General features: G+C 41.0%; 54 protein-coding genes (2 of these 54 cut by a window edge). 37 read left to right on the top strand and 17 right to left on the bottom strand.

Features of this window, described 5'->3' with window-relative positions:
• Positions 1-22, bottom strand: partial view of a helix-turn-helix domain-containing protein gene (locus AC13CS_RS17440; RefSeq protein WP_482889030.1) — the 5' portion only. Its footprint begins 1,016 nt before the window's first position; only the first 22 of its 1,038 coding nucleotides appear in the window; the start codon lies at positions 20-22; its stop codon lies off the left edge, out of view.
• Between the two features lie 198 nt (positions 23-220).
• On the opposite strand from AC13CS_RS17440, the gene AC13CS_RS17435 reads away from it, so the two are divergent.
• From AC13CS_RS17435 to AC13CS_RS17410, 6 genes are all read left to right on the top strand, one after another.
• On the top strand, positions 221-916 hold the full coding sequence (locus AC13CS_RS17435; RefSeq protein WP_293165506.1) for an SOS response-associated peptidase family protein: 696 nt from the start codon (positions 221-223) through the stop codon (positions 914-916).
• Positions 917-1,087: 171 nt separating this feature from the next.
• A complete protein-coding gene (locus tag AC13CS_RS17430; RefSeq protein ID WP_482889029.1) occupies positions 1,088-1,249 on the top strand; it encodes a DUF1328 domain-containing protein in 162 nt (53 codons plus the stop codon).
• Between the two features lie 44 nt (positions 1,250-1,293).
• Positions 1,294-1,536 (top strand): hypothetical protein, encoded by a 243-nt coding sequence (locus AC13CS_RS17425; protein WP_163624837.1) that lies wholly within the window; start codon positions 1,294-1,296, stop codon positions 1,534-1,536.
• A 241-nt stretch (positions 1,537-1,777) separates the two neighbouring features.
• A complete protein-coding gene (gene cls, locus AC13CS_RS17420; RefSeq protein WP_293165510.1) occupies positions 1,778-3,199 on the top strand; it encodes a cardiolipin synthase in 1,422 nt (473 codons plus the stop codon).
• Positions 3,200-3,292: 93 nt separating this feature from the next.
• On the top strand, positions 3,293-3,757 hold the full coding sequence (locus AC13CS_RS17415) for a hypothetical protein (RefSeq protein ID WP_163624839.1): 465 nt from the start codon (positions 3,293-3,295) through the stop codon (positions 3,755-3,757).
• A gap of 62 nt (positions 3,758-3,819) precedes the next feature.
• Positions 3,820-4,452, top strand: a complete 633-nt coding sequence (locus AC13CS_RS17410; RefSeq protein WP_293165513.1) for a hypothetical protein — start codon at positions 3,820-3,822, stop codon at positions 4,450-4,452.
• Here the strand turns inward: AC13CS_RS17410 and AC13CS_RS17405 are convergent.
• Entirely contained in the window at positions 4,447-5,970 is a 1,524-nt protein-coding gene (locus tag AC13CS_RS17405) for a GH3 family acyl-acid amido synthetase (RefSeq protein WP_482889028.1), read from the bottom strand. The genes AC13CS_RS17410 and AC13CS_RS17405 overlap by 6 nt on opposite strands.
• Before the next feature lie 83 nt (positions 5,971-6,053).
• Positions 6,054-6,350, bottom strand: coding sequence for a hypothetical protein (locus tag AC13CS_RS17400; RefSeq protein ID WP_482889027.1), 297 nt, complete (start codon positions 6,348-6,350; stop codon positions 6,054-6,056).
• A gap of 306 nt (positions 6,351-6,656) precedes the next feature.
• Here AC13CS_RS17400 and AC13CS_RS17395 point away from each other — a divergent pair, with 306 nt between their 5' ends.
• A complete protein-coding gene (locus AC13CS_RS17395) occupies positions 6,657-6,884 on the top strand; it encodes a hypothetical protein (RefSeq protein ID WP_014032240.1) in 228 nt (75 codons plus the stop codon).
• Positions 6,885-7,496: 612 nt separating this feature from the next.
• Here AC13CS_RS17395 and AC13CS_RS17390 read toward each other — a convergent pair.
• The gene (locus tag AC13CS_RS17390; protein ID WP_482889026.1) at positions 7,497-9,044 is read right to left on the bottom strand and encodes a glycoside hydrolase family 32 protein; all 1,548 of its coding nucleotides are present in this window, start codon (positions 9,042-9,044) and stop codon (positions 7,497-7,499) included.
• A 190-nt stretch (positions 9,045-9,234) separates the two neighbouring features.
• Between AC13CS_RS17390 and AC13CS_RS17385 the strand changes: the two genes are divergently transcribed.
• The 4 genes from AC13CS_RS17385 (at position 9,235) to AC13CS_RS17370 (ending at position 12,963) form a co-directional block, all read left to right on the top strand.
• Entirely contained in the window at positions 9,235-9,849 is a 615-nt protein-coding gene (locus tag AC13CS_RS17385) for a TIGR04282 family arsenosugar biosynthesis glycosyltransferase (protein ID WP_482889025.1), read from the top strand.
• Positions 9,846-10,661, top strand: coding sequence for a purine-nucleoside phosphorylase (locus AC13CS_RS17380; RefSeq protein ID WP_482889024.1), 816 nt, complete (start codon positions 9,846-9,848; stop codon positions 10,659-10,661). The genes AC13CS_RS17385 and AC13CS_RS17380 overlap by 4 nt, the downstream gene beginning before the upstream one ends.
• Positions 10,658-11,623, top strand: a complete 966-nt coding sequence (gene arsM / locus AC13CS_RS17375; protein ID WP_482889022.1) for an arsenosugar biosynthesis arsenite methyltransferase ArsM — start codon at positions 10,658-10,660, stop codon at positions 11,621-11,623. Before AC13CS_RS17380 ends, arsM begins: the two co-directional genes overlap by 4 nt.
• Positions 11,624-12,138: 515 nt before the next feature.
• On the top strand, positions 12,139-12,963 hold the full coding sequence (locus AC13CS_RS17370) for a hypothetical protein (RefSeq protein ID WP_482889021.1): 825 nt from the start codon (positions 12,139-12,141) through the stop codon (positions 12,961-12,963).
• A 64-nt stretch (positions 12,964-13,027) separates the two neighbouring features.
• Here the strand turns inward: AC13CS_RS17370 and AC13CS_RS17365 are convergent, their stop codons facing one another.
• The 3 genes from AC13CS_RS17365 to AC13CS_RS17355 all read right to left on the bottom strand — a co-directional run bounded on the left by AC13CS_RS17365 (position 13,028) and on the right by AC13CS_RS17355 (position 16,091).
• A complete protein-coding gene (locus AC13CS_RS17365; RefSeq protein ID WP_482889020.1) occupies positions 13,028-14,044 on the bottom strand; it encodes an N-acetylmuramoyl-L-alanine amidase family protein in 1,017 nt (338 codons plus the stop codon).
• Position 14,045: 1 nt separating this feature from the next.
• Positions 14,046-14,978 (bottom strand): hypothetical protein, encoded by a 933-nt coding sequence (locus AC13CS_RS17360; RefSeq protein ID WP_482889019.1) that lies wholly within the window; start codon positions 14,976-14,978, stop codon positions 14,046-14,048.
• Between the two features lie 99 nt (positions 14,979-15,077).
• Positions 15,078-16,091 (bottom strand): glycoside hydrolase family 113, encoded by a 1,014-nt coding sequence (locus AC13CS_RS17355; RefSeq protein WP_482889018.1) that lies wholly within the window; start codon positions 16,089-16,091, stop codon positions 15,078-15,080.
• A gap of 128 nt (positions 16,092-16,219) precedes the next feature.
• Here AC13CS_RS17355 and AC13CS_RS17350 point away from each other — a divergent pair, with 128 nt between their 5' ends.
• From AC13CS_RS17350 to AC13CS_RS17250, 21 genes are all read left to right on the top strand, one after another.
• Positions 16,220-17,569, top strand: coding sequence for an NAD(P)/FAD-dependent oxidoreductase (locus AC13CS_RS17350; RefSeq protein WP_482889017.1), 1,350 nt, complete (start codon positions 16,220-16,222; stop codon positions 17,567-17,569).
• Between the two features lie 52 nt (positions 17,570-17,621).
• On the top strand, positions 17,622-19,232 hold the full coding sequence (locus AC13CS_RS17345; RefSeq protein ID WP_482889016.1) for a 4Fe-4S binding protein: 1,611 nt from the start codon (positions 17,622-17,624) through the stop codon (positions 19,230-19,232).
• Between the two features lie 78 nt (positions 19,233-19,310).
• Positions 19,311-20,000: a glycosyltransferase family 2 protein gene (locus tag AC13CS_RS17340; protein ID WP_482889015.1), complete on the top strand. Its 690-nt coding sequence runs from the start codon at positions 19,311-19,313 to the stop codon at positions 19,998-20,000.
• Positions 20,000-21,484, top strand: coding sequence for a cellulose synthase family protein (locus tag AC13CS_RS17335; protein ID WP_482889014.1), 1,485 nt, complete (start codon positions 20,000-20,002; stop codon positions 21,482-21,484). Before AC13CS_RS17340 ends, AC13CS_RS17335 begins: the two co-directional genes overlap by 1 nt.
• Positions 21,485-21,493: 9 nt before the next feature.
• The gene (gene mptB / locus AC13CS_RS17330) at positions 21,494-22,846 is read left to right on the top strand and encodes a polyprenol phosphomannose-dependent alpha 1,6 mannosyltransferase MptB (protein WP_482889013.1); all 1,353 of its coding nucleotides are present in this window, start codon (positions 21,494-21,496) and stop codon (positions 22,844-22,846) included.
• 220 nt (positions 22,847-23,066) lie between these two features.
• Positions 23,067-23,681, top strand: coding sequence for a GNAT family N-acetyltransferase (locus tag AC13CS_RS17325; RefSeq protein WP_482889012.1), 615 nt, complete (start codon positions 23,067-23,069; stop codon positions 23,679-23,681).
• Positions 23,682-23,755: 74 nt separating this feature from the next.
• A complete protein-coding gene (gene argG, locus AC13CS_RS17320; RefSeq protein ID WP_482889011.1) occupies positions 23,756-24,943 on the top strand; it encodes an argininosuccinate synthase in 1,188 nt (395 codons plus the stop codon).
• Between the two features lie 103 nt (positions 24,944-25,046).
• Complete coding sequence (argC, locus tag AC13CS_RS17315; protein ID WP_482889010.1) at positions 25,047-26,021, top strand: N-acetyl-gamma-glutamyl-phosphate reductase; 975 nt, start codon at positions 25,047-25,049, stop codon at positions 26,019-26,021.
• 108 nt (positions 26,022-26,129) lie between these two features.
• Complete coding sequence (gene proC, locus AC13CS_RS17310) at positions 26,130-26,924, top strand: pyrroline-5-carboxylate reductase (protein WP_293165552.1); 795 nt, start codon at positions 26,130-26,132, stop codon at positions 26,922-26,924.
• A 98-nt stretch (positions 26,925-27,022) separates the two neighbouring features.
• Positions 27,023-28,150 carry an aspartate aminotransferase family protein gene (locus AC13CS_RS17305; protein ID WP_482889009.1) on the top strand — a complete coding sequence of 376 codons (1,128 nt, stop codon included), beginning with the start codon at positions 27,023-27,025 and terminating at the stop codon, positions 28,148-28,150.
• The gene (locus AC13CS_RS17300; protein WP_482889008.1) at positions 28,147-29,085 is read left to right on the top strand and encodes a Rossmann-fold NAD(P)-binding domain-containing protein; all 939 of its coding nucleotides are present in this window, start codon (positions 28,147-28,149) and stop codon (positions 29,083-29,085) included. Before AC13CS_RS17305 ends, AC13CS_RS17300 begins: the two co-directional genes overlap by 4 nt.
• Positions 29,082-29,828 (top strand): SDR family NAD(P)-dependent oxidoreductase, encoded by a 747-nt coding sequence (locus tag AC13CS_RS17295; protein WP_482889007.1) that lies wholly within the window; start codon positions 29,082-29,084, stop codon positions 29,826-29,828. The genes AC13CS_RS17300 and AC13CS_RS17295 overlap by 4 nt, the downstream gene beginning before the upstream one ends.
• A gap of 1 nt (position 29,829) precedes the next feature.
• The gene (gene argB, locus AC13CS_RS17290) at positions 29,830-30,609 is read left to right on the top strand and encodes an acetylglutamate kinase (RefSeq protein WP_326277557.1); all 780 of its coding nucleotides are present in this window, start codon (positions 29,830-29,832) and stop codon (positions 30,607-30,609) included.
• Positions 30,606-31,676 carry a M20 family metallo-hydrolase gene (locus AC13CS_RS17285; RefSeq protein ID WP_482889006.1) on the top strand — a complete coding sequence of 357 codons (1,071 nt, stop codon included), beginning with the start codon at positions 30,606-30,608 and terminating at the stop codon, positions 31,674-31,676. Before argB ends, AC13CS_RS17285 begins: the two co-directional genes overlap by 4 nt.
• Before the next feature lie 90 nt (positions 31,677-31,766).
• Complete coding sequence (gene argH / locus AC13CS_RS17280) at positions 31,767-33,050, top strand: argininosuccinate lyase (RefSeq protein ID WP_482889004.1); 1,284 nt, start codon at positions 31,767-31,769, stop codon at positions 33,048-33,050.
• 225 nt (positions 33,051-33,275) lie between these two features.
• Entirely contained in the window at positions 33,276-33,752 is a 477-nt protein-coding gene (locus AC13CS_RS17275) for an Hsp20/alpha crystallin family protein (RefSeq protein WP_293165566.1), read from the top strand.
• An 83-nt stretch (positions 33,753-33,835) separates the two neighbouring features.
• The gene (locus AC13CS_RS17270) at positions 33,836-34,312 is read left to right on the top strand and encodes a hypothetical protein (protein WP_293165568.1); all 477 of its coding nucleotides are present in this window, start codon (positions 33,836-33,838) and stop codon (positions 34,310-34,312) included.
• Positions 34,313-34,693: 381 nt separating this feature from the next.
• A complete protein-coding gene (locus tag AC13CS_RS17265; RefSeq protein WP_482889002.1) occupies positions 34,694-35,431 on the top strand; it encodes a hypothetical protein in 738 nt (245 codons plus the stop codon).
• Between the two features lie 182 nt (positions 35,432-35,613).
• Positions 35,614-37,803: a DUF5916 domain-containing protein gene (locus tag AC13CS_RS17260; RefSeq protein ID WP_482889001.1), complete on the top strand. Its 2,190-nt coding sequence runs from the start codon at positions 35,614-35,616 to the stop codon at positions 37,801-37,803.
• Positions 37,804-38,058: 255 nt separating this feature from the next.
• Positions 38,059-38,292: a helix-turn-helix domain-containing protein gene (locus tag AC13CS_RS17255; protein WP_482889000.1), complete on the top strand. Its 234-nt coding sequence runs from the start codon at positions 38,059-38,061 to the stop codon at positions 38,290-38,292.
• A 1-nt stretch (position 38,293) separates the two neighbouring features.
• Positions 38,294-39,412: a hypothetical protein gene (locus tag AC13CS_RS17250; protein WP_482888999.1), complete on the top strand. Its 1,119-nt coding sequence runs from the start codon at positions 38,294-38,296 to the stop codon at positions 39,410-39,412.
• On the opposite strand, the gene AC13CS_RS17245 is transcribed toward AC13CS_RS17250, so the two are convergent.
• The 5 genes from AC13CS_RS17245 to mvaD all read right to left on the bottom strand — a co-directional run bounded on the left by AC13CS_RS17245 (position 39,399) and on the right by mvaD (position 45,210).
• Positions 39,399-41,126 (bottom strand): Eco57I restriction-modification methylase domain-containing protein, encoded by a 1,728-nt coding sequence (locus AC13CS_RS17245; RefSeq protein WP_482888998.1) that lies wholly within the window; start codon positions 41,124-41,126, stop codon positions 39,399-39,401. The two genes, AC13CS_RS17250 and AC13CS_RS17245, sit on opposite strands and share 14 nt — an antisense overlap.
• Before the next feature lie 100 nt (positions 41,127-41,226).
• On the bottom strand, positions 41,227-42,069 hold the full coding sequence (locus AC13CS_RS17240; protein WP_482888997.1) for a pseudouridine synthase: 843 nt from the start codon (positions 42,067-42,069) through the stop codon (positions 41,227-41,229).
• 60 nt (positions 42,070-42,129) lie between these two features.
• The gene (locus AC13CS_RS17235) at positions 42,130-43,035 is read right to left on the bottom strand and encodes a geranylgeranylglycerol-phosphate geranylgeranyltransferase (RefSeq protein WP_482888996.1); all 906 of its coding nucleotides are present in this window, start codon (positions 43,033-43,035) and stop codon (positions 42,130-42,132) included.
• Between the two features lie 10 nt (positions 43,036-43,045).
• Complete coding sequence (locus AC13CS_RS17230; protein ID WP_293165584.1) at positions 43,046-43,984, bottom strand: GHMP family kinase ATP-binding protein; 939 nt, start codon at positions 43,982-43,984, stop codon at positions 43,046-43,048.
• Positions 43,985-44,124: 140 nt separating this feature from the next.
• Positions 44,125-45,210, bottom strand: a complete 1,086-nt coding sequence (gene mvaD / locus AC13CS_RS17225) for a diphosphomevalonate decarboxylase (RefSeq protein WP_482888994.1) — start codon at positions 45,208-45,210, stop codon at positions 44,125-44,127.
• 94 nt (positions 45,211-45,304) lie between these two features.
• Between mvaD and AC13CS_RS17220 the strand changes: the two genes are divergently transcribed.
• Entirely contained in the window at positions 45,305-45,781 is a 477-nt protein-coding gene (locus AC13CS_RS17220; protein WP_482888993.1) for a TspO/MBR family protein, read from the top strand.
• Here the strand turns inward: AC13CS_RS17220 and AC13CS_RS17215 are convergent.
• On the bottom strand, positions 45,778-46,317 hold the full coding sequence (locus AC13CS_RS17215) for a DUF1697 domain-containing protein (RefSeq protein WP_293165590.1): 540 nt from the start codon (positions 46,315-46,317) through the stop codon (positions 45,778-45,780). The two genes, AC13CS_RS17220 and AC13CS_RS17215, sit on opposite strands and share 4 nt — an antisense overlap.
• 60 nt (positions 46,318-46,377) lie before the next feature.
• On the opposite strand from AC13CS_RS17215, the gene glpK reads away from it, so the two are divergent.
• Together glpK and AC13CS_RS17205 are read left to right on the top strand one after the other, a co-directional pair.
• Positions 46,378-47,874: a glycerol kinase GlpK gene (gene glpK / locus AC13CS_RS17210; RefSeq protein WP_482888992.1), complete on the top strand. Its 1,497-nt coding sequence runs from the start codon at positions 46,378-46,380 to the stop codon at positions 47,872-47,874.
• A 34-nt stretch (positions 47,875-47,908) separates the two neighbouring features.
• Positions 47,909-48,637 (top strand): MIP/aquaporin family protein, encoded by a 729-nt coding sequence (locus AC13CS_RS17205; RefSeq protein ID WP_482888991.1) that lies wholly within the window; start codon positions 47,909-47,911, stop codon positions 48,635-48,637.
• A 5-nt stretch (positions 48,638-48,642) separates the two neighbouring features.
• On the opposite strand, the gene AC13CS_RS17200 is transcribed toward AC13CS_RS17205, so the two are convergent.
• The 4 genes from AC13CS_RS17200 to AC13CS_RS17185 are packed head-to-tail and all read right to left on the bottom strand — an operon-like array spanning position 48,643 to position 53,623.
• A complete protein-coding gene (locus AC13CS_RS17200; protein ID WP_482888990.1) occupies positions 48,643-49,908 on the bottom strand; it encodes a BaiN/RdsA family NAD(P)/FAD-dependent oxidoreductase in 1,266 nt (421 codons plus the stop codon).
• Positions 49,908-50,660, bottom strand: a complete 753-nt coding sequence (locus tag AC13CS_RS17195) for a glycerophosphodiester phosphodiesterase (RefSeq protein WP_482888989.1) — start codon at positions 50,658-50,660, stop codon at positions 49,908-49,910. The genes AC13CS_RS17200 and AC13CS_RS17195 overlap by 1 nt, the downstream gene beginning before the upstream one ends.
• Positions 50,661-50,708: 48 nt before the next feature.
• Positions 50,709-52,580 (bottom strand): alpha-amylase family protein, encoded by a 1,872-nt coding sequence (locus AC13CS_RS17190; RefSeq protein WP_482888988.1) that lies wholly within the window; start codon positions 52,578-52,580, stop codon positions 50,709-50,711.
• Positions 52,581-52,603: 23 nt separating this feature from the next.
• Positions 52,604-53,623 carry a LacI family DNA-binding transcriptional regulator gene (locus AC13CS_RS17185; RefSeq protein WP_163624877.1) on the bottom strand — a complete coding sequence of 340 codons (1,020 nt, stop codon included), beginning with the start codon at positions 53,621-53,623 and terminating at the stop codon, positions 52,604-52,606.
• Between the two features lie 357 nt (positions 53,624-53,980).
• Here AC13CS_RS17185 and AC13CS_RS17180 point away from each other — a divergent pair, with 357 nt between their 5' ends.
• On the top strand, positions 53,981-57,067 hold the full coding sequence (locus AC13CS_RS17180) for a SusC/RagA family TonB-linked outer membrane protein (RefSeq protein WP_482888987.1): 3,087 nt from the start codon (positions 53,981-53,983) through the stop codon (positions 57,065-57,067).
• Positions 57,068-57,079: 12 nt separating this feature from the next.
• Positions 57,080-57,671, top strand: the 5' portion of a protein-coding gene (locus AC13CS_RS17175) for a RagB/SusD family nutrient uptake outer membrane protein (protein WP_293165606.1). The gene runs 929 nt beyond the window's last position; the window shows 592 of its 1,521 coding nt (coding positions 1-592); its start codon is at positions 57,080-57,082; its stop codon lies off the right edge, out of view.

The raw sequence follows: 57,671 nt of genomic DNA, 5'->3' as shown, positions 1-57,671 counted from the left end.
CGTCAACCTTGATTTTTACCATTGGAATATTATGCTGCTGTTTGTTTAATTAATGCGTTTTTATCTTATAAAGATAGTCTTTGTTGTTACTTGGACAACCATGGGCACCCACCTACGTCCACTTTTATAAAAAGTTTATCAAAAGCATCACAATAAAATTTGTTTGAGTCAATCTTTTCACCAACTTAATGCTTATTTGTGGATAAGATTCCAGATAATTATGATTTACAAACTTTCAAATGAAGCAGGGAGAGAAGAGATAGAAAAAGAGTTTGGAATCCCGTTCAGATATCCAAATTTATACCTGCCAAACCCCATTATCAATGGTTTTCATGAAACAAACTTATGCGTGGTGACCATGGAAAACCCCAATAAAATATCGTTTGCCATTTGGGGACTTATGCCCCAAGACTTTAAAGAAGATTGGCAAATATTTCAGGACAAGACCAATACATTGAATGTACAGATGGATGAGCTGCAAAGCATTGGCTGGATGCAGGATTCCTATAAAAAGAGGCGTTGTTTAATCATTGCAACCGGTTTTTATACCCATCTTTTGGAAAATGGCAACACATGCAGCTACTATATTTACCAGGCATCCGAAAAACCTTTTTACTTGGCAGGCACATATAACAGGCTAAACGATGGTTTTTTGTGCGCGGCGTTAACGGTGGGCAAAACGGACCCTTTCGTTTCCAGTTACCACAACATTAGCAACCTCGCTCCTGTTATTCTCCCCAAAGAACAGGCTTACGATTGGCTTAGCACAGATTCCGACACAAAAAAACTGGAAGAAATTATCCAAAATCCCAAAAAGATAAAATTGAAGGCCAAACGCCTGTCCAACGAGTTTTTTCTAAAAAATTTGAGCTCAAACACCCAATTGGGACCATTATTTGTTGGTCTGCAACATTGAAAAAACAAATCCACAACCTTCTCACAAAAAGATTTTTACACCAAAAAGCCCAAAATGTTCCTTTTGAGTCAACAATAACACGAAAAGCGGCAAGCCACGGACCAAAAGCAAGCTACATTTGTAATGTACTGATTAACAATTGATCAGACATTAACTTAAAACACTACTATTATGTTACGTTGGACAGTCACCTTTATCATATTGGCCATTATTGCCGGTATATTCGGGTTTGGTGGAATTGTAGCAGGAGCGGCAAGTATAGCTAAAATCCTTTTCTTCATATTTATTGTATTGTTTATTATTTCGTTGATAACAGGAAGAAAAAAATTGTAGAAACACACACTAATTAAAAATCATTAACCTAAAAAAGAGAACCCATGAGAAAATCAATAAGTTTATTTACAATGCTAATTGCAATGGCACTTACCTTGAGTATAACCAGTTGCAGAGAAACAAAAGAAGATAAGGCCGAAGAGGCCATTGAAGATGTGAAAGACGGAGTGGAGGATGCTGCCGATGATGTGGAAGATGCCGCAGAAGATGTTGGGGACGACATTGAGGATGCTGCCGATGACGTGGAAGATGAAGTAGAAGATGCCACAGACGACAGTCCACAATAATTTTCACATTATACCACATAAGAGGATGTCTAAAAAGCAATAAAGTTTTGACTTTGTCAGGTTGAGCGCAGTCGAAACCTAAAGAAGTTTGATAATCAATAGGTTTCGACTGCGCTCAACCTGACAGATAATTTACTTTTTAGACAGCCTTTTTTTATTGCCCTCCCCCCTAATTCTCTCCCCAAAGTGTTGATAAACCAATATTCGTTTATACCTTAGAACAAATAAACACCACCATTTTTTGAAGACCGTCCTTACCATCCTATATGTTCTGACCTCCGTTTGGGCCATTGGGGCCATAATTTATCACGGAAGAAGGCCGTCGCGCTCCATAAGCTGGGCACTTGCCATTATAACTTTGCCCATTTTGGGAGCAGTTCTCTACTATCTGTTTGGGATGAATCGCAGAAAGTTTAAATTCTTCAACACAAAAGAATTTGAAAAAAGAAACAGATACACTCCCCCTAAAATTTCTGCCCAAGAAAAATTCCTGACCCATTTTGATGCAGATATTCGAAAAGAAAGACTCAACCGATTAATAAAAGCCAACTCCAACACCACTGCAAAAACAGGGAACAAAATAATACCTCTTCAAGATGGCGAGGAAACCTTTAATGTACTTTTCAAAGCCATGGAAGAGGCCAAAAACTTTATCCATGTACAGTACTATATTTTGGAAAGAGGCACCCTTTTGGACAAAATGTTGGAACTTTTTGAAAGAAAAATCAAAGAAGGTGTAGAGGTTAGGATTATTTACGATTCCTTGGGCAGCTACCAATTAAGGGGGCGACCCAGGAAAAAGTTTCAGGATGTTGGGGTAAAGATCTATCCCATAATGCCGATCCGACTTAAAAACCTACTGTTTTCGCTCAATTTTAGGAACCATCGAAAAATTGTGATCATAGACAACAAAGTGGCTTTTACCGGGGGTGTCAATGTTTCCGATAAATACATTAAACGAGAAAACGAACTGGGCAAATGGAAAGACACCCACTTAAAACTCGAAGGGCCCATTGTAAACGATCTACATCTGATTTTCCTTAAAGATTACTTTTTTGCAAGCAACAAAGAGGATTTTCATATCGCAGACTACCTATCCGAGCAACAAACGGCAGGCGATGTTCGTGCACAAGTGGTGGCAGGGGGGCCAGATTCCAAGCATCCGACCATTATGCAACAATATATTGGCATGATGAACCAAGCCAAAAATTCCATTTGCATAGCAAATCCTTATTTTGTGCCAGGGGAGGCTTTTTTACAAAGTTTAAAAATTACCGCAATGGAGGGTGTAAGCATCTCCCTTTTGGTACCCAAAAAATCAGATTCCAAAGCAGCTAAGTTTGCCATGTTCTCCCATTTTGAAGAATTGCTTCAGGTTGGCGTAAAAATATATCTTCGAGAAGATTTCTCCCATAGCAAAATAATGATTGTCGACGATGATCTGGTGTCCATCGGATCTGGAAATTTTGATATCCGAAGCTTTGAACTCAACTACGAGACCAACATCCTTATTTATAACAAGGAAATTAACACCGAAATGACAGCAGAGTTTCAAAAAATATGTAACAAATCGGAACCCGTTACCTTGGAGCGCTATCAGAACAGGACCATTTGGTTCAGATTTTTGGAAGGATTGTTCAAATTCTTCAAACCGCTGTTATAAGCCCATCTCAATTCTTATTTGCATCAATCATTGATTCAATAGAGATAAGTCAACCCCAGTACAAAACTATCTTTGTATCAAAATAAAACAATCATGAAGAATCTATTTTTAATACTATTTTTAATTGGAGCAACAACCGTAAGTGCCCAGAGCATATCAAAAAACGCATTGGGTATAAGAGTAGGCGACAACGACGGATTTGGAGGGGAAATCTCCTATCAACGCTATCTTAAGGAAAACAACAGATTGGAGTTTGACCTTGGTTGGAGGGATTCTAACAACGTGGATGCATTTAAATTGGTAGGTCTTTATCAATGGGTAATGCCAATTGACGGAGGTTTTAACTGGTATGTTGGTGCCGGTGGCGGTGTAGGGTCTTTTGATGCAGGCGATAACGATGGCGTTTTTGCCCTTGTCGCCGGTGATATTGGTATTGAGTATGATTTTGAAATCCCATTGCTCATTTCGCTGGATATGAGACCTGAACTAGGTTTTAACGACAATTATTCCGATGACCTCGACTTGGATATAGCACTTGGACTCCGATATCAGTTCTAAACAACATATAATCACATGTATAAGGGCAAATCATGATTTGCCCTTTTTTTAACCCTTTAACCTTGAAAAGAAAACTAAAGCTACTTTTTCTACTACCCATAGCCGTATTTTTAGTAATCGTAATTTTGAAAGAACCCAAAAACACAATCCCCAACAGTATAAAGCAAGAGGTTGAAATTGCATTGCAGCATTTTCCAGAACTTAAGGGCATTCCCATTAAATTCAAGTTTAAAAAAAGCATTAAAAAATCGGTGATGCAGGCCCAACCCACGTGGAGCGGCCTTCTTAAATCCAAAAACAAGCGCAGCTATGTAATTTTAATCAGTGAAAAGTTTAAAATATCCGGGGAAGAGTTTAAAACGGCAGATGTTCCCAAAGATGTTTTAATTGGATGGATAGGCCACGAACTCGGTCATGTTATGGACTACCAACAGCGGAGCAACCTTAACCTTATTGGTTTTGGGATTCGCTATGTGCTTTTGAAGGAATTTGTTAAAAAAGCGGAACGTGCTGCGGATTCGTTTGCGGTATCTCGGGGTATGTCCGAATATATTTTGAAGACCAAACGGTTTATTCTTAACCATTCCCAAATTGATGAAACCTACAAAACAAGGATAAAACAATATTACCTCTCTCCTGATGAAATTATGGAAATGGTAAAGGAGCAAGACTCCATTAAAGACAACTTCTTATGATTGTTGGGATACAAAATCCTCCCATTCCTTAAAGCGATCCTCCCCCATTACCCGTTCCATTTTTACCTGACCGCCCTTTTTCTTGTTTGCCCCGTTCCAATCGGCGAACATTTGTTGGGGCACAAAATTCACTTTTACACCTTCCAAAGCTTTGCTTCGGGCCACTTTATAGTTTTTATTGGCTTCTTTTAGGTAGTTGTCCAAAACAGTTGCTGTTTTTTCTTCATCCAAACTTTTATCGGACCCCAAATACCAGGAGTGGTAAAAACCATCATCAAAACGTTTGGCGCAAAGGGTATATTCGGGAATCTTGATATTCAGTTCTTCTTCCAAATGTTTCACGGCATCATTCAACTTGTTTACCGAAAGTTGAGAACCTACGGTATTCAAAAAAAACTTGGTGCGCCCTGTAATTTTTATTTCAGCACGTTCCACATCAGTAAAGGCAATGGTGTCGCCAATAATGTACCGCCATGCTCCAGATACGGTGGATATGATCAGAACGTAATCCACATCTTCTTCCACCTCATCCAACGCAATAGAGGGTGCATCATCCGTTAGGGAGCCATCTTGATTCACATATTGCGGGTTAAACGGTACAAACTCAAAATAGATACCATTATCTGTTATGAGTTTCATCGCCGAGGTCCCCGGACGATTTTGGCAGGCAAAGAATCCTTCGGAAGCCAAATAGGTATCAATAATTTGTATGGGATGATCCAACAAGGCATTAAAACTTTTCTCGTAAGGATCAAAAGCTACCCCTCCGGAGGTGTAGGCCTGTAAATTGGGCCATATCTCGTGAATGTTGTCCACATTATGATAATCTATAACCTTTTTGAGCATTAGCTCCATCCAAGAAGGAATTCCGCTAAGCGCACCAATATCCCAATTTTTGGCATTTTTGGCTATGGAGAGGACACGCTCGTCCCAATCGTCTATTTTGGCGATTTCATCTCCGGGTTTATAGTATTTTTTAAACCAAAACGGAATGTTACTGGCACTTATTCCGCTAATTTCACCCTCCTTTTTACCGTCGCGCTCCTGTAGGTTGGTGGAACTCCCCAACATCATGATTTCCTTCTCGAAAAAATCCGCAGGCATATCAAAATTGCTCATGGCAAACACTTGGTGCCTGCCTGCCCGGGTAATGGAATCCAACATATCTTTGGTAACGGGTATTCTTTTGGGTTTTTTTCCCGTGGTACCGGATGATAGTGCAAAAAAATCAGGACTGCCCGGCCAGGTAATGTCAGCTTCGCCCTCAATGGTCTTGTTCCACCATTCCTCGGTGATCTTCTTATAATCGTGATAGGGTACAGCTTCGGCAAAAGTCTTTTGGGGGGCATCGGATTTTAATATGGAAGCAAAATCATATTGCTTGCCAAACTGCGTATCCTTGGCCTTGTCCAACAATTCTTTCAAAACTTTTTGCTGCTCCTCGACCGGGCTTGTTGCCTTGCTGAGGGCATCTCGTGCTTCGATAACGCCTTTTATAATATTTCCTATGATTGCCATATTGGGTAACTTACAGGATCAAATTTACCTACATAGCTGCAATCCGGTTTACTCAATCCATTTTTAGATTGACTTAAATGATCTTAAAGATTTATTGTTGTCTCCAAGGATGGCGATAATCTGGAAGCTTTTTGGGTTTCGGGCTGCACAAAGTTATTGGCAATTTTGGAAAAAAGAGGCTCTGGAGTTTCTTCGTGTACACAAACATGCCCACTGGATGAGTTGACCTCAATTACGACCAAGGAAAGATAATCCATAAGGTGTTCTGCCTCATTGATCAGGATTCTTACAACTTGTAGCCGTACAGCATATTCCAAATTAACAATATGCAGATGGTTCAATTTACTTTTGCCCGCTACTTTTTTCCAGATAATTTTCAAGCCTCGTTTTTATACAAAAATAGCCCAAATAATATTTACTTTATGTTTAAGTTACATTAATTTAACATTGAAAATAGCACGAAACACCTTTTCCCAAATTTGACTTACAATTAGAGGATGGACAGATTATCAACCAGATAGAAGTGAGATTAACCCAATTCCGTTATTTTTTTAGATTTCAATAGGACTTATTGGATTCAACTTCTTAATCTTTTCATAAATATGAAAATCAAATGGTTCCATAGGCAAAAAATATCAAACTAACTCTTATATTTAGCCGATTACGAATAATTTTAAAAACAAAAAATGACCCACGAGTTACTAGAAAAGGCGGAAGAGTTTGAAAAAAGGCCCATGAGCCACATGTCTACCAGCGATAGGGTTAAGGCCTCAAGGGAAGCAAAGAGCTTAATTCTTTCCATTAACGAGATCTACAAGAAAACCAAGGATTCCAAATTAATGGAAACCATGAAGAACATTACAGCTAAGAAGCGTAAAATAGAAAAACGACTTAAAGGTTCTCCTTTGGTTTAATTACTATAATTATAATCCTTTTGTGGAAGGATATTTGTACTTCCAAAAACAAATATCCTTCCCAAAACTTTTGCTCTCCCTCTTTCCCTAAAATCGTAAACAACTGAATTTCAGCAAATAAATCCTTATTTGCTAGGTAATTCCTATCCCATACGGAACACTTTTTCCATTTACATAAGTTTTGCGACCAATTATGTCTTAATTACTGCAACCAATAAAAATATGGATTGCAGTTGGTTGTGTTTTAGATAATTTAGGAGTGTAGTTTTAACTCAACTAAATAAACACTCAGAAAAATGAACACTATAGAAGCAAAGCTAGGATACCTTTTTTGGTATGTTGTAATTGCACTATCCGTCTACTCACTTTTAAGCAGTATCTACCTTTACATTAGTTAGCTATATAAACACTAGCACATCAATCAAAATACCCAGTATAGTTAGTAATGTGTCTTCATGGGGGGCCTATTCAGGCGCCCCTTTTTTCTATTCCATTCTTGAAAGGAGTGCCAAATTCCAGTTTTACTCGTTCTTTTAAGTTGCTCACATCCCTTACAATAACTAGAGCTGGACATATACTATTTCCTTGTAAAGGAACCAATATCGTTTATCCTTACCAAATCGATTCCATCTTCTTTATGGATTCAATTGCAATGGGAGCCTGTTTATCCTCATTTACAACAATTAAGGTATTGTAAGGGCTTGTTGGAAATATTTGTTCAGTCATGGCAAGCATCCCCTTGTCCACAAACAACTCCATGGACGACCAATCCATTAATATTTTGAACTCTTTTACATCTCCCGCTATACCGTTTAAAGGTGCTACATGCTTTTTGGCTCCAAAGTCTTCCTGAAAATCAACCTTACCCGATAAGGCCCTATCTACCGAAAAAATCCAGTTCTCGGAGTCCATGCTCAATACAAGTACCTCATCCAATTCATTTTTAAATAATAGCTTGAACTTTTTAGCGGCCGTCCTAAGCCGAATCTCTGATTGATTAAGCCCTTCTACCTGCAAGGTATCCGATGTATTGGCCGCTACCTCAACCTCATTGACCAGTGTTGAACTGGTCAAATCACTTATTTTGTCAATTGGGTAATTGGCCAAAAAGTAATCATCCGCAACTTTGTGCAACGACAATTTTCGGGGTACCGTCATTGCGCTTCGCCATTTTTTGGTCGGGGTGTCCTGGGCATAGTTCCAGTTGCTCATCCAACCAATAAAAAATCGACTGTTTCCTGGAACATTGTTATAGGTTACCCCTGCATAATTATCCGTGCCATGGTCCAACCATTTAGGCTTTTTTTGATCGGAAGTAAAGACCTTACCATCAAAATTCCCAACAAAATATTGGGTTCCACTACCGCCATTGGGCGCTCCGGGGTTTATACTTATGATCAGCACCCACTTTTCTTCTTCGGAACCATCTACTTGCAATGGAAAAAGATCAGGACATTCCCATACCCCGCCATGAGCCCCCTGCGATTTACCAAAATCGCTCAAATAGTCCCAATCCTTTAAGTTTTTAGATGTATAAAATTTGGCATGATCACCGGCAACCAAGGTCAAAATCCAACTTTGTGACGACTCGTGCCAAAATACTTTGGGGTCCCTAAAATCTTTAATGCCATCATTCGGTATTATAGGATTGCCTTCATATTTATTCCAAGTATCCCCATTGTCCAAACTATAAGCAACACCCTGTGTTTGAAAATCCATTCTACCTGCCTCTTCTCCTTCCTTGGAATGGTATGTAAAAATGGCCACCAAAGGTGCTTCCCCGTTTTCTCCAAAGCCCGATGTGTTTTTCTTGTCCACAACTGCACTTCCGGAAAAAATATAGCCGTGTTCATCCGGGTAAAGCGCAATGGGCTTGTGCTTCCAATGTACCAAGTCCTCACTTACCGCGTGTCCCCAATGCATGGGCCCCCAAACAATATCCTCTGGGTAATATTGGTAAAAAAGATGGTAAACCCCTTGGTTAAAGACCAAACCATTGGGGTCGTTCATCCATTTTTCCTTTGGTGAAAAGTGGAATTGCGGACGATATTCCTCCTTGTACCATGATTCTTTTTCCGTTTGATTTGCCACTTCTTCCCTTTTTTCCTTGCAAGAGACAAGTGCAGCCACCACTATACAGCTAATAATTAGTCTTAACATCACCTTGGATTAAAATTCTTTTTCAAGATAAACAAATTATATCTCCCGCCTTATATGCTTCATACACCATTTTGAATGACAAACAACGCTACGTTCAAAAAAATAATTCCCCCTTTCATGAAAGGAATGAAACCAAAAATCTACCTATCTTTAAACAGCGTTTTGCAAACCCCAACTAAATCTAAATAAGTTGAGCAAAAACCTACTTTTAATCCTGACCCGAAACCCCGAAATTGGTAAATGTAAGACCCGCTTGGCGGCCAAGGTAGGCGACAAAGCGGCTTTGGATATTTACAAGTTTTTGTTGGACAAAACCGTATCGTTCACCAAGGATTTAAAAGTTGAAAAATGGGTGTATTATTCCGAAAGTATTTGGGAAGATGACATTTGGGACAACAAGCTGTACCAAAAAAAGCTTCAGAAAGGAAAAGATTTGGGCGAACGCATGATGAACGCCTTTAGGGAAGGATTCCATGCCGGTTTTGAAAACATCATTGTTATTGGAAGCGACATGTTCCACCTAAACCAGTCCGATTTGGAAGAGGCTTTCTCAAAATTTAAAAATCACAACTATGTTGTGGGGCCTGCCGAAGATGGCGGATATTATCTTTTGGGAATGAAATCTTTGAAGGTAGAACTGTTCCAAAACAAAACTTGGGGTACGGATACCGTTCTTTCCGATACCCTATCGGATTTAAAATCAGAAAAAGTTGCCCTTTTGGACGAAAAAAATGACGTTGATCACTACGAAGACATTAAAGATATTGAGGCCTTTGAGCCATTTTTAAAACATATAAGCGAATGACACTAAAACAAGTTGACGAATCGGTTGAATATTTAAAAAAACGAGGGTTTGAGACCCCGGAAATAGGTATTGTACTAGGAACCGGTCTAGGACAGCTCATAGATAGCATTGAAGATCCCATCGAAGCCCATTACAACCACATACCCTATTTTCCTTTGGCAACGGTTGAGTTCCACACAGGTAAACTCATCTACGGAACCATAGAGGGCAAAAAAGCAGTGGTAATGCAGGGGCGTTTCCATTTATACGAAGGCTACGATTTTTTGGATATCACCTATCCCATTAGAGTGATGCACCAGTTGGGCATAAAAAATCTTTTTGTGTCCAATGCCGCGGGAGCCATTAACCTCGACTTTAAAAAAGGGGATATTATGTTGATCGAAGACCACATTAACCTGCAAGGCGGATCTCCGTTGGCGTTCAAAAATGTATCTGAATTCGGCAACCGATTTGTGGATATGAGCGAACCCTACGACGTGGAAATGCGTAAAAAAATTGAGGCCATAGCATCCCGAGAAAATATTTCCTTGCAAAAAGGGGTGTACGCTTCGGTAGTAGGCCCGCAACTGGAAACCAAGGCCGAATACCGCATGCTTAAAATTATGGGAGCCGATGCCGTTGGCATGAGCACCGTTCCCGAAGTAATTGTGGCCAATCATTTACGACTACCTATTGTAGCGGTTTCCGTTTTAACCGATGAATGTGATCCAAATAACTTGGAACCTGTTGATGTTCAGGAGATTTTGGAGATTGCCGGGCAAACGGAGCCTAAAATGATCAAGCTGTTTAAAGAATTAATCAAAGAACTATGAGCTATTTAGAAGCGACCCAAGACCTGTATAAAGAAGCAGCCCTAACTCCAGATGTATGGCTATGCTGCACCACAAACCCAATATGGCAATTTCCAGGGCTTTCCATACCCAAAATCATGCAAGAAATGAACTATGGTTGTGGCAGCACGGTATCTGCCCAGGACTTGGTAAACAATCCCAAAATTCTTTACGTAGGTGTAGGTGGTGGAATGGAACTGCTCCAATTCTCCTATTTTTCCAGACAAAAAGGTGGGGTTACCGGAGTGGATTCCGTGGATGAAATGCTGGAAGCTTCTAGAAAAAACTTCAAAATAGCCGAAGCCGAGAACAGTTGGTTCAACAGTGAGTATGTAAACTTGGTAAAAGGAGATGCCTTAAACCTGCCCGTGGAAGATGAAAGTATTGACGTGGCCGCACAAAACTGCCTCTTTAATATTTTTAAGATAGAAGACCTGAAAAAAGCGGTTTCCGAAATGTACCGCGTATTGAAGCCACATGGAAGATTGGTGATGAGCGACCCCATTTGCGAGCAACCCATGAGCGAAGAACTGAGAAACGATGATAGATTAAGAGCGCAATGTCTCAGCGGAAGCATTCCATTAAAAGATTACGTAAAGGTTTTGACCGATGCCGGGTTTGGCACTATAGAAATCAGGGGCAGAAGGTCGTACAGGGTATTATCGCCCAACCACTACCCCACCGACGAGCTCATCCATATTGAATCCATTGAGATAGCCGCCATTAAAGACCCCATGCCAGAAGATGGTCCGTGCATGTTCACGGGAAAAACGGCCATCTACTACGGTAATAAGGAATATTTTGATGACGGAAAGGGCCATGTGCTGCTCCAAAACCAACCTTTGGCGGTATGCGATAAAACCGCAGGGGCCTTGGCCAATGCTTCAGATGAAATCCATGTTAGTGAAAGTACTTGGCATTATAATGGAGGTGGGTGTTGTTAAACCTCCATCACTATTCTGAGAACGGTGAGTAGCTATTGTTTTTTCTATTTACATTTATATTACCTGTTGTGCATTTTAGTGGAAATTCGTCATTTCGATTGGTTTTTGGTGGTTGAGCCCTTCGACTATGCTCAGGATAAACTAAAGTCAAAACCAAAGAAAATTGTATCGGGAAAAGAATTTTCTTAAGCAGAATAGTATCAAAATGCTTAACGTATATTTATATTAGTTCTTCATTTGCATTAAATTTGAACAACAATCTGTTTTTTTACGGATTGAACTCATTTAAACTTTTAGGATTGAAGCGAAAATTAGTCAATTTGTGCCCAGTTGAAGGCTTTTTCGAGTTGCATAGCAGCGCTACGGAAGGATAACCTGCCGGCAGGCAGGAAAGGCAAAAAATGGGTGCAAAAGGGCAATTTTTTAGCCAATTGAAAAAGTTTAAATGAGTTCATCATCAATAAATCATACCTCGAAACTCTTTTAAAGAATCAATTTTTAAAAAGATTGGAAGTATGGTGCCTCCTGCCCACATAAAAAAATTAAATTTAAATGAACTACCTGTTCATTTTAAAGACCTTCCTCTCAAAAGATTACCAATAGATGCTGTTTTGGCAAGAAAATCTTTGAAATTATCGCCTAGAGGGGTAATCGCACTTGCAGCAGCCATGTCCGAATGGGTAATCTGGCGTATTGATGCACATCATGACTTTGAAAGTGAACGGCTGGTGGAAGCAATGTGGGCATGTTCGGTACATCCATCTTATTTGGCTCCATTTCAAATTGATAATTGGCCAAAACCATCTGACCCAGTATGGGACTCACCTCCAAGCAAAGCTTTTTTGAGTATTCAGCATCATTTTAGAAAGTTGATCGAGGGCATGATTGGGTATCAACAACTACATGATATATCAAATTGGTGCTACAATGTTTTAGAGACAGGAATGTTCAAAAACAAAAAGAATAGGTTGGAGTCGACAATTGGAAAAGAACTTGCAACCACTTTTCACAGTTGGTTACACGAGACCACGGACAAAATATCAAGCCTTTCCCCTGCTAATGAAATCACCTATAAATGCCTAATTGAACAAACACCTTCCCAAGAATTGCAAAGTAAATTTTCTTTGGGAAGCCCAATAAGTCGACGTGATATCCATGAAGAAATTTTGAGTCATTCAGAAAGAACCAAGACAATAGATTCCTTTCTAAAAGGAATAAAAGACAATCCGTATCTGTGCAATAAAGATACGATCCAAAAAAATAAATGCTGGGTTTTCAGCAAACATGGCATTCCAATGCCTAAAGGCGCCCCCTACACATTCAATGAAGAAATGTTTTGAACACAAAGATCATAAAGATGCTTCAAGATGAACAATTACATCGATGGCTGGTGTTGTTGATGCATTATTTGGAAACAGCTTCGTTTGAAGATTCATAATCCAATAGAATTCCTTCGGAAATCCAATTGGCCAAAGCCTGCCTGTTATCTGGGTCCAGGATCCTACGCTGGTCCTTTTTGCTCCTAATGTTCCCTATCTCGATATAAGCCATGGCCGGAAGCGTATTTTTTACAACGTATAAACTGCTACGTTCCATAAAAGTACCATTGTACAATCGATTGGGCTGAAATTTTTTGTACTTCCTCAAAAAGGTCTGGTGGATACTCCCAGCCAGTTTTTTACCGTTCTTGCTTTTTTCATGATGGTAAAAGAACACATCAATATTGGCACCCTCGCCCCTACTATCCACATGGGTAACCAATAAGCGTTGATATTTCCCCGAATTCTTCAGGTACAGCCTATTGACCGCCTCGCTACGCTGCTTTAAACGTTCTAGTTGATCTAGAGGAATACTGTTGGATAGCACTGTTTCGTCCGTATCCAGCTCAAGAAGCCTTTCATCCCTGATACCATCATTTTCATCTTGCACAATAATGTGCACTTCTGCGCCGTGTGACAATAGTTCTCGGGCCAATCTAAGTGTTACATCGTATGCGTACTCATCTTCGGAAATTAATTTGCCACGGTACTTTTCCACAGCGCCCGGGTCTGGCCCACCGTGTCCTGAAATTAAATAATAGATCGTATTGTCCAAGCGTTTGCTTACAGCATCAACTTTTTTAAAATCATCCCCAAAAATGGGGTAAGTAATTCCGTGATCAATCTCCTCCACCTTCTTCGTTGCCAAAGTATCCGGCAACACATAGGAACGTCCCATAAACAACGATTCATCCTCCCCCAAATCTTCTGCGTTCAACGTCACAAACTTGTTGTAATGCTTTGTTGGGCTCACGCCATGTCTCCGCAAAAGTGAATAGATGCCATCTCCTTCTTGTGCAACAACTTTTGGGAATTCCTCTTGGGCCCATATTGCTCCTTGAAGCAAAAGGATAAGTAAAAAAGTAAACTGAAAAGGTTTCATGTTAATTCTCAAATTCTAAATCAACGTAATCATTCATGATGCCATCACTGATTAAGTTGGCAAATTCTTTTTTGTTGGGTTTGAGGGAAATTTTGCTGGCCGATGTATTGGAACCACTTTCAATAGTAAGTAAACTAATGGCCGGCAGCATGTTTCTTGCCAAATACAAACTATTCAAATCTTCGAAAATCAGGCTGGCTTCATTGGAAGATCTACTGGAAATACTTTTTTCCTTAAACACATTTTGAAGGTTTTGTGCAAAACGTTGCCCTTGGGTGCTTTTGTTGTAATGATAAACGGCCACGCTCATGTTGCTGCTTTCCGTAATATTTTTGGAACGAATAATAAGCACGCGTTGATATTTACCTGTGTTCTGCAAGTAACGTTTGTTGATTACTTTGATGTAGTTGCCCATTGGGTTGTTTTCGGATGCAGTATCTTCCAGCACATCGTTGGGAGTATCTTCTCCCATTATGTAGACCTGTGCACCATGCATCATTAACTCTGCCGCCAAGCGTTGGCTAACATCCTTTGCGAAACTTTTGTCCTTATCCGTACTGTTTTCAGTAATCAAATAATAAACGGCATCCTTGAGTTTATCACTTTTAAGGGACATTTGGGCAAGTTCCTTATCAAAAATCGGTTCTTCCGCATCTGCCATGGCTTCGACCACCACTCCGGTTTTCTTAAAAGAATCATCGGCATAGGGAATTTTGTATGCCTCACCCAGTTTTAGCGCACTTCCTTTTTTTATCTTGTCGGAATTGAGTTCCAGAAATTCTCCGTAGTGTTTGGCAGGATCCAATCCTTGTTTGCGAAGCAAGGAAAAAATACCATCCCCTTGTTCTGCCACCACATTGTAGAAGTCGCTTTTTTGTGCAAAAATGAATGTACAGGCCCATACCCAAAAAAGAAGGGTCAATCTTGATTTCATTACTGTATGTTTTTGGGTGGGATGTGCTACAAATATGGTGAAAAAACACTAAGGTTGGTTACGATTTAAGATAAAAATTCCCACAAAATAATCAACAAACTATGAACTTGATCTCTTCACTTGGGCATATTGTCTTCTAATTACCGATTCTGCAGGTTTGTTCTGCGGGGTAAAACGATTGTCCTCATGGCCTCCAACTTGATCGTGCTGCATAAACCATTTCCAGACAAAACCTCCGGCAAACCAATCTTCGTTCCAGAACTCATCAAAAAGTACCTGCGTGGCATCTGCCTGTGCCTTAAGATTCACGTTCATCTCGTTACGATCCACCAACCATGGCTTTTTGCCCGTAAAATCCATGCTGCGATACCCAAATTCCGTGAATAAAATGGGCCTATCCTCTTGTTTTGCGAGTTCGCGCATTTTGGTCTTCCAAGGCTGCCAACCCTCTGTAAGTGTTTCAATTGTGGGATTCTGTTTTTCGCACAAGGGAAAATAGGCGTTCACACCAATATAATCCAACTCCGACCAAAACGGCGTCTTTGCATATTCGTCCCAATTGGCTGCATAGGTAAGCTGACCGTGATACACGCTTTTTACTTTTTTAATAAGGTTGTTCCAAAACCCAGGTCGTTCATTCACAAAGGTTTTCAACTCCGTTCCTATGCAAAAAATATCACTCTGTGTTTCTTCGGCCAATGCAGCATATAGCAAGATAAATTTTTTGTATGATGCTTCGAGTTTCTTCCAATCCTCCTCCGTAGGCATCTTCATATTACCTGTAAATTCACCCCTGTGGATCCAGATTTGGGGCTTTACCATCACGTTTACCCCGTTTTGATGCATTTTTTCAATATACTGCTTGGCTCCTTCCCTCCGCTCCCCGTACCATTGGTGGTCCGAGTCAAAAACCAACTCGGGCGAATCCAAATCACGAATAAAGCCAAAAGGCATAATGGCCGCATAATTAGCTTGGATATTAAGGACAGGATCTATGTGGTGTTGCGCCACTTCTTCCCGGGACGACACAAAACTGACACCGTTGACTTTGGCTAATTTGCCACTACTGCAAGAAGCAAAAATAAAGACCCATAATAGAACTACCTTCTTCATAAGAATTGTGAAACCCTCTAAAATAATAATTTTAAAACATCATTTAGCTGCCAAATTCTTATTAAATTTCATTTCACTGTTAAGTTATTCCCGTAAGACTCGACACATAAAATAATCAAACCAATCCTATGCAACATATTGTTATTATTGGAAACGGAATTGCTGGGGTCACAGCCGCTAGGCATATCCGAAAGTTATCCGATAAAAAAATCACCATCGTTTCTGCTGAATCCGAATACTTTTTTTCAAGAACAGCTTTGATGTATGTGTATATGGGCCATATGAAGTTTGAGCATACCCAACCCTACGAAAACCACTTTTGGAAGAAGAACAGGGTTGATTTGGTGAAGGGATACGTCACCGAGATCAATACCCAAGAAAAAAAGTTGCAGATTGATGGTTCACCAGACCTCAACTACGATAAACTAATCATTGCTACAGGCTCCAAACCCAACAAATTTGGATGGCCCGGTCAAGAGTTGGACGGGGTCCAAGGTCTTTACTCCAAACAAGACTTGGAGCTTTTGGAAGTAAACGCCCCCAACAATAAAGTATGTAAACGCGCTGTAATTGTCGGAGGGGGCCTAATTGGCATTGAATTGGCTGAAATGCTTCGAACACGTGATATTCCAGTTACTTTTTTGGTACGCGAAACCAGTTTTTGGAACGGAGTGCTTCCCCAAGGTGAATCTGAAATGATCAACGAGCATATTCGGGAACATCATATCGACCTGCGTTTGGGTGCCTCTCTCAAAGAAATTGTTGCAGATGAAAACGGAAGGGTAAAATCTGTTGTGATTGAAGAAACGAAGGAAGAAATCGAGTGCAGTCTAGTTGGATTGACCGCAGGAGTTACCCCTAACATTGATTTTTTACACGATTCCGGGATTGAACTCGACCGTGGTGTTAAAGTAAATCGTTATCTGGAAACCAACGTAAAAGATGTGTATGCCATTGGAGACTGTGCCGAACAGCACGAAGCCATTGGCAACCGCCGACCCATTGAAGCCGTATGGTACACAGGCCGGATGATGGGAGAAACCCTTGCCCAGACCATCTGCGGGAACCGAATGGAGTACAATCCTGGGCACTGGTTCAACTCGGCCAAGTTTCTGGATATCGAATACCAAACCTACGGTTGGGTGTTTCCTGAAAAAAATAAAAAAGAATCGGAAGTGCATTTTCACTGGAGACATCCCAACGAAAAAATTTGTATCACCATCGCTTTTGATAGAGATTCCGAAACACTTTTGGGCATCAACACCTTTGGTATCCGTTTACGGCACGAAGTTTTTGACCGTTGGCTCAACGAAAAAAGAAATGTCGATTATGTAATGGAGCATCTCGTAGATGCTAATTTTGATCCGGAATTTTATAAAAATTTTGAATCTCAAATTGTGTCGAAGTACAATACCGATTTTGGAAAATCCATCAAACTGAAAAAGAAAAACCTAAAACGCATTTTCCAATTGGGTTGATTGGTTTACGTTTTAATAAAAAGTTTAAATCAGCACAAAGGAACAACAAACTATGAACAATCAATCACATAGTCCAAGTATGGCCCTGACCGGGGAACCACCAAAAAGCTTGAGCATCAACCAAAAAATCGCTACCCTTTTGGGATTGTCAGGATTGGGCATTCTGTTATTGGCCGTTTTCAACCTAAACTTTCCGAACAAAAGTTTGTGGTTAACACTATCGCTTTCAGCCATTGCACTAGGAACCATTTGGTTTTCGTGGGACGCCTACTCCAACAAGCTCCCAGGAATTAAAAACGATGGCGTTTGGTTCAAATCCATTTCCAGTCGCGGTTTATGGGGTTGGGTAGCTGGTTTGGCCTTGACAGGTTTTTACATTGTGCTCTATTTTTATCCTGAATATCTGGGTTTGGTAAGTGATGGAGACAACAAAGGAGTCATTGCCCTTTTTGACCCCCTTAGCAAATTTTTGAGCGGTAATCCTGCCAGTCAATGGTTTGTTTACGGAACCCTCTACACAGTTGCCATTTTAGCTTTTGGCATAAAGTTCCTTTGGAAATACCGTCACAACCGATACGAGAGACTGCGCACTTGGAGTGTAATGTTTTTTCAAACTGCCTTCGCGTTCATTATCCCAGAATTGATGGCCCGTTTAAATGGACATGAAGTTTTGAACGGTGGAAGCCTCCCTTATTTTGACTTGAAAAATATTTGGCCGCTCAACTATTATAATTTTGAAGGGTACCGCATCAAAATGTTTTTAAGTTCTGGTGAAATAGGTTTTGCCTTGTTGATTTTTGCCATCCTATCCATCTTCGTTATCACTCCAATTCTCACTTATAAATACGGTAAAAGATGGTATTGTTCTTGGGTTTGCGGCTGTGGCGGATTGGCCGAAACGGCCGGGGATTCCTTTAGGCAATTGAGTGACAAGTCCACATTTGCCTGGAAAGTGGAACGCTGGGTGGTGCACAGTGTAGTTGTTTTTGTAACCTTGATGACCACTGCAGTCATCTATTCCTATTTGGGAACCGACACCAGCAAATATTGGTTGACGAAGAGCACTTTCTTAATTGGTGTAGCCGTGTTACTTACTTTAGTTTTTGGATGGGCCATGATTTTTAAACGAGATCAGCTTCAAAAAGATGCACAATACGGAGCCATTGGTTACTTTGTAATCATCATTGCCCTGATCGGATTTCACTTTTTTAGTGGCGATGGCGAAGTTTTCCTTTTCAAATCGGGTACGCTTCGTAAATCGTACTCCTTTTTAATCGGCAGTATATTTTCAGGAGTTATTGGAACGGGCTTCTACCCCATCTTCGGAAGCAGGGTCTGGTGCCGATTTGGTTGTCCTATGGCCGCCATCCTCGGTTTTCAGCAAAAATTGTTCTCCCGATTCAGGATTACAACCAATGGTGGACAATGCATTTCATGTGGAAACTGTTCTACCTATTGCGAAATGGGCATCGATGTACGCGCCTATGCCCAAAAAGGAGAGAACATTGTAAGGGCCAGTTGTGTTGGCTGCGGTATTTGCTCGGCTGTTTGTCCAAGAGGCGTCCTCAAATTGGAAAATGGTCCTTTGGAGGGTAGAATAGATAGCAACCAAGTATTACTGGGTAACGATGTAGACCTGATGACATTGGTGAACAAAAAGTAAATTATCCTTCTTATTGAAAGTGAAATCCAAGGAAAATTTTAAGTTTGCCAACCATTAACTAAAATTGATTCCCAGCCAATGGCGGATATCAAAGTCATTATCCCAGCAATCAACGAAGGAGATTCCATTGGCCTGGTGGTTTCAGAAATCCCCGATCACGTATCTGAAATCGTGGTTGTGGACAATGGTTCCCAGGACGATACCGTGGCAAATGCTAAAAAAGCGGGAGCAACCGTAATCACCGAAAACCGCAAGGGCTATGGGTTCGCTTGCTTAAAGGGATTAAATTATATATCCGAACGATCCAAAACACCCGACATTATCGTATTTATCGACGGAGATTATTCTGATTATCCAGAGGAATTGGATAAGATTGTCGCCCCAATTTTGGAAAATGACATCGATTTTGTGGTCGGAGCGCGAAAAAAATCACTTCGCGATCCGGGATCAATGACCCCACAGCAGGTTTTTGGGAACAAATTGGCCACATTCCTAATGCGATTGTTTTTTAGGTCGAAATTTACGGATTTGGGACCTTTCAGGGCGATAAAATATGAAAAGCTCAAAGAATTAAAAATGCAGGACACCACTTACGGCTGGACAGTGGAAATGCAATTAAAAGTTTTAAGAAAAAAAATGTCATATATCGAAGTACCAGTACGTTACAAACGAAGAATTGGCGTATCAAAAGTATCAGGTACGGTAAAAGGTACTATATTTGCTGGCATAAAAATATTGGGTTGGATCTTTAAATACAGTTTAAAATAATGGGACTCGCTATCGCTTACATCATCATTGCTATTTATAGTTTCGCCTTACTTTTGATTTTCTTCTATAGTCTTGCTCAACTGAATCTTTTGGTCAATTATCTCGGGTATAAAAAGCGAAACGAAGAAGCCCCAAAATTCAACCTGCTCGATCCCAAAGAAATTCCATTTGTCACCATTCAACTTCCTATCTACAACGAGGAATATGTAATGGAACGTTTGTTGGACAACATCGCCAAAATAGAATACCCCAAAAGTAAATTGGAAATCCAGGTATTGGACGACTCAACCGATGATTCTGTCAATGAGACCGCCCGAAGAATCGAAGAGCTTCAAAAAGCGGGATTGGACATTCAACATATAAGACGGGAAAACAGACAAGGTTTTAAAGCAGGAGCCCTTAAAGAAGGACTGGAAATAGCCAAAGGTGATTTTATTGCCATTTTTGATGCCGACTTCCTTCCAGAGTCCGATTGGCTGAAAAAGACCGTTCCCTACTTTAAAGATGGAGAAATCGGTGTGGTACAGACCCGCTGGGGGCATATCAACAGAGATTATTCCACTTTGACCCGCATTCAGGCCTTTGCTTTGGATGCCCACTTTACCCTAGAGCAAGTAGGAAGAAATTCGAAAGGACACTTTATCAACTTTAACGGTACCGCAGGTATTTGGAGAAAAGAATGCATTTTTGATGCTGGTAACTGGGAAGGCGATACCCTTACAGAAGATTTGGATTTGAGCTACCGCGCCCAATTGAAAAACTGGAAGTTCAAGTATTTGGAAGACGTGGAAACGCCAGCCGAACTTCCCGTGGTAATCAGTGCAGCGCGCTCACAACAGTTCCGCTGGAACAAAGGTGGGGCCGAAAACTTTAGAAAAACGGTTTGGAGCGTCATTACGGCCAAAAACATACCTTTTAAAACCAAGTTCCATGGAGTAATGCACTTGTTGAACAGCTCCATGTTCCTTTGCGTGTTCATCGTGGCTTTGCTGAGCATTCCCATGCTCTACATCAAAAACACCTACGGACATTTGGGTTGGGTATTTGAGGTAACAAGTTTTTTCATCCTAAGTACCATCATCCTGTTTGTCTGCTACTGGTTTACCTATAAAAGTATTCAGGGCAGTAGTTTTGATAATTTTGTGGACTATATTAAACTCTTCTTTACCTTTTTCTCCGTAGCATTGGGCTTTTCCTTGCACAATACCGTTGCTGTTCTGGAAGGACACTTGGGCAAAAGAAGTGAGTTTGTAAGAACCCCAAAATTCAACATCAACAGTATTAAGGACACTTGGAAGGGCAATAAGTATTTGACCAACAAATTGTCGCCCAACATGATTTTGGAATTTGCCCTGATGATTTATTTCCTTTTTGGAATGTACAGCGCCATACCATTGAACGACTACGGATTGTTCCCTTTTCACCTAATGTTGTTCTTAGGTTTTGGTTTTGTATTCTTTAAATCCATAACTTCCAAGGCATAACCCACCACTATGCAATCTTATTGGCGACTGCACAAATACCCGATACTATTTGCTGTCGCCTGTATTTTATTTTACTGGAGCTTCGCTTACAACTTGGTGCGTACCGACTTTGTAAAGTTGTTCATGCTCTTTGGAGCACTATTTTTTCTGTGTTACAAACTCATCCAGTTCGAAAAATGGAACTTCAAATTTCTTTTGATTGTCGGAATTCTGTTTCGACTGGTATTTATGATTGCAGAGCCTAACCTTTCACAAGACTTTTACCGCTTTATTTGGGATGGTGAACTCATTAAAAACGGTATCAACCCCTACTTGTTCACCCCCGACCAAATTATGGAAAAGGGTATGGTGTCATTTCCCAGCATGAATGAGCTCCATGAAGGTATGAGCACCCTTAACGCTAGGCACTACAGCAACTATCCGCCAGTTAACCAAGTTCTGTTTGCACTCGCATCAATTTTAGGTGGAGGAAGTGTGATGGGTTCCATGATTGCCATGCGTTTGACAGTAATCGCAGCAGACTTGGGCGTACTTTATTTTGGAAGAAAGCTATTGCAAAACCTCAACAAGGCCAACCATTTGGCCTTTTGGTATTTTTTGAACCCACTGGTCATCATTGAACTCACAGGCAACCTTCATTTTGAAGGGGTAATGCTCTTCTTCTTTGTCTGGGCCCTTTATCTTATAGCAAAAAACAAATGGTTGTGGGCCACACCTCTTTATGCCGTATCCATTATGGTAAAACTGATGCCGCTAATGTTCCTTCCTCTTTTCATAAAATACTATGGATTTAAAAAGAGTGCTGCTTTTTACACTTTGATACTTTTGGGTTGTGCTGCCCTGCTACTCCCGTTTTACTCCCCAGTTTTCATCGATAATTATTCCGATACCGTTGGCCTCTGGTTCTCCAACTTTGAGTTCAATGCCAGCATTTATAATGTGGTAAAAAAGATTGGCGTAACCTATTACCAAGCCAAGCCTTGGGAGTTAATAGATTCCTACGGCTCTTTGATTCAAAAAGTGGTCGTTGTTATCGTATTACTGCTCGCTCTCCTTCGGAAAAACCAAAAATTGGATAGTGTAATCACCTCCATGGTGTTTGCGCTGGCCTGTTACTATTTCCTTTCCAGCACCGTTCATCCGTGGTACGTGGTGTTCTTGTTAGGCTTTGCCATCTTTACCGATTACAGGTTTCCACTGGTATGGTCCTGTACCATCATTTTAAGTTATTATGCCTACTCCAACCCCGACTATAAGGAAAATTTGTGGTTGTTGGCCATTGAATACATTTTGGTAATCGGCTTTTTTATTTACGAAATGATAGGTAGCAGACCAAAAAAGTTATATTTCCTCAAAAAGTAATCACAACTTTAGTGTAATTCGAATTAATTTGTACATTAGCCCCAGAATGAAAGGACAACTGTACATATTAACCACTTTGAGCATCACTGCTCCCATCAGTCCATTTACTCCCCGCCGTCGTCGCCCGTAAGGGTGCAACATAACTATTGGAAATAGGTGAGTCCATTTCCGCAAAACTTCCAAATACATTTTTTCAATTTTTACAGAATAATCGCTTGCAATGGAAATTATTGTTGCTAACGAATCACATTTTAAATACGCACAGATCATTAGTGATACCATTACCGAATCGGCCAAAGTTCGAGGTACAGGTATTGCCAGACGTACGCCCGAGTACATCATAAAACGCCTCCAAAACGGAAACGCCATTATTGCTTTGGATGGGGATAAGTTTGCTGGTTTTTGCTATATCGAGGTCTGGGGAAACAAGGACTTTGTGGCCAACTCTGGTTTGATCGTGCATCCCGATTACAGAAATCAAGGACTCGCCAAGAAAATAAAAAAGGCGGTTTTTGATCTATCACGAAAAAAATTCCCCGATGCCAAGATTTTTGGCATCACTACGGGCCTTGCCGTAATGAAAATGAATTACGAGCTGGGCTACAAACCCGTTACCTTTTCCGAACTTACGGATGACCCCGAATTCTGGAAAGGCTGTCAGACCTGTAAGAATTTTGATATTCTAACACGTACCGACAGAAAAATGTGCCTCTGCACTGGAATGCTGCACGACCCAAAAGCTCAAAAACAGCAACCCGAAAAAATAAACAAAAAGGCTTTTAAAAGATTAAAAAGCATAAAAGAGAGCCTTTTTCTTAAAAAGAAAGACAAATAAATCGTCAGTTCGAGCGAGAATAAAACCAGTACATCTCGACTACGCTCGATGTGACAACATAAAGAATCAAAAAAATGGAAAAATTAGTTATAGCCTATAGTGGCGGATTGGATACTTCATACTGTGCCAAATACCTATCGCAAGAAGAAGGTTTTGAAGTACACGCCGTAAGCGTGAACACGGGAGGATTCAGCAAAGCTGAAATAGAGGAAATCGAAGAAAAGGCCCTAGCCTTGGGAGCGACCACCTACACTTCTATCGATGCCGTTGCCACATTTTATGACAAGGTGGTAAAATACCTCATCTTCGGCAATGTACTTCGAAACAACACCTATCCCCTTTCCGTAAGTGCGGAACGAATTGTACAGGCCATTGAAATTGTAAACCATGCCAAAAAAATTGGCGCAAAATACATCGCACACGGTAGTACTGGCGCAGGTAACGATCAGGTTAGATTTGATATGATCTTTCAAATATTGGCACCTGAAATCAAAATCATAACTCCAATCAGGGATAAAAAATTGGCCAGAGAAGAGGAAATAGAATACCTACAAAAAAACGGTATCGACTACTCTTGGGAGAAGGCCAAATATTCTGTGAACAGAGGCTTGTGGGGCACATCGGTTGGTGGTGATGAAACCTTGACCTCCAATCTATCCTTGCCCGAAAGTGCCTACCCGAGCCAGTTGGAGAAGGAATTGCCCAAAGAATTAAAATTGACCTTCAAAAATGGGGAATTGGTGGCTTTGGACGGTGAGACCGACACGCCAGTGGCCAATATCGAAAAATTGTCCGCCATAGCATCCAAATATGCCATTGGTAGGGATATTCACGTGGGCGACACCATTATCGGAATCAAGGGGAGGGTCGGTTTTGAGGCAGCAGCCCCATTGATCATTATAAAAGCACACCATTTGTTGGAAAAACACACCTTGAGCAAATGGCAGCAATACCAAAAAGAGCAAATGGGCAATTTTTATGGGATGCTATTGCACGAAGGAAACTATCTGGACGAGGTAATGCGAAACATTGAAGCCTTTTTGACCGATACCCAGAAACATGTTTCAGGCGATGTATTCGTGACTTTGCATCCGTACCGATTTGAATTGAACGGAATCACTTCCAAACACGATTTGATGAACGCTTCCTTTGGAAGTTACGGAGAAATGAACAAAGGTTGGACCGCCGATGAAGCCAAAGGATTCATCAAAATTTTGTCCAACTCAGGGAAAATTGCAAACCACGTAAACAATAAAGTTTAGGGACCTTCACCCTGAGCGTACTTGCCTGCCGGCAGGCAGGGTCGAAGGGAGAGACCTAATTGGATAAGATTCCCGCCTTCGCGGGAATGACAAAAAGAAAATTATGATAAAAGTAGGAATCATAGGAGGTTCGGGATACACAGGAGGAGAGCTGATCAGGCTGCTACTCAACCATCCCGAAGCAGAAATCGACTTTGTGTACAGCACCACAAGGGCAGGCAAACCCATTACTTCCGCTCATCAAGATTTGTTGGGACAGACGGAATTGAAGTTCTCCGGTGAGGTAAATCCAGAAGTGGATGTTGTTTTTCTTTGCTTGGGACACGGTAATTCGACCTCATTTTTGAACGAGAACAAGTTTTCAGCATCAACAAAAATCATAGACCTCAGCAACGATTTCAGATTACAGGCCGATGCTATTTTTAATGGTCAACGATTTATTTATGGACTTCCCGAATTGAACAAGTCTGCCATACAAGTTGCAGAGGCCATCGCCAATCCCGGTTGTTTTGCCACTGCGATTCAATTGGCATTATTGCCTTTGGCAAAAGCAGGTTTGCTAGGTGATGATGTCCACGTAAACGCAGTTACAGGAAGTACCGGAGCAGGTGTTGGACTGTCCACTACTTCGCATTTTAGCTGGAGAAACAACAACGTTTCCTGGTACAAACCTTTCACCCATCAACATTTGGGAGAAATCGGTGAGAGCCTTGCCTCCTTTGGCAATTCGGTAGGGAAATTATTTTTTCTACCCAACCGAGGAAATTTTACGAGAGGAATTTTGGCCACGGCCTACACCAAATACGATGGCACTTTGGAAGAAGCTCAGCAGTTGTACAACGATTTTTATAAAGATGCTGCTTTTACCCATATCTCTGACGGAGCCTTGCATTTAAAACAAGTGGTGAATACCAACCAGTGCCATATCCATTTGCACAAGCATGATGACCTCCTTTTGGTGACCTCGGCCATTGATAATTTAATAAAGGGCGCATCTGGACAAGCGGTGCAAAATATGAATCTGATGTTCGGTTTCCCTGAAACTGAAGGTTTGTTATTAAAAGCAGGAGTATTTTAAAATAGGTGCCCTGAGCGTACCTGCCTGCCGGCAAAGGCAGGGTCGAAGGGATAAACTTTGAAATAAAATAGATTCCCGTTTTCACGGGAATGACAAATAAAACAACAAATGAAAATAGCCATCATAGGAGCGGGGAATTTAGGACTGGCCATAGCCAAGGGCATTTTGCACAGCAATGGGGCCACCACCATGTACCTCACCAAACGAAACACCAAATCCATTCAGGAGTTTGAAAAATATGGAAATGTAACCGTCACTTCCGACAACCAAGAAGCCGTCAAAAATTCGGACATCCTTGTTTTTGCCGTGCAACCGGGGCATTTTGCATCCATTTTGGAAGAAACCAAAGACCTGCTCACCGAAAAGCATGTGGTGATCAGTACCATTACGGGTTTCAGCATTTCAAAAATTGAGGAAGTCATCGGTACAGATAAATTTATTATCCGAAGTATGCCCAATACAGCCATTTCGGTGGGTAAATCCATGACGTGCATCTGTAGCAATGAACCAGGCAAAAAACGGGTTGACTTGGCCAAGGCCATCTTTAACCGGATGGGTCACACCATGGAAATTCCAGAGTATCAAATGCAGGCGGCGACGGTAATTTGCGCCAGCGGAATCGCGTTTTGGATGCGATTGATACGAGCCACGACACAAGGAGCCATTCAATTAGGTTTTGATGCCAAGGAAGCCCAAGAACTGGCTATGCACACCTGTAACGGAGCTGCAAGTTTATTAATTGAATCCGGTAGCCATCCCGAAGAAGAAATAGACAGGGTTACCACTCCAAAAGGATGCACCATTGAGGGCTTGAACGAAATGGAACACCAAGGATTGAGCTCATCTTTGATCAGAGGAATTGTTTCCTCATTCGAAAAAATCAGCCAAATCAGAAAGGGATAAAAATGTCAGGTCGAACTGTCACATCGAACGGAATCGAAGGACAATTGAGAACGATTTGATACGATTCCCACCTTCGTGGGAAGGATAAAAGAAAAAATATGAAACTATTCGACGTATACCCACTTTACGATGTTACCCCAGTAAAGGCCAAAGGCATTGAGGTCTGGGACGACAAAGGGGAAAAATATCTGGATTTTTATGGAGGACATGCCGTAATTTCCATTGGTCATACCCATCCGCATTATGTAAAGCGAATTAAGGAGCAATTGGACAACATGGCGTTTTATAGCAATTCTGTCCAAAATCCACTGCAAACAGCCTTGGCCCAAAAATTGGGCGAAATGTCCGGATGCGAAGACTACGACCTTTTTATGTGCAATTCAGGAGCCGAAGCCAATGAAAACGCTCTGAAACTGGCCTCGTTCCACACGGGGAAGTCCAAAGTCATCGCATTTACAAATAGTTTCCACGGGAGAACATCTGCTGCGGTCGCTGCCACGGACAACCCGAGCATAAATGCCCCTATCAACAAACAACAAGAGGTAACTTTCTTGACATTGAACGATTTTGATGCTTTTGAAAAGGCCATCAAAAGCGATGATTATTGCGCCGTTATCTTGGAAGCCATCCAAGGTGTGGGCGGATTGGATGAACCTACCACGGAATTCTTCCAGTTTATCGCCAAAAAATGCAAGGAAAATAATGTTGTTCTTATTGCAGATGAAGTACAATCAGGCTACGGACGAAGCGGTAAATTCTTTGCTTTTCAACATCACGGCATTCAACCCGGCATTATTTCCATAGCCAAAGGTATGGGGAACGGCTTTCCTGTTGGCGGTATCTTGATTCATGAATCTTTTAAACCATCGTATGGCCTTTTGGGCACCACCTTTGGTGGCAACCATTTGGCCTGTGCGGCATCTCTGGCAGTTTTGGAGGTTTTGGAAGATGAAAACCTGATAAAAAACGCTGCTGAACTTGGCTCCTATTTCAAGGAAAAAGCTGCGGAAGTACCGGAAATCAAAAATATAAAAGGAAAAGGGTTGATGATTGGACTGGAGTTCGATTTTGAAGTTGCCGCCCTACGTAAAAAAATGATCGTGGAGCAGCACATGTTCACCGGCAGTGCCAAAAACAAGCATTTGTTGCGGTTCTTACCGGCCCTGAACATCACAAAAAGTGATATAGACCTATTCTTTGAAGCGCTCAAAAAAGCATTAAAATGAAGCATTATCTAACAGTTAACGATATAGCATCCCTGCCCGATTGGGTGGACGAAGCAATCAACCTAAAAAAAGACCCGTATCAGTTTGAAGATTTGGGCAAAAGGAAAACCATCTGCTTGTTGTTTTTTAACAATAGTCTCAGAACACGTTTGAGCACACAAAAAGCGGCCATGAGCCTTGGCATGGAAGTAATGATCATGAATTTTGGAAACGAAGGTTGGGCCCTGGAATACGGGGATGGCACTGTAATGGACCAAGGCACTTCGGAACACATTAAGGAAGCTGCGCAAGTGGTTTCCCAATATTCAGATATTGTTGCCATTAGAGCGTTTGCAGGATTAAAGGATAAGGAGAAAGATGAGGCCGAAGAAGTCATCAACGGATTTGCCAAATATGCATCCATTCCCGTAGTGAACATGGAAAGTTCGGTGGGTCACCCGCTTCAGGCTTTGGCAGATGCCATCACTTTGAAGGAGAATGAAACCAAAAAGAGACCCAAAGTCGTGCTTTCTTGGGCCCCTCACCCAAAAGCGTTGCCACATGCTGTTGCCAATTCATTTATTCAGATGATGAAAAAGCAGGATGCTGATTTTGTGATTACCCATCCAAAAGGGTATGAACTCAATCCAGAGATAACCAAGGGTTGTACAATTGAGTATAATCAAGATGAAGCGTTGAAAGATGCCGATTTTGTCTACGTAAAAAATTGGAGCAGCTATTCCGATTATGGAAAAGTGTTGAGCAAAGATACCGATTGGGCCATCACCAAAAAGAAACTAGGCAATGCCAAATTTATGCACTGCCTCCCGGTTAGAAGAAATATGATTGTGGAGGATGCTGTTTTAGACAGCGGGCAATCTTTGGTGGTGGAACAAGCCAAAAACAGAATTTTCTCAGCACAAATTGTATTAAAGAAAATATTGGAAGACATATGAAACTAAAGGGCAAGGTTTGTATAGTTACCGGAGCAACAAGTGGAATGGGGAAATCCATTGCCAAAGGACTTTCTGCCGAAGGAGCTAGCTTGGTACTTTCTGGTAGAAACCAAGAAAGGGGAAAGGCTTTGGAAGAAGAATTGGACAATGCCGTATTTCTGGCAGGCGACATTACGGACCCATCCTATAACAAAAAATTGGTGGAAACGGCCCTGGAGGCCTACGGAAAACTGGATATTCTATTATTGAACGCTGGTATTCTCGGATTAGGGAATGTTCAAGATTTATCCATAGAATCTTGGCAAAAAACCATCAACACCAATTTAAGCTCCATATTTTATCTTTGTAAATACGCTCTACCACACTTACAGAAACAACCGCAAGGCAATATATTGATCAATGCATCAATTGCAGCATTTAAAAGTTTTCCAAATCACCCGGCGTATTGTGCTTCAAAAGCGGCATCTGTTGCCCTAATGAAGCAAATGGCGGTTGATTTTGCGCCAAAAATTAGAGTGAATGCCATTTGTCCCGGCCCTGTGGACACACCTCTATTATGGGAGTCCGCCAAGGCATTTGAACAACCAGAAACTGCTGTGGAAAATGCGAAAAGGACTACATTGTTAAAAAGGTTGGGCACGCCTGAAGATATTACTAAACTTGTACTTTTTTTAGTATCTGATGACAGTTCATGGATTACGGGAACTACAGTTACCATAGATGGAGGGATTATAAATACATAGCATGAAACAAAAATTATCCGTAGTTAAAATAGGCGGAAACCTTATAGAAGATGCCGAAGGGTTTAAGCACGTATTAGAGCTTTTCTCTAAAATGAACGAAAATAAGATTTTAGTTCACGGAGGTGGAAAAAAAGCCACGGAATTGGCAAATCAATTGGGTGTGGAATCCAAAATGGTGAACGGGAGAAGGATTACCAATGCCGAAACCCTGGACATTGCCCTAATGGTGTACGGGGGATTGGTAAGCAAAAAAATAGTAGCCAAATTACAGGCGTTGGGTACCGATGCCATTGGAATGAGCGGAGCCGATGCGAATGCGATCAAAGCCCATAAAAGGCCTAAAAAGAATGTTGATTTTGGTTATGTGGGCGATGTGGATATGGTAAACACCTACGGTATCTTTAAATTGCTTCAGGCTGGTTTTACCCCTATTTTTTGTGCACTTACCCACGATGGCAAGGGACAAATGTTGAACACCAATGCCGACACCATTGCTGCCGAACTTGCCATTGCCATGTCCGACCAATTTGAAACAACACTTTATTATTGCTTCGATAAAAAAGGTGTGCTCCAAGATGTTGAAGATGAAAACTCCGTAATTCAGCACATAGATTCCAAAGGCTATGATGAACTTTTGGCTTATGGAATCATTGCGGACGGAATGCTCCCCAAAATGCACAACTGTTTTTATGCCTTGCGCAACCATGTTGCCAAAGTTTGCGTAGGAAACACCAATATGCTGGAGGCAAACAACTCAGACTATACCACATTGACCTTATGAAAATAACCCAGGACATATTAACGGAAAAAGCCATTGAACTGCTGAAAAAACTCATAAGCATACCCTCTTTTTCAGGTGAGGAAGATAAAACAGGTGATGCCATTGAAGCCTTTCTGCAAAGTTTTGGCGTAAAAACCCAAAGGCAGCACAACAACATTTATGCTTTCAACAAATATTTTGATGAGAGCAAGCCTACCTTGCTACTAAATTCACACCACGACACGGTAAAGCCGAACAGCGCCTATACCAAAGACCCTTTTGATGCTCATATCGAGGACGGTAAACTGTACGGACTTGGCAGTAACGATGCCGGGGGATGTTTGGTATCGCTATTGGCCACTTTTGTTCATTTTTATGAGAAAGAAGGTCTAAATCATAACATAATTGTGGCTGCTACGGGCGAGGAAGAAGATGCTGGAGAAAAAAGTATTAGAGCATTGCTCCCTATCCTTCCAAAAATAGATGTGGCCATCGTGGGCGAACCTACGCTCATGGATTTGGCCATAGCCGAAAAAGGACTGGTGGTTTTTGATGCTGTGGTGGAAGGAACGCCATCCCATGCGGCACATCCCAACGACAACAATGCCATTTACAACACTATTGAGGTGTTACAATGGCTCAAAGATTATTCCTTTGATAAGGTTTCCGATGCGCTGGGGGAGGTAAAATTGACCACTACCCAAATCAATGCCGGGAACCAACACAATGTGGTGCCCGGCCATGTAGATCTGGTGATTGATGTTCGCGTGAACGATTGTTACAGCAATCAAGAAATTGCCAATATTCTCCAGAAAGAAGCACCGTGCAAAATGACGCCTCGATCCTTGCGGCTGAATTCATCGTCCATTGACCCCAATCATGATCTGGTGAAAAGTGGGCTGGCCCTTGGAAGAAAAACCTATGGTTCCCCTACCTTGTCCGACCAAGCTGCACTGACCTGCCAATCGGTAAAATTGGGCCCTGGTGATAGTACAAGATCGCATTCGGCCAACGAATTTATATTTGTCAACGAAATTGAAGAAGGGATAGATATTTACATTAAAACCCTAACGGGATTTTTGCAATAGCACAAAAATTGGGCCCTGAGCCTAGTCGAAGGGCAATACATATCGAAATCATAAGATTCCCGTTTTCACGGGAATGACAAAACTGAAATTATGAAACTCTGGGACAAAGGATTCAGTACCGATAAAAAAATAGACCATTTTACCGTAGGTAACGACCGTGAATTGGATTTGGTATTGGCCAAATATGATGTGATCGCCTCCAAAGCACACGCTAAAATGCTGGGCAAGGTCGGCCTGATTTCCGAAGAGGAAGCCAAGGATTTGACCAAAGCATTGGATGGTATTGCCAAGGACATCCAAAAAGGAAAGTTCGCCATTGAGGATGATTTTGAGGACATGCACTCCAAAATCGAGTTTATGTTGACCGAAAAATTGGGTGATACCGGTAAAAAAATCCATTCTGCACGCTCCCGTAACGATCAAGTTTTGGTAGCCATGCAGTTGTATCTTAAAGATGAGCTTACCGAAATCAAAAATCAGGTAAAGGCTCTTTTTGACTTGCTGATGAATCTTGCGGACAAACACAAAAATGTCTTGCTGCCCGGGTACACCCATCTTCAGATTGCAATGCCGTCTTCTTTTGGGCTTTGGTTTTCTGCTTATGCCGAAAGTTTGGTGGATGACCTGTACTTTGTACAGGCCGCCCATAAAGTTGCCGACCAAAATCCTCTGGGCAGTGCTGCGGGTTACGGCAGTTCGTTCCCTATTGATAGGAGTTTCACCACTGCCGAAATGGAATTCGCTACCCAAAAATACAATGTGGTGGCCGCCCAAATGGGTCGTGGCAAGGTGGAAAAAGCGACGGCTTTCGGGATTTCGAGCGTAGCGGCTACCCTATCCAAAATGGCGATGGACATTTGCCTGTACATGAGCCAGAATTTTGATTTTATCTCCTTCCCCAATGAACTCACCACGGGAAGCAGCATTATGCCGCACAAGAAAAACCCAGATGTGTTTGAACTCATCAGGGGCAAGTGCAATAAAATTCAAGCGGTGCCCAACCAACTCATTTTAATAATGAACAATTTGCCCAGCGGATACCACAGGGACCTTCAATTGGTGAAGGAGGTCATTGTTCCTGCGTTGCAAGATATGCATGCTTGTTTGGAGATGATGACTTTTAGCCTAAAGGAAATCAAGGTAAACAAAGCTATTTTGGACGACCCCAAATATGATTACCTCTTTAGTGTGGACACCTTGAACGAACTTGTAAAAAGTGGCATGCCTTTCCGCGATGCCTATAAAACTATGGGCAAGGCCATAGAAAATGGCAATTTTAAACCAAAACGCGACATTGACCATACCCACGAGGGCAGCTTGGGCAATTTATGTCTAGAGCAGATAAAAGAGAAGATGAATGCTCTGTTCTCTTAAAAAAGGTGCCTACCATATGTAAAACTGACAACATATCATACTTGATCTCACAGGTTCTCCTTTACTAAAATGTCATTTTGACATTTTTCTGAAAAAAAATTAACATTCTGAAAACCTGAATATTAAAAAAATATAAAGAATGCAGCACTGCTGAATTTGGCATTTGATTTGAATGCTTTCATGTGAACTATTTGAATTATTGTCTAACTTTAAAATTTAGCAGTTATGAGTAATTTAGTTGCAACAAAAAATGGAAGTACGGCAAAATCTAATTCGAATGGGCCAACCTTCCCCATGTGGTCTTCTTGGATTGATGAATTGTTCAACAAGGAGTTGCCAACCGTATTTACCTCCAACTTTAACACGGGAATCACACTTCCCAAGGTAAACATTAAGGAAACCAAAGATTCCTACTATGTGGAAATGGCCGTTCCCGGGTTGAAAAAATCCGATTTTACGGTGGACTTGGACAATAAAATTTTGTCCATTAGCGCTGATTCCAAAACAGAAAACCAAGAAAACGAGGACAATCTCATTCGAAGGGAGTTTGGGTATTCATCATTCAAGCGTTCTTTTACGTTGCCAGAAACGGTAAACGAAGACAAGATAAAAGCCGAGTATAAAAATGGTATTTTGAGCATCCATTTGCCAAAGCTGGAAGAAGCCATTCAAAAACCGGCGCGCACCATCAAAATTGCATAAAATTGTTTGGGAGAGGGACCGAAATCGGTCTCTCTTTCAACACAATGTTTTTCACGTGTTTTGTTTAACCAAAATTTGATCCCATGAAAAAATTCGTTGCAGTTTTTTTGCTTTCATTGGTTGGTCTTGGCTGCAATGGTCAGGAAAACACAACTGGGAAAGTTGAGGAAAATCAAAATATGACAGAGCAGCCCAAAGGAAATTGGGAAGTGAAAAAGGAATTTGACAAAGAAGGCAATCTGATTCGTTATGATTCGATTTACTCGTGGTCCTCATCGGATTACACGAACAAATTGGGCGATTTGAACCGGGATAGTTTGTTTTCATCATTTAAATCCAAGTTCTCCAAGCATTTTTCATATTTCAATCAAAATGACTTCAATAATTTTTTTGAAGACGATTCTATTTTTGCCAAACATTTTTTTGAGGAAGACTTTTTTGAAAGTCCTTTGGGCAAAGACTTTATCAATTTAGACTTATTGCACAAACGCATGGAGGAAATGCATAAAAGATTTATGGGGCAATATGTGCCCGAACACAAAGAGGAAGAAAACCAATAAATATAACGTACTCATCCCACCAAAAAAATACCCCTGCACCTTGTACAGGGGTATTTTTTTGATGAAAAATGGATGAAAACAGAAAAGTTTTGGCATAAATTGGGCTGAAAAATTAACCCATCAACTTTCTAACTAGAATTTAAGTCAAACAAAATTGCACTCAGCGTATTTCAGCATAGGCACAAGCATGATACTTGTGCCGGCGAGGGGACGCAAAAAGTCCTTGGTTTTTAAATTACAGCTTACTTTTTTTAATCTTAGCTCAAATCCATCAATCCAAAAGGGCCATTCGTCAATTGGGCCTTGATCTAAACATTAAATTTCTCGAACTTCCCTTTGCTGAACAAGCATTCACCAATTTTTTTGACCATACATTAAAAAATGAACCCCTATTTAGGCAGTGATACTGGTTTGGAAAAAAATAAGAGGAGTCCGCATTTTGGACGCTATCGCCTATGTTTTAATCAAGTATATCCTTTTAGGGAACCATTACATAACAGGCTGGTAATTAAAATCAAAAACACTGTTGAAGCAAGAACAGTTTTTGACAACCTTCCAGAGCACATCCAAATCATCCACTTTTTTAAGCAAAAAAATATACGGGGAAACAAATATTGGGATCTCGATTTTTTTGAAGATGACGATACGTTTTTGGTATTTGAAATGCTTTCCGATGTTATATACATTGCTCTGGAAAATATATACTATAGTGTGGTGGAGTTAGCTCCTTTTATGGAGGATTGCCAATTTTTCGTCTTTTCCAATGGAGATGGAAATACACATTGGATCGATGCGTATTGCATTGAAAGCAATAACGTCACTTTAAACAGAAGTTTTACCGAAAGTGGAACCTATACCGAGCGCTTGGATTTTTATATTAAAAAAGCAGAAGAAAATCCAAAGGACAACAACTTTATAAAGTTTGTTCTGTTTCAACTTTATAATAGTTTGCATTCTTGGACAAAAGGTTTGGAAAAGTATCCCACAAAAAACAGTGCCAACAATTCATCCCTAAAGGGTTCCTACATCTACTATTTGAATAAATTGTACATTATTGATCAAGATTGTCAAGATTTATATGCTTTGAACAATAAATACAATTTCGGTTCCATTGTATAATTTCACTTTTATAATTTGTTTACAAATGTGTTATGCATGGGAGACTTTCCAAAGTATAGATTGTTTACGCACTTTATGAAAATCTACTTGAAAATTATAATTTTCAACAATACAGACACCTCTGTTTTGATGCATTGTTAAAAATCAAAGTAAATTATTACTTTTGCCTCACTAAACAAACAATGATCAACCGACACTTTTCAACCCCCGTTCTCGTGGCTTTTGCCATGCTCTTTTGTACGCTTTCATTAGCCCAAAAGAAGAATGCCGATTACAAAATCCACCTATTTAAAACCAATGAAACCTTCACCATAGATGGTATCGGTGACGAGGCCACTTGGCAAAAGGCAGAAACTGCCAAGGACTTTTTTATGGTATTGCCCATGGACGATCGCAAGGCCACACAGCCATCCGAAGTAAAAATGGCCTATGACGATAAACAACTCTACCTCTTGGCCACCTTTTTTAAAACGCCGGGGAATACCTATGTGGTTGAATCGCTCCGTAGGGACTTTTCCTTTGGAGGCAACGATAATTTTCTATTGTTCATGGACCCGTTCAACAACCAGACCACGGGTTTTAGCTTTGGTGCAAACGCCTATGGAGCGCAGTGGGACGGCACCATGTCCAATGGAGGCAGCATTGACCTTAATTGGGACAGTAAATGGGTGTCCGAAGTACAGAGTTATGAAGACAAATGGGTAGTGGAAATGGCCATTCCCTTTAAATCCATTAGATACGAAAAAGACGTAACGGAATGGGGCGTCAATTTTTCGAGATTGGATCTCAGTACCAATGAAAAATCGAGTTGGACCCCTATTCCAAGACAGTTTCCCACCGCTTCTTTGGCCTATACCGGCACCATGGTGTGGGACAATCCACCGCCAAAGCAGGGACTCAATTATTCCCTTATTCCTTATGTTCTGGGCACGGTGGGCAATTCCAGCATTGACGATATTGATTATGACAATGAATTTAAGGTAGGTGGCGATCTAAAACTGGGGCTTACCTCATCCTTGAATTTAGATTTGACCATCAACCCGGATTTTTCGCAGGTCGAAGCGGACCGCCAAGTGGCCAATTTGACCCGATTTGAGCTTTTTTTCCCGGAAAGACGCCAGTTTTTCCTTGAAAATGCCGACCTCTTCGCCAGTTTCGGGTACGATGAGATTCGTCCTTTCTTTTCACGTAGGATAGGACTGGGCGTCCCCATTATTGCAGGTGCCCGGGTAAGTGGAAACCTTAATAGAAACCTCCGTTTGGGCTTAATGGACATGCAAACCGAGAAAATGGACGAAACAGGGCTTCCCAGTCAAAACTTTGCGGTGCTTTCGTTGCAACAAAAGGTCTTTTCCCGATCCAATATTGGTTTGATGTTTGTAAACAAGGAATCCTTGGACTACGAAGCTATGGCCGACAGCCTAAAAACCGAATACACCAAATTCAACCGAAATTTAGGGTTGGAGTACAACTTGGCATCTGCTGATAACAAGTACAATGGTAAAGTATTTATGCTCAAATCTTTTGGGCCCGATTCCTCTTATAACGGTTTGGCACAAGGCGCACATTTGGAATACAGCAGCCGAAATTGGAACTGGCGCGTACAACAGGAATATATTTCCCCAAATTTTACCTCCGAAGTAGGTTTTGTACCCCGTAATAATTATATCAAGCTGGAAGGTTCCGTAGGGTATCTGTTTTTGCCCGCAAGCGATAAAGTAGTGAGCCATGGTCCGCAGTACACAGGGTTTTATTATTTCAACCCAAGCATGAAATCTACGGATTATGTATCCATTCTAGGGTACGCAGTAAACTTTTTGGACCGTAGCTCTTTAGGGGTAGATGTGTTTAACGAATACGTACAGCTTTTGGCTCCTTTTGACCCCACCAATACCGGCAAAGAGGAGTTGGCAGCCGGTACGCAACACCACTGGAACGGGGTTTATATTTCATATAATTCACGTCCTAAAAGTTTGTTTACCTACAATATGACCACGCGATTGGGCCGCTATTTTTCGGGAGGTTACCGCACCAATATAAATGCGGAATTGGGCTATCGTTTTCAGCCGTATGTGAGTTTGGGTGCTAGACTTAGCTACAATAATTTGGATTTGCCCGAGCCTTGGTACACTACCGATTTTTGGCTCGTGGGCACCGAGGCCGATATTACCTTTACCAATAAACTGTTTTGGAACACGCTGTTCCAGTACAACGAACAAAACAAAAATTTTGGCATCAACTCCAGATTGCAATGGCGCTACGCCCCTGCCTCCGACCTGTTCCTGGTTTTTAACAACAACGAACAACTATCCCCACTGGAAGGTAATTTATGGTCGTTGACGCTGAAGTTTACGTATTGGTTTAATCGGTGATTGGAATTATTTTGGCTAACTTCACTTACCTGTGCCGAACTCCTGCCTGCCGTAGGCAAGGTGTTTCGGTATCGTACGCTAAAAATCATTGAAACGATGTTTAGCTAATTGCCAAAACCATCTGGATCCAAAACTTGTAGTCCCCAGTATTGAGAATCAAAAGAATCTGCTTATTTCCAATTCACCGATTAGATACTTATAGTCCGTAGACTTATTTACATCATAGAGCGAGATTTGCTGAAAATATTTTTGTCCATGACAAACTCTTACAATGAATTAGACCAAGCTCTTTTAAACAATATTGGACAGAGAATAAGAGAGTTACGTGCTAAATCTGGTCTCTCTCAAGAAAAGTTAGCATTTACATGTGATTTAGATAGAACATATATCGGTTCTGTAGAACGCGGTGAACGAAACGTTTCTGTCATTAATCTTCAAAAGATTGCAACTGCTTTGAATGTTGAATTACATGAACTGCTAAACTTTTGAAATGAATAAAGAATTTAAAATTCCAGCCAGATCACCTGAAGCACTTACTAAAGAGAAAGATCTAGTAAAGCTATTTTCAAGCTTAATTGGTAAACCATTTAAAATAACGGGGAAGACTAGAACTGATGGTTCAAATGTGCGTAAGCTAATTGCTTCAATTCTTGAGAGCAAAGAATTACCAATCCCTGCAATTTCAGGTCAATACGAAATAGTACCTCCAAAAGGTAAAGGGGTTCCAAAAATCACTCGTGAATTTATCGACACTTATATAGTCACATCGGGAACTTCATATAACCTTCAAGTATGGAATCGTATTCCTGCAAGCAATATGCTCCTGATAAAATATGAATCAGGGGAAAGTTTACAATGTGATGACGTCAGGTTCGTTTTCGTAAGAATTGACATTTCTAAATCAGAAATAGCATCTGTTTTTATCCTTACACCTGCTTACATAGAAGAGAAATTTGGCAAATTTGGCAAACAAACAATCAAACATCAACTATTGATTTCATCTAAGGCCAGAAATGAGATATACTCCAGAGAAGATAAAATCTTATCATTCTCCGACTCTAAAAAACTTTCTCACCATATTCTGCATGACTACAATCCGCCCAAATCAGGAATGGTAGAAAAACCCCAAATCCGTGAGCTGTATTCCATAGAACTATTAAAAGAGAGGGTTGCCAAGAAACTTATCGGTGAAAAATTAAATGCAGCAGCCACAAAAAACCGCGGACAAGCTTTAGAGCGAATGACACTTGAATTGCTTGGTTATCAAATAAATGAAGGTGATTTACTCTTTGGTGGATTCCCTGACATTAAAAATCAGCTTCTTGAAGTAAAGGTTCAAGATTCTCCGACTGTTGATTTAGGTAAATTTTCACCTGAGAATGAAGAAATAGTGGTTGAAAGTGAAAATCTGACAACTTTTGACGTCCGATATTTAATTGCACTTACCAACCCTGTTACTGAAATAATAGAAGGGATTATTCTTTCCCCAGGAGAAAAATTGGGAGAGTTATTTTCATATGTTAGCGATCAGAGCTACAAATGCCAACGATCTATTCCTATGTCGTTCTTTGAGAAATACTACGGACAAGTTGTTTTTAATCCAGATTGAGTACTGTCTCAACACCGAAGGCAGACGCAACGAGTTTCTCAAGCTCAATTTCAAGGGACTGCTGTTTTTCTTTCTCCTTTGTTCCGTTTAAAGTCTTGACTAAATTGATAATCTTCTTTGATTCGGGACTGTCGGAATCAGGAATTGGATATTGCTCAACAAATTGACTAAAATATCTTCTCCTGCCTGAGTAGAGTTTGTTGTTAAAAACAAGGTCATGATATTTGGTCATCAGTTTAGTATTGGCCACCCCTTGAATTAGCAATAAAAGTTCTTCTTCTTTTGGATTCTGGGCTACAATCCAATAACAATTTCCGTTTACAATTTTTCCACCACTATCAAAATAAAACCTAGGATTTACGCTAATATCAGGAAAAATCAGCTTAGGCATTTTCCAAAACTTCGGGTTTTGCGGAACCCATATTTCGTACCATTCACGCCCCGCACTTATCACATACTTGCGACCTTTCAATTGTTCAGAATGATTCAAAAAATATTCCTTTGTTAAAGGATAATCATCAATATTGATTGTTTGCTTTTTGCCTTCCTTCAGTTCATGCGTATAAAGAACTTTCAAACTGACCTTGTCATTAACTCCCCACCGTTCTATATTTTCTTGGGAAATGAGTTCTTTCAGCAACTCTCTTTCAGGCATACTACTTCCCAATCGTTCCCAGTCATCCGATATAAAAACTTTATCTGCTGTGGTCTTTATTCCAACCCTAACTTTGAAAAAATCGCCAACAAACCCCTTTGCATTTTTTTGCACCAAGTTGGTCCAATCAGCCTCAGTATTTGATAGCATCTGCCAGGGGCTACCAGAGTTGGTTTCATATTTCAACAAGCCATTTGTTCTCTTATACCTCTTGTTTCCAACATTAAAGTACACTGAATCAGAGCTTTTAAGAACATCATAAATACTGCCTACTTCGGTAAACTCTCCGTTATAACCGTTTAGTTCCTCGTATATCTTTATAAATTGAGCTCCTTTTTTATTGATGAAACTATTTTTGTTTGACCGCTTTCGCCCTATGAATATTGCAGGTAATACTGCAGCATCGAAAAGCTTAGTATCGCCTAAATCAATAACCTCAAGTATCTCGTAGTTATCAACCAAGTACTTTCTAATACTTTCCCCTCCTTTGGTTGACAAATATCTATTTGAAGTAATTACACCAAGAATGCCACCCTCCTTTAAACTCTCAGTCATTGAGATAAGAAATGGGTAGTATAAGTCCACTCGACCTTTCAGATTGAACTTTTTTGCCAGCTCTTGCGCCTTTTTTGAACCAAGTACTTGAGTTCTCACATAGGGTGGATTGGCAATAATCACATCAGCCGAACAATTAATCCTTGAATCCCCTTTCTCAACTCCGAAACCCAAAGACAATTGATTATCCGACAAATCAACTAACTCTAAAAAATCACCCTGTTTAAGATTTACTTTATTTGAATTTAGCAATTCAAATCTAGAATTTGCAACATCCAAGTACGATTGATTTGTATCGAACCCGCTTAATGAATATTCCAAATCCTTATCATCAAGAACTCTCTGAATGGAAAAAAGCAACTCACCTTCACCACAAGAAGGATCAAGAACAGAAAACGATTGGTTGGGATCAATGTATTTGGTTATCTCCTTAGCCAAAAAATCAGCTAAACCTTTAGGTGTGAAGGTAGCCCCAGTACTCTTTATCTGTTCTTTAATGTTCATGAAAACAAAGATACTTAAAGTCATCAGAGAAAACAACTTTGTTCTCATAATTTCACTACCCACCTTGGCCTAACTGTCACCCTATAACCCCTAAAAGGGATTACTTTATATTCTTCAAATTAATCATCTCCTGCTCGGTCAAGTGTCGCCAATGGCCTCGTGGCAAATCCTTTTTGGTAAGTCCAGCAAAAATGACACGGTCCAATTTGGTAACATTATAACCCAAGTGCTCAAAAATACGGCGTACAATACGGTTACGCCCGCTGTGAATTTCCACACCTACTTCGCGTTTCGGTGCTCCTTGAATGTAACTTACACTATCCACGGTAATTGGGCCATCTTCCAATTCAAGACCAGCTTCAATTTTATGGAGATCGGCCAAACTTAGATTATTGTCCAAATGCACATGGTAGATTTTGCGCACGTTATGTTTGGGGTGGGTCAATTTTTTGGTGAGGTCACCGTCGTTGGTGAACAGTAAAAGTCCAGTAGTATTTCTATCCAAACGGCCCACGGGCAACAAACGATTGTTTGAGGCACTCGAAATCAACTCCATTACGGTACGGCGTCCCTTTTCATCATTGGTAGTGGTGATAAAGTTCTTGGGTTTGTTCAGCAAAATGTACTCTTTTTTTTCCAAGCTGAGCCGTTTACCATCAAAACGCACATCATCGGAACGTTTTACCTTAAAACCCATTTCGGTCACGGTTTTTCCATTTACCGTTACATTCCCGGCGGCAATGTAGGTATCCGCTTCCCTTCGGGAACAAATGCCGGCATTGGCAATGTATCGGTTCAACCGAATTTCATCGGGATTGGATGTTTTTTTTGGGGCGCTCTGCCTTGTTTTTGAAGAAAATTTTTTATCAAACGGCTTCTTTCTGTCCCCGCCCTTGAAGTTTTTGGAAGGTCTTCTGCCTTTGTTGTTGTCTGATTTCGCCATCAGTCTAATTTTTTGCAAATGTACTCTTTTTAAGTTCCAAAAATCCTAAAGAACAAAGAATTACAAAATTCGGTTCAGCACCACATCCACATCAATCAAAAGGATACTGAAAACGCCTGCCACAATGATAAATTTGATGATATTGTGCAGCCAAACGTAGTGTTTCTTGCCATTGGCCCTCCACAGCAAGAACAAAAACAAAATCAAAAAAGCGATGCAGGCCATAAAGTATAAGTACATATACCCTACATCAAAGGTTTTGATAAGCAAAAGGGCAGGAAACAGGGTAAGGACAATGAGCAAGGATATGATGGTTTTTGATACGTTTGAACCATAAATAATGGGAATAGTCTTATAATTCTGGGCCATATCCCCGGCCATATTCTCCAGATCTTTGATCATTTCGCGGGCCAAAATTAATAGAAATAAGAAAACGGCGTGCACAAAAATCACCGTTTGAAAGTTCTGATAGTACACAAATACCACAAAAAATGGGGCAATGGCCAAAGTAGAGGACACTAAATTCCCCAAAAAAGGGATACGCTTTAGTTTGTGCGAGTAAATCCAGATGCCAAAAATATAGGCAGAAAAAAACAGGACTGCCTTAAACGAAATATAGCTCGCGGCAAAAACAGCCAAAAAATTGAGGATAAAATAGGTAGTCAGTTTAAAACGCTGGCTCACCAAACGGTCCAACATACTCTTGGTGGGCTTGTTGATGAGATCCTTTTCGGCATCGTAAAAGTTATTGATAATGTATCCGCTGGCAATCGTAAGTGCCGAAGCGGTAACGATCAAGAACAGATTTAAGTCCAAAACCACTTTGCGCAAAGGTATATTGGGAGCCAAAATGTAAATGGAGGCCAAGTATTGCGCCAAGGTAATGACCAGGATGTTATAACCCCTGACCACTGAAAACAGACTCAACAGCTTAAAAAGCAAGAGTTTGTTTTTTCTACTAAGCATGTATTTGCTTTTAGAAGTTGTACACTACTTCCAAATTGTGGCCTTTGAGTGCTTTTTTGGCTTTTTCCAGGTCTTGGGTAAAGCCCAAAATATAGCCGCCACCACCAGAACCACAAAGTTTAAGGTAGTAATCGTTGGTTTCGATCCCCTTTTGCCAAAGTTGGTGGAATTTAGATGGAATCATCGGTTTAAAATGGTCAAAAACCACGTGCGACAATTGTTTTAGATTTCCGAACAACGATTTTACGTTGCCGTTTAAGAAATCTTCCACGCAGGCATCGGTGTGTTTTACAAACTGATTTTTTATCATGTTACGGAAACCTTCCTGCTTCATGTTTTCCATGAACAATTGCACCATAGGTGCCGTTTCCCCGGTCATACCACTATCCAACAAGAATACTGCTCCTTTTCCTTCGGTATTTTGTGAAGGAATACTGGTGGACTCGATATTGTCCTTGGAATTGATCAATATGGGAAGGCTCAAATAACTGTTCAAAGGGTCCAATCCTGAAGATTTGCCATGGAAGAAAGATTCCATTTTCCCGAAAATCTTTTTTAACTGAAGTAATTTTTCACGGGTCAAGTTCTCCAAAACGGTGATTTTGTCCGTAGCGTAGCGGTCGTAAATAGCAGCGACCAAAGCACCACTGCTACCAATACCATAGCCTTGTGGAATAGAGCTGTCAAAGTACATTCCATCTGCCACATCTTTTTCCAAAGTATCAATATCAAAAGAAACCAAGCCAGGCTCTTCAGTCTCAAGATTTTTTAAATATTCAGCAAAAGCCATTAGGCTTTTATTGGATTTTAGGGCCATTTCGGAATCGTTCTTGTCCCTTTTCAATGCCCCTTTGAAAAAATTATAGGGTATTGACAGTCCTTTGGAGTCTTTAATAATGCCGTACTCCCCGAACAATAAAATCTTGGAATAAAATAATGGACCTTTCATATGATACTACTAAGATACAAACAAATTTTGTTTAATTTTTGATAAAATTCGATAAACAAACCGATTTTATCTATAAAAACCTGTTCCCATGGTCTAAAATCTTGGCAAATAACGTAAAAAAACGGCTTAGCTGTTCATTTTTAAGCATTTATTTTAATGGCTCCCGACCCTACTTGATCGTGAATGTATTGACCATTCTCACAATATTCCATCAATTCATCTTTGATAAAAATCTGTACTTTCTCCTTGTTGGAAGATGTATACAACAAATGCACATTGGCCCCAGCATCCAGCGTAAAGCAAACAGGTGTTTTGGTTGCTTCACGGTATTCCCAAATTTTGTTGATTATTTTCAGCGTATCGGGTTTCATCAGCATAAAATAGGGCATGCTCGTCATCATCATGGCGTGCAAGGTCAATGCCTCACTTTCCACCATTTTAATGAATTCTTCCAAATCACCATTGGCCAAAATAGGCTTTAGCTTGTCTAAATTGGAAAATGCCTGTTCAAATCGGTTTTCGGCATAAGGGTGTTCGTGCATCAATTGGTGCCCAATGGTACTGCTGACTTGTTTTTGTCCTTTGTGCACCAGCAAAATTGTATCGCAATAGCTCTTAAAAACCGGGTTGACCTCAAACGGATATTCAATGCCGTACAAATCGGAGCTTTGAGGTATGTTTGCATGCCTTCCCCATTGTACCAAACTGCCTTTTACGCTGCGACAGGCACTTCCCGAACCCAATCGTGCCAAATACGATGCTTTTGAATTGAACAAATCCTCATCCAAAGACGGGTTCAGTTTTTTTTCAATATCCATCAAACATAGCGAAAGGGCCGCCATTCCACTGGCCGATGATGCAATCCCACTGCTATGTGGAAAAGAATTTGAGGTTTCAATCGTAAAATGGTATTCCTTCAAAAAAGGCAGGTACATCTCAACACGTTCCAAAAAAGTGTGAATCTTTGGTTTAAAATCCTCCTTGGGCTGTCCTTCGAACAGTAAATCAAAAGAAAGCGCTTTATTGTTATCCTTCTTCTCAAACAAAACGGAAGTTGTTGTCGCACAAGCATCCAACGTAAAGCTAATGGATGGGTTGGCAGGAATCTGAACGGGTTTTTTTCCCCAATATTTTACCAAAGCAATATTGCTGGGCGCTTTCCAAGTTACTTTGCCGTTATCAAGCAATTTTTGATAGACGCCTGGCAAAAAATCTTTTTCCGTCATTTGGAATGGGTATTTTGGACAAATATAAGCAGGGGGAAGCGTACTGGGCGTCGGATTGAAATAAATTCTTATTTTCGTTGGAGTTGCACCGACCATGAAAAAAAGAATTGTTTACATAACCATCTGTGTTTTGATTTGCCTTGCCATTGGATTCCTTTCCAGCATAGCCACCCAAAGCTCGGTAAACGATTGGTATCTTAGCCTCAACAAGCCGTCCTTTACACCTCCAAACTGGCTTTTTGCTCCTGTTTGGACTGCCCTATACATTATGATGGGAATCGCCGCAGGAATTGTTTGGTCCAAAGGCTACCACCATATTTGGGTAAAGACCGCCCTGTACCACTTTGTTTTTCAGTTGTTGCTCAATGCCTTGTGGAGCATTGTTTTTTTCGGATTGAAAAATCCTCTTGGTGGAATGGTGGTCATTTTGGCTTTGCTGACGATGATCATACTTACCATAAAATGGTTCAAGGTCATTAGCAAACCTGCCGCACTTTTAATGATTCCCTATGTGCTGTGGGTGGCCTTTGCCGCTGCTCTGAACTATAAAATTTGGGAGCTTAACCCTTAACCCGAAGCCATTTCCAAAAGCTTCAACATGGTTTTATGGTTACGGGTAGTAGCCTCTACTTTTAACTTCTTTTCAATAAAGTTGTTATTGAGTTTTGCCTTACCGTACCCATTTTTACATAATAAATACACACATTGGTTCGTAATTTGGTATCCCTCATGTTCAAAATGAAGTTGATTGAACTGATTGACCAATTCCTCTTTTGAAGGAGTTTTGAGCAAAACGTAGTACAGTTTATTTTCTTCACTTTCCTTTGCAAAAGGATTGGCCTCCAAAATGGCTTTCACATCTTCCTTTTTAACCACCAAGGTTGGCACATCAAACCCAAAACGCTGATGGATTGCATCGGTTATAACCTCCTGAAGTTTTTTTCGGTCAGCTTGTTCACTTTCAAAAACAATGTTACCACTTTGGATGTATGTTTTTACGTTTTTTAGTCCAGTAGCTTCCAAAATACTACGCAACTCCGCCATTTTTATCTTCTTTTGTCCGCTAACATTGATTCCCCTAAGTAGTCCTATAAATGTATTGCCCATAATAATCGATTCAGAACTCAAAATTATTTTAGTAAATTCAAACGCACTTAAATTAACAAAATGAATCAATATATCCTTGCTTTGGACCAAGGCACCACTAGTTCCCGTGCCGTGGTCTTCGACAAAAAGGGGACCATTATTTCCGTAGCACAGAAAGAATTCACACAAATATTCCCAAAACCAGGCTGGGTAGAGCACGATCCCGATGAAATTTGGTCCACCCAAGCGGGAATGGCCGCAGAAGCTGTAAGCAAAAAAGGACTCAAAGCATCCCAAATGGCCGCCATTGGCATTACCAATCAGCGGGAAACCGTTGTGGTTTGGGACAAAAACACTAGCGAGCCCATTTACAATGCCATTGTTTGGCAAGACAAGCGTACAGCGGATTATTGTGACCTACTAAAGAAAGAAGGAAAATCCGATATGATCCGTAAAAAAACCGGATTGGTGATTGATTCTTATTTTTCGGGCACCAAGGTGAAATGGATTCTGGATAATGTGGAAGGTGCCAGGGAAAAAGCAGAGGCCGGTGATTTGGTGCTCGGAACCATTGATTCATGGCTTATTTGGAAAATGACCGATGGAGGGCTTCATGTTACGGATGTGACGAACGCCTGCCGCTCCATGCTGTTCAATATCAATACCATGGATTGGGATGATGAGCTTTTGGAACTGTTGACCATTCCCAAGAGTATGCTTCCCGAAGTGAAACAGTCCAGTGAAGTCTATGGACACACCACTCCCAACTTATTCGCCACCCCAATCCCGATTGCAGGAATTGCCGGTGACCAGCAGGCTGCTTTGTTCGGTCAAATGTGTACCAAAAAGGGCATGGTAAAAAACACCTACGGCACAGGCTGTTTTATGTTGATGAACATTGGCGAAAAACCGATAGTTTCCGAAAATAACCTCCTTACCACGGTAGCTTGGAAAATCAATGGAAAAACTCATTACGCACTCGAAGGAAGCATTTTTATTGCTGGTGCGGTGGTGCAATGGCTCCGTGATAGCTTAAATATTATAAAAACATCTTCGGAAGTGGAAAAACTGGCCAGTTCGGTGAATAGTTCGGACGGTGTGGTTTTTGTTCCCGCTTTTGCCGGTTTGGGCGCCCCACATTGGAACCAAAAGGCCCAAGGAACCATTTTTGGACTCACTCGTGGAAGTACCGATGCACATATTGCGCGTGCCGCTCTGGAATCCATTGCTTACCAAACCATGGATATTCTAAAAGCCATGGAAGCCGATTCGGGAATTTCCATAAAAGAATTGCGGGTTGATGGCGGAGCAACCGTAAATGATATGCTGATGCAGTTTCAGGCCGATGTATTGAACACCGTTACCGTAAGGCCCAAGATTGTGGAAACCACAGTGATGGGTGCCGCATATTTAGCTGGTTTGGCCGTAGGTTATTGGGAAAGTCCAGAGGAAATCCAAGATATTTGGCAGACCGATGTGCATTTTAACCCTACCAAAGAACGCAACACCATTGAAGAAGGCATTAAAAGTTGGTATAAGGCCATAAAAGCATTGGAGTTCTGGACGGAGAACCCTTAATTTTTCAAATAACACAAACACTAACATTCCATTTATGACTCCTTTTGTATCTGAAATTGTAGGTACCTTTTTGTTAATGGTACTCGGATGTGGCGTAAATGCCAATGTATCCCTACAAAAAACCTATGGTAATGGCTCTGGCTGGATTGTAATCACTACCGGATGGGCATTTGCAGTATATACCGGTGTTGTTGTTGCCGGTCCGCACAGCGGTGCGCACATTAATCCCGCAGTTACCATTGGACTGGCTGTTGCAGGAGAATTTCCATGGAGCGAGGCTCCAAGTTATATTTTAGCACAGTTTATTGGGGCTATGTTTGCCGCTTTTTGCGTTTGGCTCGTTAATAAAGAGCATTTTGATGCCACCGAGGATGAGGGCGTAAAAAGAGGGGTTTTTTGCACAGCTCCGGCCATACCCAATACATTCACAAACCTTTTTTCGGAAGTACTGGGCACTTTTGTACTGGTTTTTTCTGTTCTATATTTTACAGATGCCATGCTATCCACAAACGATGCCATTATTGGCCTAGGTTCGTTGGGAGCCTTGCCCGTATCTTTAATTGTTTGGGGCATAGGTTTATCCTTAGGTGGCACTACCGGCTATGCTATTAACCCCGCTAGGGATTTAGGGCCTCGCATTGTTCATGCGCTATTGCCTTTAAAAAACAAGGGGCACAATGGATGGAACTATGCTTGGGTTCCTGTAATCGGGCCCATTTTGGGAGCTGCTATAGCTGCTTGGATTGCTATCGCTTTACAATAGTTCCTTTAGGAAACAATGGCCTGTGCGGCAATGTACGCTCCTGTCCATGCATTTTGGAAATTAAATCCACCGGTAATGGCATCTACATTGATGATTTCACCAGCAAAGTATAGGTTGGGGTGCAATTTGCTCTCAAAAGTCTTAAAATTGATTTCCTTTAAATCCACTCCACCAGCGGTGACAAACTCTTCTTTAAAGGTGCTCTTCCCCTCTACTTTAAATGATGAAGCCGTTATTTGCCTCGCCAAGGCTTGCAATTGTCCTTTGCTCATGTCTGCCCAGCGCTCTTCAGGTTCAATTTCGGCCGCTTCCACCAAACGCTTCCACAACCGTTTTGGGAGTTCGGTCACATTGGTACGCATCACGGTTTTTTTAGCTTCAACGCCTTTCAATTGCTTAAGGTAGGCCTCCATGGATTCCGTGCTATAATCGGGCAACCAGTTTACCTTTATTCTAAAAGAATAATTGTAATCGTGCAGGATGTTCGCTCCCCAAGCGGATAGCTTCAAAATGGCGGGGCCGCTCAAACCCCAATGGGTTATCAAAAGTGGACCATCGGCATAAAGTACGGTATCTTCCTTAATCTTACTTTTTAGGTTTAACGATTTTTTGTCCGTATTGAAGGTTTTCTTGGACATTACTTCAACAGTAGCATTGGTGCTTATGCCCTGGATGCCTTGAATTCTTTTGTCCTTGATATTGAATGTGAATAAGGAAGGTACAGGCGAAACAATATGGTGGCCCAAATTCTCCAATTGTTTCCATATTTTAGGGTTACTGCCTGTGGCCAGCATCAGTTTTGTGGTTTGATAATGCTTGTTCATGGTAGTTACCTGCCAGCCTTCTTCGGTTTTGCTTATTGCCTTTACAGCGCTGTTTTTTAAAACTTGTACACCCAATCGCTCAGCTTCACCTACCAAACAATTGATTATGCTCTGGGAAGAATCACTTTTGGGAAATACGCGACCATCTTCTTCTATTTTGAGAGAGACTCCACGCGCTTCAAAAAAGGACATAACATCTATTGGAGCGTATTTATGGAACGGACCCAAAAGCTCCTTCTCCCCTCTTGGGTAGTTCGTTGCCAATTCTTTAGGTGAAAACTCTCCGTGGGTCACATTACAACGGCCGCCTCCCGAAACCTTTACTTTGGAAAGTACGGTTTTGCCTCTTTCAAAAATGGCAATGTCCAGTTCTGGCGAAAGTTCCGCCATTTGAATTGCTGCATAAAATCCTGCTGCGCCTCCTCCTACAATTATGACGTCTAACATTATTTCACACGTTCCGGATAATTGGTAATGATGCCATCAACCCCGAACCCAGTCATTTTTTGAATGTCCTCGGGTGCGTTTACCGTCCATGTGTATACTTTTAACCCTTCTGCTTGGATTTTTGCTACGTTTTCCTTGGTAAGTGTTTTAAAATTGGGGTTTATTGCCACTGCATTCAGTTCTTTGGCCACAGACAATGCCTGCAAAGGGTCTTCTGATGTTAAAACCGCAATTTTTATATCCTTGTTTTTCGCTCTCATGGCTTTGAGCTCATCCCATTTGAAACTTGAAATTACGAAGTTTTCGGGGCTCCACCCTTCCTTTTCGATATAATAGTTGACAATATGATTAACTCTATCGGCTGTTCCGGCACCTTTAAGCTCGATATTTAGAGCAACCTGATTGTTCATAAGCTTTAACACATCCTGGAGCATTGGGATTTTGTGTCCACCATTCAAAGTGAGTTGCCTTAGTTGAACAATATTGTATTCTTCAATATTTCCGCCGGAATTGGCCAGTCTATCCACCGTTTCATCATGAAAAACAACGACTTCTCCGCTATCAATTTTAAACACGTCAATTTCTATCATATCAACGCCAAGGTCCATCGCTTTTTGAACCGATGCCAAAGTATTTTCGGTCTCGTGGCCCATGGCTCCTCGGTGGCCTATCACCAATGGTTTTGATTTTGTCATTTCGCAACTGGTTAAAAGCAGGGCAGCTGTAAGAGCTACAAGTAAGTTTTTCTTCATTTTGGGTTGGTTTTGATGGTTAAAAATACGATTTGCAAACGAAAAACATCAATTTCCTACCTTAAAGATATAGGATTGAAGCGGTTCTAATTCCAAGTGTATCTGGCCTTGTCCATTGTTAACGTACATCTTCTTTTTAACCTTTCCGTACAACTCTTCCGTCAATGGATACTCCCCATCCGGTAGTTGCCATTTGGCAATAACATCTTCGGGAACTTTAAAGTCGAAGGAATAGTGTTTGTGTCCATCAAAATTGGATAGGATAATTAGTTTTTCCCCGGCGGACCATCTCACATAGGAAAGCACTCGGTGATCGTATCCTTCCGTGTTGTCCTTATTGTAAAAATGAATCTCTTGATACCCGCCCATCAAAGCTTCACTATTTATAGTGAAATTCAAAAGTCGTTTATAGAAATCCCTTAAACTTTTTTCCTCTTCCGATAATTGACCGCCATCGAATTTTTTGTTGTTGACCCATCGTTGATGGTGCGGCACTCCAATGTAATCGAAAATTGAGGTCCGGGTCGGTTTGCCGAATCCGGCATATTCTTCTGCGGGTTCACCAACTTCTTGTCCAAAATAGATCATGATGGGCGAGGTGCTTATGGTAGCGGAAACGACCATGGCGGGTTTTCCCAATTGGGCATTTCCCACAAAATCGGGACTGGCGATACGCTGCTCATCGTGGTTTTCCAGAAAGTGGATCATGTGGTGCTCTATATCGGCCATTCCTTTTTGCACTACAGGAATGTGGTCTGTCCATCCGTAGCCCTTCATTATATGTTTGATGCTATCGTAAAATTCTACCTTATCGTAGAGGTAATCCATTTTACCTTGATGAATATAATCACGGTACAAACTTGTGTTATAAACTTCGGCCAACAAAAAGGCATCTGGGTTTTTCATTTTGATGTTGGAATTGAGGTAACTCCAAAACTCTACTGGAACCATTTCGGCCATATCAAAACGGAAACCATCCACACCAAAATCCAGCCAATACTGGGCAATATCCTTAAATTTGTACCAAGAATCCGGCAGGGTCTTGTCTTTCCAAAATTCGTAATGGGCCTTATAATCTTTTTGACGGTATGCTTCGGGCAATTGTTCAAAGTCTTTGGTTCCATCTGGACGAACTCCGTAGTTGATTTTTACGGTTTCGTACCAGTCGTTAAAATGAGGTTGTGCCAGTCGAGAGCCGTTGCCTGTCCATTTTGCGGGAACTTCTTCAAACTTGGAGTCCATTAACCTATTTTTATCTCCTCCCAAAGGCAAATATCCATCTTGCCATTCAGGCACTTGAAATGCTTCATTGGGGATGTAGTAAAAATTGTTGTTTACATCATATTCTTTGGATGTATCATCAGAGGCTCCAAAACCCTCCACGCCTTCGGGGTTGGTAATTCCTTTATAATTCCTCGCCACATGATTGGGAACAATGTCGATGATAACTTTTAGGCCAGCTTGGTGCGTTCGTTGAATCAAATCCTTGAATTCTTCCAACCGTTTTGATGGATCTGTGGCCAAATCGGGATTTACATTGTAGTAATCCTTAACGGCATAGGGAGAGCCCGCCCTTCCTTTGACAATATCTGGGTCGTCATTCGAAATTCCGTAGGCGGTATAGTCGTTGATTACGGCATGGTGGGGAACTCCTGTGTACCAAATATGCGTAACGCCCAGATTTTTAATCTCGATGAGGGCCTTGTCCGAGAAATCGGCAAACTTGCCCACTCCATTTTCTTCGATGGTACCCCAAGGCTTGTTGGTAGCATTGGTGTTTCCGAAGAGACGGGTAAATACCTGGTAGACTACTTGTTTCTTCTTCATTGGTGGAGGGGTCGACTTTTGATTGGTTTGTTGCTTACATGAAGATAACACGGTGAGTACAATAAAAAAAGTCAGTATCCCATTTGTTTTCATACCATAAAGAAGGGATTCTTAAATCAATGTGCAATAGAATCCCTGATTACCAAGGTGGGTTCCAAGATTTTGGTTTGATAGGTCTCTTCCTCCGCTTCGCTCTCTACTTTATCTATCAACATTTTTGCGGCCTCTTCGCCCATTTTTTCTCCATGTTGTGCCACAACAGTAAGGCTTGGGTTGGCATATTTGGACAGTACCCCATCGGTAAATCCTATAAAAGATATATCCTCTGGTATCTTTAGCCCCTTTTTCTGTGCAAATCGCATACCGCACACCGCAAAGATTTCATTTACGCACAAAACGGCATCCGGTTCCTTATTGTCCAAAAAGGTTTTTATGGCCTCTTCGTCCATTTCCATTGAAGGCATTTTCAATATCATGGATTCGTCAATTCCAAGGGGACTCTCTTTCAATGCTTTGAGATACCCTTTGGTGCGGGCCTTGCTAACGCTCAAATAGTCATCCGTAGTGATCAGGGCTATTCGTTTTTTTCCCTGATCGATAAACTTTTTTGTTGCCTGGTAAGCGCCCAGCTTATCATCAATGATTACTTTATCACATTCCACCTCATGGGTGATCCTATCAAAAAGCACCACGGGAATGCCTTGCTCCGTAACTTCTTTTAAATGATTGTAATCGCCTTTCTCTTGTGTTTCGGAAGAGAGTGACATTATAAAGCCATCAATGCTGCCATTGGCGAGCATTTCCATGTTAATGACTTCCTTGTCGAAAGATTCTTCGGAAAGACATACAATAACGTTATATCCCCTGGCATTTGCATATTTCTCGATACCCCGAATGACCGTTGTAAAAAAATGATGTACAATATCCGGGATGACAACCCCAATATTTTTGGTACGCTTATTTTTTAAGCTTATTGCAATGTTATTGGGCTTATAGTTGTACAGTTTTGCAAAGGCCTGTATCTTTTCTTTGGTATCCCTACCTATTTCCTCACTGTTCTTGAGTGCTTTGGAAACCGTTGATATGGATACTTCGAGTTCTCTGGCTATATCTTTTAAGGTAATCTTTGATTTCAAGGGATAGATAATTTATGCTTTTGGGATACACTCAAATAAAAATAAGTAACTGACCAAATTACACTTTTTAACAAAAACAAAACAACCACTTAAAAAACCACTTCTTGAATTAGTTGCCTCAATCAAAGAATAAAAATGTTATATTAGTAGCAATATTGCGGAATCCGTAATTATGAACACACTTTTTAAGATTTAAGCAAGTAAGTTGTTTAAGTTTTGTAAAAAATACACTTCTTAAAGTTATCAACACGAAACCGTTTTCGTTGTGTTTTGCAATATAGTTAAATTTAGATTAACCTTTTTTTTATATATGTTTAACACTTGAATTAAAATTAACTAAACTTAAATTAATTATTTATGAAAATTACGCTACTAAGAAGCTTTTTGTTGCTTGGGGCATTTTTATGCTTTGGGATGGCGAAAGCTCAGACAGTATCAGGTACTGTTTCGGATGCGAATGGGCCGTTGCCAGGGGCAAGCGTATTGGTAAAAGGTACTACCAATGGTACGCAGACCGATTTTGACGGCAACTATACCCTTAACAATGTTGAGGATGCCGCAACATTGGTTTTTAGCTACATTGGTTACAAGACCCAAGAAATTGCCGTCAATGGACAATCCTCCATTAATGTAACCTTGGAAGAAGACGCACAGGCTTTGGACGAGGTAGTAATTATCGGTTATGGGCAAACTACAGTAGATGATGCTACAGGTGCCGTTGCGGTCGTTACTTCGGAAGATTTTAACCAAGGGGTTATTTCATCTCCCGAACAATTGATTCAAGGTAAAACAGCTGGTGTACAAATTACTCAAAGTAGTGGTGAGCCAGGTGCTGGTATTAATGTTAGGATTCGAGGTACAAGTTCTGTTCGTTCCAATAACAACCCTCTTTTTGTTGTGGATGGCATGCCTCTTACAGGACAGGACACTTCCGCAGGCGGGGCTGATGTTGGTACCGGAACAAGTTCTTCCAAAAACCCATTGAGCTTCCTTAACCCTAACGATATTGAGAGCATCAGTATCCTGAAAGATGCATCGGCTACGGCAATTTATGGTTCCCGTGGTGCGAACGGTGTTGTGATCATTACCACCAAAAGTGGTAAAACAGGACAGGGAAGGTTTGAGTTTACATCAAACCTAAGCTACTCAACGCCCGCAAAAACTTTTGACCTTCTAGACAGAAACGAGTTCTTGACTGCACTGCCAGAATATGGAGGGGATCCCAATGCTTTGGATTTTGGGTCTAACACCGATTGGCAGAACATCATCCTTAGAAGCGTGGCTTCACAAAACCAAAACCTTTCCTATGCCAAAAATTACGGGAGCGGAAACATTCGTGCTTCTTTTGGGTACGGAAAACAGTTTGGTGTAGTAGAAGGCTATGCACAAGAAAGGTTAACAGGTAGGATCAATGCATCTCAAAGATTCTTTGACAACAAATTGAAGATTGATGCCAACCTAACCGTTTCAAGAATCAACGATGATGGCGGAGCGATTAGCAACAACTCAGGTTCTACAGGGGATTTGCTCGGTGCTGCTTATTTTGCCAATCCTACTTGGCCGGCAAGAACAAGCTTTTCTACCGGGGGTAGTGAAATCAACCCACTCCAACTACTGAACTATTACGATGATGTGACCCACACCGATAGATTTTTGGGGAACGTTTCCGCAGAATACAGTCTTACCGATGAATTGAAGGCCAAAGTTGCTGTTGGCTACGATGATTCAAGTTCAGAAAAGTACCAGGTTCAATCTGCTTTATCAACCGGTATTGGCAACGCTCCTGGACAAGGGCAAGGTGCTCTAAGTACTGTGGAGGTAACCGGTAAGCTTCTAGATGTTACCCTTAGTTACAACAAGGAGTTCGACAATTCTAAGTTGACCGCCTTACTTGGTTACTCTTTCCAGAGCTACCAAAGAGCAGGTAAAAATATAACAGGATTGGGATTCGGATCTACCGATTTAAACTCAATGATTTCCGATTTAGGGACTGCCACTTCGACCATAGAAAGTCAACTTGATGGCAGATACCAACAATTCGGTTACAACAACACTGGAACCTTTGTAAATCGTTTGTTTGTTGACGAACCTGGAACTTTTAATGTAGCTAGTCCTACAGGTGTTCCCATTAGTGCTGTTGCGGGAGACTATTTTGATTCTACCGACGAGTTACAATCTTTCTTTGGAAGAGCCGAATATTCCATTGCCAACAAATACATTATTACTGGTACATTAAGAGTTGATGGTTCTTCTAGATTTGGACCAAATAATCAATATGGTTACTTCCCTTCAGGTGCATTTGCATGGAAATTGAATGAAGAGGATTTTATTGGAGATACTTTCTCTACTCTTAAGCTTCGTTTAGGTTATGGTATCACAGGTAACCAAGAAGGTTTGGGATATGGTAACTTTACCGTAAGGCAACGATTTGCAGGTATTGGCATCGATCAAAACCAGAATATCAATGCACCGGGACTTGCGATACAATCCTTTACAAATGATGATTTGAAATGGGAAGAGACAGCACAAGCCAACATCGGTCTTGATTTTGGTATAAATAACAACAGGTTTTCCGGTACATTGGATTTTTACCATAAAACCACAAACGATTTGCTACTTCAGCAAGAGGCGGCACAGCCTTCACCTCAACCATTTTACTTTGGTAATTTAGATGCCAAAGTAATTAACCAAGGTGTGGAACTTTCCATGAACTACGATATCATCCAAATGGAAGATGCCAATTGGAATCTTGGGTTCAACGTAGCCTACAACGATAACATGGTAGAGGATTTCGATGGACAAATTCAAACAGGTGAAATCAACGGTAACGGACTTACCGGAGCTTTCGCTCAATTGTTGGCCGGTGGACAACCATTGTTCTCTTATTACTTAAGAGAGTTTGGTGGATTTGATGAAAACGGAATCTCTGTATATCCAAATGGGGATGTACAGGAGTTTGTTGGAAAAAGTGCATTGCCAAAAGTTAACTTGGGTATCAGTACAAGTGCTTCCTATAAAAATTGGGATTTCAACGCATTCCTTGCTGGACAGTACGGCTTCTATGTGTACAACAACACACAAAACGCTTACTTTACAGCCGGTATTATCGGTGTAGGTAAAAATGTAACGCAAGATGTACTTACCAACGGTGAGTCCAACGCCAATGCTGCCGATGTCTCAACAAGATTTTTGGAAAAAGGCGACTTCTTAAGATTGCAAAATGCCTCGTTAAGCTACAACGTGCCACTTAGCGGAGATGGAACCTTACAAAGTTTGCGTTTATCCTTGATTGGCCAAAACTTGTTTATCATTACAGATTATTCAGGTCTTGATCCAGAGGTTAACGTACCAAAATCTTTGAACAACATACCATCTTTGGGAATCGATTATACCGCTTTCCCAAGATCTAGAACAGTTACATTAGGTATTAGTGCAACTTTTTAAAAAAATTATTCTATGAAAGCTATCAAACTAAATAAAATTTATATCTGGACAATCGCATTGGCGATGTTTGGTTGTACAGATCTGGAAATTGAACAGACAGATTCCATCTTCACCGACTTGAGTGGAGAATTTACTGGAGTCCAAGCTGGTGCCAGCCTTACTGCACTTTACAATTCAGTAAGGGGGCAGCTGCAAACACAAGAAAACTTGTACGCACTTGCAGAAGTAAGTACAGATGAGTTTGTAGTTCCTACCCGTGGTACAGATTGGGGAGATAACGGGGTTTGGAGAACATTGCATTCCCATACCTGGAGTCCAACACACCAAAGGGTAAAAAATACTTGGAACGATCAAAACAGTAATGTGTATAACGCTACCACCATTATTGACAGTAGAAGTAACCCAACACCTCAACAAGCTGCAGAAGCCAAGTTTTTAAGAGCTTACAGCATGTTTTGGCTGATAGACCTTTTTGGTCAGGTGCCGTTTAGAACACCAGATGAAGGCCCAGATGTTAACCCAACGGTTATGACCCGGGCAGAAGCTTTCGACTTTGCTGTAAAAGATTTGACAGAAGCAATACCAGACCTACCATCTATAGGGC

The organism is Flagellimonas sp. B-3 (genome assembly GCF_056857835.1).
This window is presented reverse-complemented; position numbering and strand designations above follow the sequence as displayed.

Excerpts from the sequence above, each read along its gene's own strand:
- AC13CS_RS17425 (WP_163624837.1), top strand. The coding sequence starts at position 1,294 with ATGAGAAAATCAATAAGTTTATTTACAATGCTAATTGCAATGGCACTT.
- AC13CS_RS17265 (WP_482889002.1), top strand. The coding sequence starts at position 34,694 with ATGAACCCCTATTTAGGCAGTGATACTGGTTTGGAAAAAAATAAGAGG.
- AC13CS_RS17350 (WP_482889017.1), top strand. The coding sequence starts at position 16,220 with ATGCAACATATTGTTATTATTGGAAACGGAATTGCTGGGGTCACAGCC.
- AC13CS_RS17325 (WP_482889012.1), top strand. The coding sequence starts at position 23,067 with ATGGAAATTATTGTTGCTAACGAATCACATTTTAAATACGCACAGATC.
- AC13CS_RS17285 (WP_482889006.1), top strand. The coding sequence starts at position 30,606 with ATGAAAATAACCCAGGACATATTAACGGAAAAAGCCATTGAACTGCTG.
- AC13CS_RS17370 (WP_482889021.1), top strand. The coding sequence starts at position 12,139 with ATGGTGCCTCCTGCCCACATAAAAAAATTAAATTTAAATGAACTACCT.
- AC13CS_RS17380 (WP_482889024.1), top strand. The coding sequence starts at position 9,846 with ATGACACTAAAACAAGTTGACGAATCGGTTGAATATTTAAAAAAACGA.
- AC13CS_RS17305 (WP_482889009.1), top strand. The coding sequence starts at position 27,023 with ATGAAACTATTCGACGTATACCCACTTTACGATGTTACCCCAGTAAAG.
- AC13CS_RS17190 (WP_482888988.1), bottom strand. The coding sequence starts at position 52,580 with ATGAAAACAAATGGGATACTGACTTTTTTTATTGTACTCACCGTGTTA.
- argG (WP_482889011.1), top strand. The coding sequence starts at position 23,756 with ATGGAAAAATTAGTTATAGCCTATAGTGGCGGATTGGATACTTCATAC.
- AC13CS_RS17260 (WP_482889001.1), top strand. The coding sequence starts at position 35,614 with ATGATCAACCGACACTTTTCAACCCCCGTTCTCGTGGCTTTTGCCATG.
- AC13CS_RS17245 (WP_482888998.1), bottom strand. The coding sequence starts at position 41,126 with ATGAACATTAAAGAACAGATAAAGAGTACTGGGGCTACCTTCACACCT.
- AC13CS_RS17250 (WP_482888999.1), top strand. The coding sequence starts at position 38,294 with ATGAATAAAGAATTTAAAATTCCAGCCAGATCACCTGAAGCACTTACT.
- AC13CS_RS17200 (WP_482888990.1), bottom strand. The coding sequence starts at position 49,908 with ATGTTAGACGTCATAATTGTAGGAGGAGGCGCAGCAGGATTTTATGCA.
- AC13CS_RS17395 (WP_014032240.1), top strand. The coding sequence starts at position 6,657 with ATGACCCACGAGTTACTAGAAAAGGCGGAAGAGTTTGAAAAAAGGCCC.
- AC13CS_RS17355 (WP_482889018.1), bottom strand. The coding sequence starts at position 16,091 with ATGAAGAAGGTAGTTCTATTATGGGTCTTTATTTTTGCTTCTTGCAGT.
- AC13CS_RS17295 (WP_482889007.1), top strand. The coding sequence starts at position 29,082 with ATGAAACTAAAGGGCAAGGTTTGTATAGTTACCGGAGCAACAAGTGGA.
- argC (WP_482889010.1), top strand. The coding sequence starts at position 25,047 with ATGATAAAAGTAGGAATCATAGGAGGTTCGGGATACACAGGAGGAGAG.
- AC13CS_RS17220 (WP_482888993.1), top strand. The coding sequence starts at position 45,305 with ATGAAAAAAAGAATTGTTTACATAACCATCTGTGTTTTGATTTGCCTT.
- glpK (WP_482888992.1), top strand. The coding sequence starts at position 46,378 with ATGAATCAATATATCCTTGCTTTGGACCAAGGCACCACTAGTTCCCGT.
- AC13CS_RS17300 (WP_482889008.1), top strand. The coding sequence starts at position 28,147 with ATGAAGCATTATCTAACAGTTAACGATATAGCATCCCTGCCCGATTGG.
- AC13CS_RS17340 (WP_482889015.1), top strand. The coding sequence starts at position 19,311 with ATGGCGGATATCAAAGTCATTATCCCAGCAATCAACGAAGGAGATTCC.
- AC13CS_RS17270 (WP_293165568.1), top strand. The coding sequence starts at position 33,836 with ATGAAAAAATTCGTTGCAGTTTTTTTGCTTTCATTGGTTGGTCTTGGC.
- AC13CS_RS17215 (WP_293165590.1), bottom strand. The coding sequence starts at position 46,317 with ATGGGCAATACATTTATAGGACTACTTAGGGGAATCAATGTTAGCGGA.
- AC13CS_RS17195 (WP_482888989.1), bottom strand. The coding sequence starts at position 50,660 with ATGAAGAAAAACTTACTTGTAGCTCTTACAGCTGCCCTGCTTTTAACC.
- argB (WP_326277557.1), top strand. The coding sequence starts at position 29,830 with ATGAAACAAAAATTATCCGTAGTTAAAATAGGCGGAAACCTTATAGAA.
- arsM (WP_482889022.1), top strand. The coding sequence starts at position 10,658 with ATGAGCTATTTAGAAGCGACCCAAGACCTGTATAAAGAAGCAGCCCTA.
- AC13CS_RS17435 (WP_293165506.1), top strand. The coding sequence starts at position 221 with ATGATTTACAAACTTTCAAATGAAGCAGGGAGAGAAGAGATAGAAAAA.
- AC13CS_RS17345 (WP_482889016.1), top strand. The coding sequence starts at position 17,622 with ATGAACAATCAATCACATAGTCCAAGTATGGCCCTGACCGGGGAACCA.
- AC13CS_RS17180 (WP_482888987.1), top strand. The coding sequence starts at position 53,981 with ATGAAAATTACGCTACTAAGAAGCTTTTTGTTGCTTGGGGCATTTTTA.
- AC13CS_RS17275 (WP_293165566.1), top strand. The coding sequence starts at position 33,276 with ATGAGTAATTTAGTTGCAACAAAAAATGGAAGTACGGCAAAATCTAAT.
- AC13CS_RS17415 (WP_163624839.1), top strand. The coding sequence starts at position 3,293 with ATGAAGAATCTATTTTTAATACTATTTTTAATTGGAGCAACAACCGTA.
- AC13CS_RS17235 (WP_482888996.1), bottom strand. The coding sequence starts at position 43,035 with ATGCTTAGTAGAAAAAACAAACTCTTGCTTTTTAAGCTGTTGAGTCTG.
- AC13CS_RS17255 (WP_482889000.1), top strand. The coding sequence starts at position 38,059 with ATGACAAACTCTTACAATGAATTAGACCAAGCTCTTTTAAACAATATT.
- AC13CS_RS17365 (WP_482889020.1), bottom strand. The coding sequence starts at position 14,044 with ATGAAACCTTTTCAGTTTACTTTTTTACTTATCCTTTTGCTTCAAGGA.
- mvaD (WP_482888994.1), bottom strand. The coding sequence starts at position 45,210 with ATGACGGAAAAAGATTTTTTGCCAGGCGTCTATCAAAAATTGCTTGAT.
- proC (WP_293165552.1), top strand. The coding sequence starts at position 26,130 with ATGAAAATAGCCATCATAGGAGCGGGGAATTTAGGACTGGCCATAGCC.
- mptB (WP_482889013.1), top strand. The coding sequence starts at position 21,494 with ATGCAATCTTATTGGCGACTGCACAAATACCCGATACTATTTGCTGTC.
- AC13CS_RS17360 (WP_482889019.1), bottom strand. The coding sequence starts at position 14,978 with ATGAAATCAAGATTGACCCTTCTTTTTTGGGTATGGGCCTGTACATTC.
- AC13CS_RS17240 (WP_482888997.1), bottom strand. The coding sequence starts at position 42,069 with ATGGCGAAATCAGACAACAACAAAGGCAGAAGACCTTCCAAAAACTTC.
- argH (WP_482889004.1), top strand. The coding sequence starts at position 31,767 with ATGAAACTCTGGGACAAAGGATTCAGTACCGATAAAAAAATAGACCAT.
- AC13CS_RS17405 (WP_482889028.1), bottom strand. The coding sequence starts at position 5,970 with ATGGCAATCATAGGAAATATTATAAAAGGCGTTATCGAAGCACGAGAT.
- AC13CS_RS17430 (WP_482889029.1), top strand. The coding sequence starts at position 1,088 with ATGTTACGTTGGACAGTCACCTTTATCATATTGGCCATTATTGCCGGT.
- AC13CS_RS17205 (WP_482888991.1), top strand. The coding sequence starts at position 47,909 with ATGACTCCTTTTGTATCTGAAATTGTAGGTACCTTTTTGTTAATGGTA.
- AC13CS_RS17390 (WP_482889026.1), bottom strand. The coding sequence starts at position 9,044 with ATGTTAAGACTAATTATTAGCTGTATAGTGGTGGCTGCACTTGTCTCT.
- AC13CS_RS17335 (WP_482889014.1), top strand. The coding sequence starts at position 20,000 with ATGGGACTCGCTATCGCTTACATCATCATTGCTATTTATAGTTTCGCC.
- AC13CS_RS17230 (WP_293165584.1), bottom strand. The coding sequence starts at position 43,984 with ATGAAAGGTCCATTATTTTATTCCAAGATTTTATTGTTCGGGGAGTAC.